Consider the following 57,671-nt stretch of genomic DNA (forward strand, 5'->3'; position numbering starts at 1 on the left):
AATGCGAGATCATTGGATAGGCTGTAATCCCTGAAATAAACGTAAAACTATATAGAAATGTATAAGAAATAGCTTTTTTTCTGCGCAAAAAGAATGCAAAAATAATCATGCCAAGTTCAATTATGGCAAGAGGCAAAAACAGTGATGGCGGCACATATATTCCCGCTGCCATTCCTAGCATGGCGATAGCCAAAGAAACGGCAAACGCCTTTAAAACACTGGGCATTTGACTTCTATTCGTAGCGTGTGTATACATACTTTCCCCCGCAAATTTGATCTTCGATATGACGGTTAATGTTTTATTCTTTTGATATAATTTACGATTAACTTTATGCAAGGATTCATTTTTTTAATTCAAGTCTTTGCAAATTCGATTTTATTTAAACAATGTTCATTTTTTTGCATCCTTTAGAAGCGGGAAGTTAGAAATCAACTATTCTACTGGACTCGACCTTTCTCAGGGCTGCCGTTAATAGCCATTCCGACAACTGCCGGAACAGGTTCCGAAGTTACGAATATTTCAATCTTGTCGGATACGAAAGAGCAGGTGAAAAAAGGAATTGTCAGTCCGTTCTTATTACCTGATGTCGCAATTGTTTCGCCGATCATGACCATTACGTGCCCTCCTAGCGTGACAGCAGCAAGCGGAGTGGATGCATTGGTTCATGCTGTGGAAGCATATATTTCAAAGTTTGCTTCTCCAATTACGGATGCACTGGCAATTGGTGCGATGAAACTTATTTCCACCCATTTACCGAAAGCGTATTCAAACCCGGAAAACATCGAATCACGTGAGGCGATGATTACAGCGAGTCTCATGGCGGGATTGGCTTTTGGTAATGCAGGTGTTGGAGCAGTGCACGCTCTCGCTTATCCTCTTGGAGGACGTTTTCATATAGCACACGGTGTAAGCAACTCCTTGCTGCTTCCATACGTCATGAAATGGAACAAAATAGCTTGTTTAGAAAGATTCCGTGATATCGCAGAAGCGTTAGGAGAAAAAGTAGATCATCTAAACGATGATCAAGCGGCTGATGCAGCGATTGAAGCGATGATCCGGATATGCCGCTATGTGGAAATTCCGCAATCTTTGCGTGAATTTAATATTCCGGAATCCGCGATTTCTGAAATGGCTGAGGAAGCTTTAAAGCAAACGCGACTTCTGCGCAATAACCCTCGAAAATTAAGCAAAAAAGATATTGAACAAATATACCGTGCTGCCTATTGATAGGAGGGAAAATCATGATCATGAAATGGAAAAATCGTCCGCACGGCGCTGAAACGCCATATATCCCTGCAGGTCCCTTTAAAATACGGCTGCCGTTTATTCATTATCGGTTTGAATGGCCCGATTATGTGCAGGGTTTGCTCATGTGTGCGGTAGACCTTGGGGCTATTACTCTTTTAGCGGATCATTTAGGGATGCCGTTTGAAGTGGCTCTCGCTGTTGTTGTATTGAATGGACTTTTATATTTACTGCATCATCTGCTTGGTGACCCGGTCATTCCAGGTTGGGTCACTCCCGCGATTCCATTGATTGTTTTGTTTGTTAAACAATTTCCTGAAGGTGAGGACCGAATATATGCACTCATTGCATTTCAGTTGACTCTTGGAATTTTATCCATCATTTTAGGAGTAACGGGACTTGCCAGCAAAGTGGTGCGTTTAGTGCCTGACGCCATTAAATCAGGTATTATACTGGGTGCCGGAATTGGAGCTGTCGTATCGATTTTTGAAGCCGGAGGAAAGTTTGAATTATTCCCGATTACGATCACAATTTGCATTGGCTTTGCGTTTTATCTAATATTCTCTAAACATTTCGAAAAATTAAAGCAAAAAAACAAAGGCTGGGCTTTGTTGGGGAATTTAGGGATTTTACCTGCTATTTTGCTAGCTGTTTTCGTAGCGCCTCTTGTTGGAGAAGCGAAATGGCCGGACATTCAATGGGGCTTCAGTAAACCAGATTTCGCCACACTTTGGGCGGAATATACGGTATTTGGCCTAGGCTTCCCTGCGTTATCGTTTTTCGTGAAGGCAGTCCCTGCTGTTTTTGCAACGTATTTAGTTGTGTTTGGAGATGTGCTGAAAACGAAAGCTCTCCTTTCTGAATCTGATGTCATACGTACGGATGAAAAAGTTGATTACAATCCGAACCGCGCCCACTTAATATTTGGTGGCCGAAACATTCTAATGAGCATGATCGGCCCTGATATTACGATGTGCGGTCCGATGTGGACTGCCATGCAAGTGGTCGTGATCGAGCGGTTTAAAAAAGGTAAAGAAGCGATGCATTCGTTTTTCGGTGGAGCAGGATCGTTCCGTTGGGGTACAAATACTGGATTATTTTTGCTGCCTATAGTAAGTTTAGTACAACCGATACTTGGAGTTGCTTTAGCTTTGACATTGTTGGTGCAAGGTTATGTAAGCGTTCGTATCGGTGTCATGCAGTCCCGCAGCCAGCGTGATCTTGGAATTGCGGGGATTGTTGGTGCAATCCTCGTCATAAAAGGAGCAACAATGGCTTTTGCTGCCGGCATCCTTTTATGCATCCTGCTGTATGGGAAAGATTTTCTGCGCGGAGAAAACGACCGCATATTTACGCACCACTCGAATGAAGAAAAAGAAAGAGAGGAGATTCAAGCAGTATGAAAGAACAACCATTGACAAAAGGGCTGTATCTTAACGGAGAATTTGTTCAGTTGGATGACAATTTTGCCGTTCAAAACCCTGCCACTTTTGAAACAGTCGGTTATGTGCCGAACGGAACCGCCAAGGAAGCAAAGCTGGCTGTCGATGCAGCTCACGAAGCTTTTAAAACTTGGTCAAAAACGACAGCCTATGAACGAGCAGAATTGCTGGAAAAATGGTATAAGCTCATAAATGATCGGCTGGAAGTGTTGGCATCCACGATGACACTTGAGCAGGGAAAACCGCTTGCCGAGGCGAAAGGGGAAATGCAATATGCTAACAGCTTTGTGAAATGGTTTGCAGAAGAAGCGAAACGGATTTATGGAGAAACGATTCCGGCATCTGTTCATTCGAAAAGAATTATCGTTCAAAAACAACCTGTTGGAGTCGTTGCTGCCATAACTCCTTGGAACTTTCCGGCGGCGATGATTACACGGAAAGTCGCCCCTGCCCTTGCAGCTGGATGCACAGTTGTCATAAAACCGGCTGAACAAACACCGCTTACAGCACTTTTATTAGCAGAATGTGCTCATGAAGCAGGTTTTCCAGCAGGTGTCATCAATGTTATAACGACTGAAAAACCAGCTGAAGTCGTTGATGTTTGGATGGAAGATTCACGCGTTAAGAAGGTTACTTTTACAGGGTCTACTCCAGTTGGAAAGCTGTTAATGAGGAAAGCAGCGGATACTGTAAAAAAAGTATCGCTTGAACTTGGAGGCTTGGCACCTTTTATCATAACAGAAGATGCAAATATTCAAGAAGCTGTAAAAGGCGTTGTGCAATCAAAATTCAGAAATGCCGGTCAAACGTGCGTATGCGCCAACCGGATTTATGTCCATGAGTCAATTAAGGAGCCGTTTTTAAAAGCATTTCATGAAGCTGTTTTAACACTGCAAGTAGGAAACGGCCTTGACGAGAAGGTAGACATTGGACCGCTTATTGACGAAAATGCAGTCAAAAAAGTTCAACATCAATTAGAAGATGCAGTCGCAAAAGGCGCAAAACTCCATGAAGGACCTTCCGTGAATATGGACAAAGGGTATTTTATGAAGCCGGTTGTAATCTCTGATGTAACAGATGATATGTTGTGCATGCAGGAAGAAACATTTGGACCATTGGCACCGGTCAGCACATATTCAGATGATGAAGAAGTTATCCAACGTGCAAACGGTACACCATTTGGTTTGGCTGCGTATGTTTACACCCAATCTCTCAAAAAGGCTGTTTGGTTTTCTGAAAATCTAGAATACGGCATTGTCGGAATCAATGACGGCCTTCCGTCTGTCGCCCAAGCACCTTTTGGCGGAATGAAAGAGAGCGGCCTTGGAAGAGAAGGAAGCCACTACGGGCTGGACGAATTCCTAGAAATTAAGTTCGTTTCTCTTCAATTAATATAATTTTGGATATCCAAAAAAGTGTGGAAAGAGGGTAAAAACACCCTCTTCCATGCTTTTAGCTACAATAGAAAAATCGGCATCTAACACTTTTTCATAAACTCATTCATTGACTAATCCATTTTAACTGACAGCCTTCCGGATTTTCTATCAGGTTTTGTTTGCTGACTTAACAATATGAATTTTAGCTATCACAATTGACAGTTTATAAGAGTTCCACATATCAATTGCTACAAGTTTTATATATCAAGCAAGATTTGAAAGAAATCGAACAATTTCATCTTGTTCGATTGTATTTTCGATGACTATTTTCATTGCTTCCACCTTGCAAATTTTGATTATTTGAAAAGCCCCTGCTTCTTTTACCTTCATTGTCACCTATTACATCTCTGCGTTAGCAACTATAAGGTGTTACGCAACGTAAAAGTCAATAGAAAAAGATGTTATTTTCTGGAACTTTTTAAAGATGAAGGTTGCCATATTTTTATTTTGAAAAGTGGCATTTTTGGAGGGATTTTACGTGAAATGGGCTGTGTAAAACAGTAGACAGTTTACAGGAATTCCATGCAATTTTCTGCTTATGACATGCTGATCCATCTCTAATTTTTATGGGAATTTGCACGATAATCCGAACACCATAAATTTTTTCTTAAAAAAACGCTCAGCTCTTCCGACAGGCTAAGCGTTTTTTTTCTGCACTAATCTATTATACTTTCTGACGGTTAAAGACGTTTCTCAGCATACCGAATAAAAGGTACGCTTGATAGCAATAAAGCCGCGATAAACAAGATGACTCCCGCCCAATGGAAATGAATCCAAAAATAGCCCCCAAATGTACCAACTAAGCTTGATCCCAAATAATAGAATAAAAGATATAAAGAAGATGCTTGAGCTTTATTCTTATCCGCCCGTTCTCCAATCCAAGCGCTGGCAATGGAATGACAGCCGAAAAAACCATATGTAAATAGTGAAATGCCGATAATTTTCACCAATACTGGCGGAAAAAGAGTCAATATGGCTCCGGAAATAGTCAAAGCGACGGCAAAAATTAGCGTGGCTGAATGGCCGTGTTCATCAGCTTTTTTGCCTAAAAATACAGAGCTGAAGCTTCCGAAAATGTAGACGATGAAAAGGAAGCCAAGCAATGATTGGCTGAATGAATAAGGAGGCTCGCTCAGTAAATAGCCGATATAATTGTATAATGTCACAAAGCTTCCCATAAATAAAAAACCCAAAAAAATGAGAGATAAAAGCGGCTTATTTTTTAAGTGTACAGTATATGCTTTTATAACAGCTTCTATATTAAACGGCTTTTTTTCGCTATTCTTTGGTGTCGGTAGAATAATAGCAAAGACGATGCTTAAAATAAGAGCTAGCGCTCCGATGGAAAATAAAGCGGTCCTCCATGAAAAAAAATCTGTCAACAAGCCAGTGATTATTCGGCCGGCCATTCCGCCGATGCTTGTTCCGCTTATATACAATCCCATCACTTTGCCAATTGCAGTTGGATGAAACTCTTCTGCTACATACGCCATAGCGAGAGAGGGGATGCCTGCTGAAGAAATTCCAAGCAGTGTTCGGAATACAACAAGCAAAGGAAAATTTGGGCTCAAAGCAATAAACATAGAGAGCATGGAAGTAAGCAGCATCGAGATGATCATGATTTTCTTTTTTCCAAGAACATCTGACAAACTAGCAGCTACCAGCATCATAAAAGCCAGTGTTCCGGTTGAAGCCGATACGGTTAAACTGGCTGATGCGGCAGAGATATGAAATTCTTTTGAGAAAACAGGCAGTAAAGGCTGTGTTGTATACAAAATGGAAAAGGTGACAAACCCGCCGAAAAAAAGAGCTATGCTGGCCTTTACATATTCTGGACTGTTCATTTTTATGTATACCAATTGGACTCGCCTCTTTCCATTATTTCCAAATATACTATATATCTAATAAGCTAAACTGTCTAATGCAACGAATGAAGTAGAGGCGAATGACAATGAACGATAATCTGTACGAAATCACTTTTAAGGGCCGACTAGTCGAAAAAAACACAAAAATTCAATCATAAACAAAAATTTAAATCTAGCAACATTCCTCTTTCAAAAACTTGCAAATGTCAAAGCCTACATTCCCTTGGCAACCGAGTGATTTGCCGTATTTGCTGCTGAAGGAATTTGAGCACCGATTCCCTTATGTGTTCACACAACCAAGGGAAAACATTTTATGCGATGGTTCCAATTGGTCGTTGGCAAAAATATAGAAAGTACAAACAAACAACTTCAAACATAAAAAGTTAGCAGGCGGACAATGTTCCGTGACAGTGGCAGCAGCGGTTTGAATTCTTGTGGAGGAATCTGCTGAAAAGTTGTATGGACGATGTGTGAAAATGTGGTAAAATATAAAAAAGCGTTTTCAAAATCAAAAAATATTAATGTAAAATCAAAAGAATTTCAAAAATAATTGACAAGATTATGTTTTTTCAAAATTGATCTGGAGGGGATTTAGAAATTGAAGAAAACTCGTTGGGGAATAATAAGCACAGCACAAATCGCTAAAAAGCAGTTGATTCCTGCGATTCAAAGATCTAAAAATGCTGTTGTGGCGGCGATAGCAAGCCGATCCGATAAAGTGATCGGGGTGGCTGATGAATTAAATATTCCGAAAGCCTATAAAAGTTATGAAGACTTGCTAAAGGATCCAGATATCGATGTTGTATACATACCGCTGCCTAACCATTTGCACAAAGAATGGATTGTGAAGGCAGCTGAAGCAGGAAAACATGTATTATGTGAAAAGCCGGCAACGCTGACAGCTGAGGAAGCGAAAGAAGCGGCAGCCGTTTGTGAAAAAAACAATGTGAAGTTTATGGAAGCGTTTATGTACCAATTTCACCCACAGCATCAAAGAGTTCGAGACATCATCGCATCAGGTGAAATTGGCGATGTGAAATTAATGAGAGCCAACTTTTCGTTTTATTTGGATCCTGCCTCGCAAAATATTCGTTTAAATTCTGATATGGGCGGCGGCAGTATTTATGATATTGGCTGCTATTGTATTCATTCGATTCGAAATATTATTCAAGCCGAACCGGCTGAAGTGAGAGTAGATGCTGAAATAGATCCTGTACATCGCGTTGATACGACGGCTGTCGGATATATGGAGCTTGACAATGGAGTCAAAGCCGTTTTTGACTGCAGTTTTCACGCGAGTTTTTCAAATGTTTATGAAGTGGTCGGAACGAAAGGTTCTATTCGCGTTCCAAGAGCCTATCGACCTGACCGCCAAGGAGGAGAAGGCTTAATCATTGTTGAAAAAGAAAATGAGCAGAGAATCGAAAGCATTGTAGCGGATCAATACGCTCTTCAAGTTGAGCATTTTTCAGATGCGGTGCTGCATGGAAAAAATCCTTCCTACACAAGCGAAAATATGATCCAAAATATGACTGTAATTGAAGCTTGCTATGAATCGATCAAACAGGGAAAAAAGATTTCGCTCAAATAAAATGACAAAACGGCGGGGCATGTGTTCTCGCCGTTATTTTTTATCATTTTGACCAATAGAAAGCGTACTGGACAGAAGTGAATTCACCTCCCCTTATCGTCGGGCTGTACCCAACGCATGATGGCGGACTCTTACTATGAAAAAAAACGAAAATCTGCTTTAGCAATCGAATTTTTGTATTGACAAATCCTAATAAATCGTAAATTCTCTTAATTAAGGACTTCTTTCATAAATAATATCGAGTGCATTTTGCAATATATAGGTATAATAGCATCAAACTAAAGGCAGGGGGTACGCGTGAAAATCGCAAAAGTGATTAATAATAACGTGATCAGCGTTATACAAGATGATCAAGAGCTGGTCATCATGGGACGAGGGATTGCCTTTAAGAAAAGACCTGGCGATGAGGTTGATGAAGACAGAATTGAAAAGATTTTTAAATTGGAAAATCAGGATATGGCCAGTAAATTCAAATCGCTATTGTACGAGGTTCCGATGGAATATGTAAAAGTAACGGAGGAAATGATACAATACGCGAAAAATAAACTTGGCAAAAAACTGAATGATATTATTTATATATCGCTGACAGACCATATTAATTTCGCCATAGAACGGCAAAAACAAGGGATAAAGATTGTGAATCCATTACTTTGGGAAATCAAGCGGATATATAAAGATGAATTTCAAATCGCTTTGGAAGCACTGAAAATGATTAAAGACAAATTGGCGATTGAACTGCCTGAAGATGAAGCCGGTTTCATTGCGATGCATTTCGTCAATGCTGAGCTGAATGAAGAAATGACGGATGTCGCCAATATGACAAAGATTATTCAAGATATACTGAATATTGTAAAATACCATTTTAAAATTGAGCTTGACGAGGATTCATTAAATTATTTCCGTTTCCTTACCCACTTGAAATTTTTCGCGCAACGGCTCATAAACAACATGCTGCTGAAGAGCGACGATGATGAATTGTATGAAATCGTAAAAAATAAGCATCCGGAAGCTTATGCCTGCACGAAAAAAATAAAAGATTATATTCAAAAGGTGCATGGCCATGAAATAACTTCGGAAGAAAAACTATATTTGACAATTCATATTGATCGAGTCGTGAATCGTAATTAAACAAAATCTCAGCTTCTCGTAAAAATTTTTAAATGAACTGTTGACAGGAAATGAAAGCGTATGCTAATTTGTAAATAACAACCGAATAGAAACCATTTCATTTAGGATTGTTACTGGTCATGCAGGCAAAACCTAAATTGTTTCGTCATTTTTATGGCGGGCAATTTAGGTTTTTTTATTTTCTTGATCGTATAAGCGCTTTACGACAGGATAAAGTTGGAAATTTTTTTAATAATAACGAGAGGGTGAATGAACAATGGGCCATTTCGAAGCGAAATTCCCGGAAAACTTTCTCTGGGGCGGCGCAACTGCTGCCAACCAATTAGAAGGTGCTTTTGATGCAGATGGAAAAGGTCTTTCTACTGCCGATATGGTGGCTTATGTACCAAAAGAAAAACGTGGTAAAAACGGACATTCATTAGATGTGACAAGTGCAGAAATCGAGGAAATCTTAAGCGGAGCAGCATCAGATAAAATTTTCCCGAAACGTTTCGGAATCGATTTTTATCATCGCTATAAGGAAGACATCGCCTTATTTGCAGAAATGGGGTTTAAAGTATTCCGTTTATCCATTTCTTGGCCGCGTATCTTCCCGAATGGGGATGAGACCGAACCAAATGAAGCAGGATTAGCCTTTTATGACAAAGTGTTTGACGAACTGGCGAAATATAATATTGAGCCGCTTGTTACACTTTCCCACTACGAAATGCCGCTCGGGCTTGTGCAAAAGTACGGCGGCTGGACGAATCGCAAGGTGATAGATTTCTTTGTTCACTACGCTGAAACCGTATTTAAACGGTATAAAAACAAGGTGAAATATTGGCTGACATTTAATGAAATCAATATGATTACTTTCAGTCCGTACACCGGCGGCGGCATTTTAACCGATCGGGTTGAAAATGTAAAACAAGCTGCCTTCCAAGGGGTACACCACCAATTTGTAGCAAGTGCACTAGCTGTTAAAGCATGCCACGAAATCATTCCGGATGCAAAAATCGGCTGTATGCTAGCTAGATTGGAAGTATATCCGGAAACATGCAACCCGGACGATGTACTTAAAGCATTAAAAGAAGATCAGCTGAACTTATTTTTCACAGATGTTCAAGTTCGCGGCGCATACCCAAGTTATATGAAACGCTATTTTGCAGAAAATAATATTCACATTGAAAAACTTCCAGGCGATGATGCCATTTTAAAACAATATACAGTGGATTTCCTTTCGTTCAGCTACTATATGACACTTGTAGCCAGCACGAAGGATGATGCTGAAGAAGTTTCAGGCAATTTAATCGGCGGTGTGAAAAACCCTTATCTTGAATCATCTGATTGGGGTTGGCAAATTGATCCGGTCGGCTTGCGGATTACGTTAAATAAATTGTATGACCGCTATCAAGTTCCTTTATTTATAGTGGAAAACGGATTAGGGGCCTACGACAAGGTTGAGGAAGACGGCAGCATCCATGACGATTACCGAATCGACTATTTGCGCAAACATATTGAGCAAATGAAAGAAGCGATTGGCGACGGTGTTGAATTAATGGGGTATACAACTTGGGGGCCTATTGACTTAGTAAGCGCATCTACCTCAGAAATGAGCAAACGGTATGGTTTTATTTATGTCGATCAAGATGACTTCGGCAACGGAACATTGAAACGCCTCCGGAAGGACAGCTTCTATTGGTATAAAAAAGTAATCGAAACGAATGGAGAAGAATTGTAAAAACGATTGCGATGTCGAAATCACTCTGTTTAAAAATGAAATGGGAGGTAGTAAGCATGAAACACGAGCGGCGCAAGCCTTTTCCAAACGATTTTTTTTGGGGAGGTTCCACATCAGCCTATCAAGTGGAAGGTGCATGGAATGAAGACGGAAAGGGACCTTCCGTTATCGATATGACCAAATACCCCGAAGGCACAACTGATTTTAAAGTAGCCAGCGATCATTACCATCGTTACAAAGAAGATATTACTCTGTTTGCTGAAATGGGCTTTAAAGCATATCGTTTTTCCATTGCCTGGACACGCATTTATCCTAATGGCGACGGAGAGGTAAATCGAAAAGGGATAGAGTTCTACGATCAACTTATCAATGAAATCAGAAAGCATGGAATTGAACCGATTGTGACGATTTATCATTTTGATTTGCCTTATGCATTACAGGAAAAAGGCGGCTGGTCCAATCGTGCAACGATTGATGCATATGAAAATTATTGCAAAACATTATTCGAGCATTTTGGCGATCGGGTAAAATATTGGCTGACGATTAATGAACAAAATATGATGATCCTTCATGGCGAAGCGATCGGGACCGTTGATCCGAACTTAAAAAATCCAAAAAAAGAATTGTATCAACAAAATCATCATATGTTTGTCGCTCAGGCGAAGGCAATGACGTTATGCCATCGAATGCTGCCTGATGCAAAAATCGGACCGGCGCCGAATATTGTGACGATTTATCCGGCAAGCTCAAAACCTGAAGATGTTTTAGCTGCCAATAATTACGCAGCCATCCGCAATTGGCTGTATTTGGATATGGCTGTATATGGGCGCTATAACAATATTGCCTGGGCTTACTTGGAGGAAAAGGGCTATACTCCAACAATTCTTGAAGGCGATATGGAAATTTTACAAAATGCCAAGCCGGATTTTATTGCTTTTAACTATTATACTTCGCAAACAGTAGCAGCAAGCGAAGGAAATGAAGAAGATGTGAACCAAACAGGCGATCAGCATATTACGGTTGGAGAACCGGGAGTTTATAAAGGAGCCTCCAATCCGCATTTAAAGAAAAATGAATTTGGCTGGGAAATTGATCCAGTCGGGTTTCGGACAACATTAAGAGAAATATATGACCGCTATCATTTGCCATTGATTGTCACGGAAAATGGATTAGGCGCCATCGATCAATTGGAAGAAGGCGATGTCATAAACGACACATACCGAATTGAATTTTTAAGAAACCATATCGAACAAATGCAATTAGCGATTAGTGACGGTGTTGAAGTGTTCGGTTTTTGTCCTTGGTCAGCTATTGATCTCGTCAGCACGCATCAAGGTATAAGCAAACGCTACGGTTTTATTTACGTTAACCGTGATGAGTTTGATTTAAAAGATTTGCGCCGAATTCGAAAACAAAGCTTTTATTGGTATAAACAAGTCATCTCATCGAATGGAGCCAATTTAGATTAGAAAGAGTAAATTCGACAATTGCATAATTTTTTCGGGAAGCTGTCAAAAATCAGGAAGGAATGTTACCATCCGGGCATAACCTGAACTGATTTGAACAATACAGTGCGTTTATTCGTGCGCGTTCAAATTGGTTCAGGTTTTTTATATATCAAATATATTTTTGGGAGGGTCAATCATGAAATATGAGCAATTGGCTAAAGACATTATCAAAAATGTCGGCGGTAAAGAAAACGTTATCAGTGTTGTTCACTGTATTACAAGATTGCGCTTTCAATTAAAGGACGAAGGGAAAGCGAACACAGAAGTGTTAAAAAACATGGACGGAGTCGTCACCGTTATGAAAAGCGGCGGACAATATCAAGTTGTCATCGGCAATCATGTGCCTGATGTATATAAGGCGGTCGTTGCTATTGGCGGGTTTGAAGCTGCAAAGCCTGTCGATACGGAAGCGGGAAAAAAGGATAAAAATTTATTCAACCGCTTTATTGACATTATTTCGGGAATTTTTGCACCAACTCTCGGCGTTCTAGCTGCAACAGGAATGATTAAAGGTTTTGCCGCTCTTTTCGCATCACTAGGCTGGATAACAGATAAATCAGGAACTTATCAAATTTTATATGCAATTGGCGATTCGTTATTTTACTTCTTCCCGATCTTTCTTGGTTATACGGCCAGCAAAAAATTCGGCGGCAACACATTCATCGGTATGGCGATCGGGGCGTCATTGGTTTATCCGGCACTATCTAATCTTACTAGCGGAAAAGCGCTTTACACTTTGTTTTCAGGCACGATGTTTGAGTCGCCTATTTATATTACATTTCTTGGCATTCCGGTCATTTTAATGACGTATTCATCTTCCGTTATTCCGATTATTTTGGCTGCTTATTTTAGTGCAAAGGTGGAAAATTGGTTTAAGAAAGTTATTCCTGATGTCGTGAAAACATTTTTAGTTCCTTTTTTTACACTGATTATCATAGTTCCTTTAACATTTTTATTGATTGGACCAATTGCAACTTGGGCAGGAAAGCTTCTAGGTCAACTAACAGTTGCCATCAATGATTTATCGCCAATTATCGCAGGGCTGCTTCTTGGCGGGTTCTGGCAAGTATTTGTTATTTTCGGTCTTCATTGGGGGCTTGTATCGATTGCCATCAACAATATGAGCACAATGGGAGCGGATCCTATTTTAGCGATGGCATTTGCTCCTTCTTTTGCACAAATAGGTGCTGTACTTGCCGTAATGGTGAAAACGAAACAGCAAAAATTGAAAACGCTTAGTGTTCCTGCATTTATTTCCGGAGTTTTCGGGGTTACAGAACCGGCGATTTATGGTGTTACGCTTCCGCTCAAAAAACCGTTTATTATCAGCTGTATTGCTGCGGCAATTGGCGGAGGACTCATAGGAGTATTTGATTCAAAAATGTATATGCTGGGAGGTCTCGGAATTTTTGGTATTCCATCCTTTATCAGTCCGACTGAAGGCATTACGTTTGGTTTATGGGGCACTTTAATTGCCATTACCGTTGCCTTTATCCTTGGTTTTATCCTCACTTTCCTTTTTGGATTCAGTCAAAAATCGGCAGCAGAAGCAGAGCGGCAATCCCAACAAGCAACAGCTGAGGCTGACGCGGAAGAAGAATTATTAGGTAAAAAAGAAATTATTTTCAGCCCGTTTAACGGCGAAGTAAAGCCGTTATCAGACATCAAGGATGCAGCATTTTCATCCGGGGCCCTCGGCGCGGGCGTAGCTATTGAGCCTTCGGAAGGAAAATTAGTAGCGCCTGTATCCGGCACAGTAACGACTCTTTTTCCTACGAAACATGCAATTGGAATAACATCTGATCAAGGTGCAGAAATTTTGATTCATATCGGCATGAATACCGTTCAATTGGAAGGTAAATTTTTCACTGCTCATACGACTCAAGGCGCCCGTGTAGAGAAAGGACAGCTGCTCATTGAATTTGACATAAATGGAATTCAGTCGGCGGGCTTCGATTTGGCGACACCGGTTGTTATAACCAACACTAGTCACTACAAAGAAATAAATGAAACGAAAGAAAAACAAATCAAAATTGGCGAACCTTTATTGACGCTTATAAATGACTCGGAATGATTTTGCACAAGAAAAAAGCATCTGCCTGATTAAGGGCAGATGCTTTTTTTAAAAAGATGAGAACGTTTTGCAGCTTTTCATGCTGTTTTTTTGAAAAAATACAATCCTTTTATGTAATAATAGTTTCCGTAATATGTGAATATTTCGAGAAATTATGTTAGAAAATATTACATATTTATTGCAGATATAGTCATATAAACTATAATTCTTAATAAATAAAAAAATCCCCCTAAAGAGTTTGTAGTGATCTCTCATTCTCTGTCAACCGGAAAAAGAAGGTGAAAAGCTGACATTTGCCAGCGTATCTTGGAATGATGAAAAGTGAATATCGTTCCCCGAAATAAGTGGGAAATCAAAGCTGTCTAGGGTTCCGTTGCTGGCAGGCTGTATCACCGCCGGTAAGTCTGGTCCGAGAGAGAGCGTATAGAAGCTGCGTTTGATTGCAACTTCTATATACACGGAAGGATAAAAGCCTGGGAGATCTATTCTCTCTGGCTTTTATTTTTTTAAAGCTGAAAATTTAAAAATCTGGGGAGGGGGATATAACAGAATTTCTTTAAGCACTATTTTGAAATACCTAAATTCAAAAAGAGATGAAAAATATAAAGCCGAGGTGAAAGACATGAAGAAAAAGAAGTTTCCACTACTTGTTCTTTCTATCATTTTTTGCTTGTTGTTGGCTGCTTGCGGAAGTAAATCTGCAAATGAAACTTCTGACGGCAATAAAAGCAAGAAAGAACCGATTAAGATTGGTTTCAGCGCCTTGCCGAGCTGGTATTTATGGCATCTCGTAGAAAAAAAGGGTTTTTTCGAAAAACATGGAGTGGATGTCGAATTGGTTTGGTTTCCAGTATATGCTGATTCCCTTTCTGCATTAAATACGGGAGAAATTGATGGAAACAGCCAAGCTTTGCTTGATTCGATCTCCCCTTTAGAAAAAGGAATTGATTTAAAAGCGGTATTTATTACAGACAATTCACTTGGCGGCGATGGGCTTGTTGCTTCAAATGATATTCGCTCGGTTAAAGACTTAAAAGGGAAGAAAGTTGGTACGGAAATAGGTACGATTGAACACTTTTTTCTGCTCACGGCATTGCATGAAGCGGGATTAAAGGAGTCCGATGTGAAATTTACAAACTTATCTGTTCAAGATGCGGGAAATTCATTTATAGCTGGAAAATTGGATGCAGCCGGTTTGTGGGAGCCTTTTTTAAGCATGGCAGTGAATAAGGGAAAAGGACATAAGTTGGTGACATCCGCTGATTTTCCGGGCTTGATTTCCGACTTATTCGTTGTAAGGGGAGATGTTGCGAAAGAGAGGAAAGAGGACGTGCAAAAAATCGTAGCAGCATGGTTTGATGCGGTTGACTATCTTTCGCAAAATTACGATCAATCGATTCAACTAATAGCGGACGAGGCGGGAATTTCAAAAGAAGAGCTGGATGTAGGAATGAAAGGATTCAAGCTGTTTTCTCCTGAAGAAAGCTTGAACGCTTTTAAAGAGGGAGATAACTATCAATCTTTTTATTACACAGCTGAAAAAAATGCTGAATTTTTAAAAGAGTTAGGGTTTATTAAAGACATTCCTGATTTTAGCAGCTTCGTTGACACCTCATTTATAAAAGCGGAAATTGAACGGGCAAAGTAAGGAGGATTAATGGATGGAGCTTCAAAAAGGAAAAAGGCATCAATGGACATTATTCAAAATACGCGAGGATATTCCGAAAAAATGGTATTTTACTGGGGTATCAGCTGCTTTTATCTTGTTATTGTTCATTTGGATTTTGCTGAGCAATTTAAAACTTGTGGATGAAGTATTTCTTCCGACTCCCGCAGCTGTTGTGGGCTCTTTCTTTGCTGCCCTTTCAAGTCCGGAGTATTGGGGAGAAATCGGGATTAGCGTCTACAGAGTTTTTATGGGGTTTTTACTGGCATGTCTGTTAGGGATTCCGCTCGGAATATTGGCTGGCACTTTTAAGCTTGCAGAATCGGTTATTTTGCCCGTCTCTGAGTTTATCAGGTATATGCCGGCAGCCGCTTTTATTCCACTTATTATGGTTTGGGCAGGAATTGGGGAAACAGCAAAAATTTTAGTGATTTTTATCGGAAGCTTTTTTCAGCTTGTTTTAATGGTGGCAGATGACACAAACCGGATTCATAAAGACCTACTTTATGCCTCCTATACTCTTGGAGCAAACCGCTGGCAAGTCATCTCAAAGGTTATCATCCCTGCAATGCTTCCGAAATTAATGACAACTATGCGGCTGATTATGGGATGGGCTTGGACGTATTTAGTTGTAGCAGAGCTGGTGGCGGCAAACAACGGTCTTGGATATTCGATTATGAAAGCGCAGCGTTTCATGGATACCGAGTCCATCTTTGTCGGAATCATTGTTATCGGGCTGTTGGGACTTATTATTGACAGATGCTTTGCCTACATTAATAAAAAATTATTTCCATGGGCGGAAGGAGGAAATTAAATGTTGAATGCTATCAAAGCTGAAAAAAATCTTCGTCAAGAGAAGATTGAAATAAACATTCAAAATTTGTCGAAAGTGTATAAAACGAATAATGGCTCCTTTCAAGCGCTGGAGAATGTTTCTTTGTACGTAAAAAATGAAGAATTTGTTTCCATTCTTGGACCGTCGGGATGCGGTAAGTCGACCATTTTGAGAATTTTGGCAGGTTTGGAGGAGCCGACATCAGGCAGTGTGCAAGTATCCGGTGAAGAAGTGAAAGGACCAAGTGCGAAACGAGGTATGGTCTTTCAGTCTTATACGTTGTTTCCTTGGTTGACAGTAAGAGAAAACATAGAGTTTGGCCTCAAGCTAAAAGGAATGAAACAAAAAGAGCGTAAAGAAATTTCCGATCGATATTTAGAGCTGGTAGGACTGGAAAGATTTGCGGATTCCTACGGCAAAGAATTGTCCGGCGGCATGAAACAACGTGTGGCTATTGCAAGATCGTTGGCCAATAATCCGGAAGTGTTATTAATGGATGAACCTTTTGGAGCGCTTGATGCACAAACAAAGCAATCCATGCAGCAATTATTGTTGGATATTTGGAAGAAGGAAAAAACAACCATTGTGTTTATAACGCACGACATCGATGAAGCCTTATTCTTATCCCAGCGAATATATGTCATGGAAGCAAGACCGGGGAGAATTCTCGAAGAGATTGATGCGGATTTGCAATTATTTCAAGATGGGGAGCTTGTGGATGTAGAGAAATTTATGAACGTAAAAAAACATATCATTTCTTTATTAAAGCATTAGTAAAAAACTTACAGAAGGATCGGAAGGGCTGTTGATGATGAAGATACAAAACAAACTGCTCCTTAGCTTTGGAACCGTTTTGCTAATTGTCCTGCTCGCCTTTCTTATTGTTTACTCTACTTTGCAGGACGTTTCCAAATCCTATTTTAATTTAGCAAATACCGATATGAAAAAATTGCAGCTTGCCCACCAGATTCAATTTGAAGACCTTGCGTTAACAGATGCGGTCAGAGGGGTGATTATCGAACCGGATAATACGGCCGAAAGGGAAAAGTACAATCAGTTTGCAAAGCAAATTGATCAACATATTAAAGAAGTGACTCCGATGCTGGATGATTCCAGGACGAAAAAAATTTTCCACGATCTAAATATAAACAATCAAAAATTAGTTGAATTAGAAACGCAGATGATGGAATTGGCCGGGGAAGACCGCCAAAAAACACTTGCTATTTTTCATGGAGAATATGCGGATATTCGCGCTATTTTTAGTTCCAAACTGGAAGAATTCAAACAAATTGAGACAGAACGGATAACCAAGAAAATTGAGGAAGATGAAAAATTAATAAGAAAAAAAATCATGGCGGGTGCAGCGGTATTTATCACAGCACTGTTTGCAGGAATTTTAATTGCAATATTTATTTCTAAAAGAACCACCCGGCCATTGTGGAAAATTGCAAATAAATTAGAGGAATTGGCGCGAAATAAAGGAGATTTAACAGCTAGAATCCATATCACGAATAAAGATGAAATTGGAAAGCTGGCGACGGCATTTAATAGAATGCTGGAGAACCTGCAAAAAATGATGCTAAAAATAAAGGAAACGACAGATGAAGTTTCCGCTTCAGCACTCGAGCTTTCTGAAGGTACTAAAAACTTTGCGGAAAGTACAGAACAGATCACGATGGCAGTTCAAGACATTGCTTCCGGAGCCGGTGATCAAGGTGACATGGCGGATGAAAGCTCACATGCGGTGAATAATATTGCCAATGAAGTTCAAAAAATTGCATCGTCATCTTCTTTCGCAGCAGAATCGGCCTTGACCACATCGAAAATCGCAGAAGAAGGAAACAAATCAATTGTCAAAGCAGTCAAGCAGATGGAATTTTTACAAAAATCCGTTGATGAAGCGTTTATTAAGATTGAGGAACTTGGCAAGCTTACCGACGAGATAAAAAAAATATCAGATGTCATGGCAAATATAGCGGAGCAGACGAATTTATTGGCTCTAAATGCTGCCATTGAGGCGGCGCGTGCAGGGGAACAAGGCAAGGGTTTTACTGTTGTAGCAACGGAAGTTCGAAACTTGGCGGAAGAGTCAAAACAATCTGCGATTCAAATAAATGAAATGATACAGCATGTCCTCTCCATTGCTGCTGCTGTCGTGGAGAATATCGATAAAGGAAGAAGCGATCTAAAAGAGGGTAAAAGGGTTGTTGATGATGCTGGGCGTGCTTTCCATAAAATTTTAACATCAGTTGAAAAAGTAACATGTCAAATACAAGAGGTTTCCTCATCTGTCCAGCAAATGTCAACAGGAGCTGATCAAGTTGCTGTTTCTATCGGACAATTGGCTGACATCGCCAAAAAGTCATCAGCTCATTCACAAAATGTGGCAGCCTCAACGGAAGAACAACTGGCTGCAATTGAAGAATTTACAGCAACGGCAGAAAATCTCTCAAATGTAGCAAAAAAACTGAGAAACATGATCGGGGAATTTAATGTTTAACATTGTTTTTATCTATTTCCAGCATTCATTGTAAGTTTCATGTTATATTATCTAACAAAATCATTGAACAATGCTGCACTCCTTTCTATATTAATCTTAAATAAAAATTTCATAAAGGTTCCTGATCGATAGGAACAAAAAAGCTGTCTAGGGTTCCGCTGCTGCTTAAGTTTGCAGCAGGTCTGGTCCGAGAGAGAGCGTATAGAAAGCATCAAAAGATGTCTTTCTATAAACACGGAAGGATAAAAGCCTGGGAGATTTCCCTAGGCTTTTATTTTTTTACAACGATCATTAAGAAAAGTCTCAAGGGAGGTATTTTGGATGACTAAAATTTTCAGCAAAACGATCGTACCTGGAGGAAAATGGTCAGGAAAAATCGGAAAAGGAAAGCTTATTCGTTTTACAGCCTTGGAGGCTGGAGCCAATCTTTCACTTATGATGTATCATGCACATGATCTTTCAGAGCGTTATAACATGCCGGATACATTAAAAGCCCAGCACACATTTCACTTGACAAAGGGAAACGTATTGATGAGCGATAACGGCCGAGTATTGGCCAGCATCACTAGCGACAGCCTTGGCTGGCACGACACTGTTTCAGGCTATACCACAAGGGAAGGAACAGATGAGAAATATGGAAAAACAAGCTATCAAGAATTAAGAAATGACTGGCTCAGAAGCGGAGAAGAGAACTTTGCCATGGAACTTGTAAGAAACGGGCTCAGCCTGCGCGACATGGCTCCTGTCGTCAATCTGTTTTCAAAAGTGAAAACCGACGACAAAGGCAACCTTACCTATTGTTTGGATCATTGCAAAAAAAATGACACAGTAACATTAAGAACAGAAATGGATATTTTGCTGATTGTATCTAATACACCAAACCCGCTTGATCCAAGAACCAACTATCCGTCCGTTCCGGTGGCAATGGAAGTGCTTCCGGCAGAGCCTGTCGATTTGAACGATTATTGTGTAAATTATCGTCCTGAAAACCGCCGGGCATTTGAAAATACTTGGGAATATTATGCGCTTTTGTAGCATCGGGCAGGAAATTGTTTGAGTACCCAGGCTGATGCCTTTAAAGATCAACATTATAGAAAATACCGATTTAAAAATACGATATGAGGAGGAAAGGAACATGGAAAATATTAAAAAAGTAGAAAGTCCTCGAAAAGAAGAAAATGCAATCTATAACAAAATCATCCCTGCCGGTGAAGGCTGGATGCATGAACTAAAGCCAGGGCAAGTTCTAAGAATTGTCGACTTGGAAGGAAACCAAGCAGTAGATACATTGTTTTACGATGCAGATAATCCGGAGGATCATTACAGTGTAACAGCCACCATTACAGGACAGAAAAATATTTACTTAACAACAGGTTCGGTGCTTCGTTCTGAATCAGGAAATGAATTGCTGAAGATTGTAGCGGATACATGCGGGCGGCACGATACATTAGGCGGTGCTTGCTCAGCACAAAGCAATACCGTCCGATATGCACATGATAAATTGCATATGCACAATTGCCGCGACACGTTTATGCTGCAGTTGTCGAAATATGGGGAGCGTTTTACAAAAAGGGATCTGGCTCCAAATATTAACTTCTTCATGAATGTTCCGGTTACAGAAGATGGTCATTTAGAATTTGCTGATGGAATCTCTTATGCCGGAAGTTATGTGGAATTATTATCCCTTCGGCGGACATTGGTGCTGATCAGCAACTGCCCGCAATTAAACAATCCTTGCAATGCTTACAATCCAACAAAAATACAAGTGCTGATTTGGGATAAATAAACAGAATCAACTAGGATACGGATGCGTCAGGGGGGAGTACAAAATGTTTAAAAAAATTCTGATTGCCAATCGCGGGGCAATAGCCGTCCGGATTGAACGGACGCTTCGCAAGCTTGGAATTCTATCGGTTGCTATATATACAAAGGCGGATCAAGACAGTTTACATGTAGACGAAGCAGATGAAGCTATTTTAATAGGAGAAGGCCCGGTCAAAGACAGCTATTTGAATGGAAATTTAATCATAAAAGCTGCCATTGAGTCAGGAGCCGATGCCATTCATCCCGGATATGGATTTTTAAGTGAAAACGCAGATTTTGCCCGCTTGTGCGAACAAAATGGAATTACGTTTATCGGACCTTCACCTGAACAGATGGAGATATTCGGATTAAAGCATTCTGCCAGAGAAATTGCAAAAAAAGCCAATGTTCCTTTATTGCCGGGAACGGACCTCATCACCGATTTGGATGAGGCGGTAAAACAAGCTGAACATATTGGTTATCCAATTATTTTAAAAAGCACGGCAGGAGGCGGAGGCATCGGAATGCGCGTTTGCGAAAATGAACAGCATTTGCGCTCGGCATTTGAGGCGGTACGTCGTCTTGCTGAAACAAATTTTAAAAATAAAGGCGTTTTCCTGGAGAAATATATCGCTAGAGCACGCCATATAGAAGTTCAAATTTTTGGAAATCGATTTGGTGAAGTGGTAGCTTTAGGCGAACGAGACTGCTCTATTCAGCGCCGCAATCAAAAAGTTGTGGAAGAAAGTCCGGCCCCTCTTTTGTCCCAGGAAGTCAGAAAAGAAATGTTCGCAGCCGCCATCCGATTGGCGGAAGAAGTTGGATACCGGAGTGCAGGCACCGTTGAGTTTTTATATGATCCTGAAACAAGCTCCTTTTACTTTCTTGAAGTGAATACAAGACTTCAAGTGGAGCATGGTGTAACAGAAGAGGTCTTTGGCATCGATCTTGTTGAATGGATGATACGTGAAGCAGCAGATGATCTGCATGAATTGCATTCCTTAGTTAAAGAGCCGAAAGGGCATAGCATTCAAGCGCGTATTTATGCGGAAGATTGTTTGCATGAGTTTCGGCCGAGCGCCGGACAGATTGATGAGGCAAAATTTCCTAAAACAGCTCGAACGGAAACGTGGGTAAGAAACGGAATCACGGTTACGACTCTTTATGATCCAATGCTGGCGAAAGTGATTGTTCGTGGAAAAAACAGGGAAGAGGCGATCGGAAAACTCATACAAGCGCTAAACGAAACGAAATTGTACGGTATTACAACAAATCTCCACTACTTGAAAGCTTTATTGAAGGAAAAGGATTTTATAAAAGGAAATGTATACACCCGTTTATTAAACCATTTTCAACCTAGAGAACATGCACTGGAAGTATTGGACGGAGGAATTCAAACAACTGTTCAGGATTGGCCCGGACGCATTAAATATTGGAGCGTAGGTGTGCCGCCTTCCGGTCCGATGGACCAGCTCTCGTTCCGGATTGGAAATAAACTTCTCGGGAACAGAGAAGGCGCCCCTGGTCTTGAAATGACATTGCGCGGGGGATCTTATCGTTTTCGAGATGATATATGGTTTTGTATCACAGGTGCCGATATGCAGGCTAAGCTTGACGATCAGCCCGTGCCGATGTATGAACCTGTTTTGGCAAAAAAGAACCAAGTATTATCATTTGGAGAAGCGAAAAGGGGAATGCGGACTTATTTATTAGTAGCAGGAGGTTTTGACATGCCTGAAGTTTTAGGAAGCTCCTCCACATTTACGCTCGGCGGATTCGGCGGCCATGGCGGACGCGCTTTGCGCACTGGCGATGTGCTTTTGGTCAACCGGGGGGCTGTTGTCAAAAAAACGAAGGGGCTTCCAGCTGAATATAGACCGATCATGACGAATAAATGGACGATAGGCGTCATTCCGGGCCCTCATTGTACAAGCGAATTTTTGCAGCCGGATTATTTGCAGCAATTAACTGAAACAGAATGGGAAGTGCATTTTAACAGTTCGCGCACAGGCATCCGGTTAATGGGCCCAGCGCCGAAATGGGCAAGAGAAGACGGCGGAGATGCAGGTTTGCATCCATCAAATATTCATGATAACGCTTATGCAGTGGGAACGCTTGATCTAACAGGCGATATGCCGATTTTACTGGGACCTGATGGACCTAGTTTAGGAGGATTTGTCTGCCCAGTTACGACGGCTTCAGCTGAGTTTTGGAAAATTGGGCAATTGCATCCGGGCGATATCGTCAAGTTTCATTTGTTGTCATTGGAAGAAGCGGAGGAACTTCGAAAAAAACAAGAAATGTTTATGCAAAAAATTGAAAATGGCAGTTTGTACGGATTTCAACCTTCTCAACTTCCTGCCATTAATCCAAAAATTACAGCCGACGATTCAATTTTGGCTCAAGAACAAACATCTCGAAACATTCCAATTACGATTCGTTCAAGCGGCGACGAAAATTTGCTGATTGAGTACGGTTCAATGGATTTAGACCTGCTGTATCGGTTTCAAGTACATGCTTTAATGCAAGCGATACAACAAAAAGGCAACATCCCTTTCCTTGATTTAACGCCGGGCATTCGGTCTTTGCAAGTGCACATTGACCCATCGAAAATGTCCGTTCGCGAGGCTTGTCAAAAAATTTTAGAAATTGATCGCGAGCTTCCGCCGCTGGAATCGATAAAAGTCCCTTCACGTATTGTTCGGCTGCCTCTTTCCTGGGATGATCCGGCTACTCAATTGGCCATTGAACGCTACCAGAAAAACGTCCGTTCCGATGCTCCGTGGTGTCCGAGTAATTTGGAATTCATCAGGCGCATAAATGGCTTAAAAAGCATTGATGATGTAAAGAAAATTGTATTTGATGCAAAATATCTTGTTTTAGGATTAGGTGACGTCTATCTTGGCGCTCCAGTAGCCATCCCAATTGATCCTCGGCACCGTTTAGTCACAACAAAATATAACCCTGCCCGGACTTGGACGCCTGAAAATGCGGTAGGAATTGGCGGTTCGTATTTATGTGTATATGGAATGGAAGGTCCTGGAGGCTATCAATTTGTCGGCCGGACGATTCAAATGTGGAATAAATTCCGGACAACGAAGAGTTTTGAACAAGGAAAACCTTGGCTATTGCGGTTTTTCGATCAAATTCAGTTTTACCCAGTAGATGCGGAACAGTTGCTGCAATTGCGGGAAGATTTTCTTAGAGGAAGGTTTGAAGTGGAAATAACAGAAACAGCGTTTGATCTTGGCGAATATTTAAAATTCTTGGATTCGATCAAAGATAGTGCCGAAACTTTCCGCATGCGGCAGCAGGAAGCTTTTCAAGCAGAGCGAGAACGGTGGAAGCAGCTAGGATTGGCGGAATATATATCAGAGCATGAACCAATGAAAGAAGGGCAAGAGGAAAATATCCCTCCAGGTGCTGAGGTTGTTCGTTCTTCCATGCCTGGAAGTGTATGGAAAGTTCTTGTGTCTCCTGGACAGCAAGTTAAGAAAGGCGATGTTCTGATGATTGAAGAAAGCATGAAAATGGAGTTTCCGCAGCTGGCCCCGTGCGATGGACAAATAGTAAATGTTTACGTGAAACCAGGGGACGAGGTGCAATCAGGACAATTGATTGTCAGCATTTTAAAGCAGAAAGAACGAGAGGAGGTTCTCAAATGAAATCGGTCAAACATTTTCCTCAACCTTTGACGATTGCGCGGTTGAGAGAGATGTACCTTAACAATGAATTGACTCCCGAAGAAGTAGTCGTTGAAATCATTCATCGAGTTAAACAAGATGAGGATATGAATATATGGATTACCCCTCCGGCAATGGAAAGAATTCAGCCTTATCTAGACAGGCTTGCTTCACTGGATCGGAAAAGCTTGCCATTATGGGGAATTCCATTTGCTATTAAAGACAACATTGATTTAGCCGGGGTTCCGACAACTGCAGCTTGCCCCCAATATGCTTATATACCAGAAAAAAGCGCAACAGTGGTTGAGCGGTTAATTGCAGCAGGTGCAATCCCATTAGGAAAAACAAATTTAGATCAGTTTGCCACTGGGCTTGTCGGTACAAGAAGTCCTTATGGAGAAACGAAAAATGCCTTAAAAGAAGAACTGATCAGCGGGGGATCAAGCTCTGGATCTGCGGTGGCCGTTGCACGAGGCCATGCAGCGTTTGCACTCGGAACGGACACTGCTGGGTCCGGACGAGTGCCGGCAGCCTTAAATCGCTTAGTCGGATTTAAGCCGAGCAGGGGAGCCTGGCCGACCGCTGGAGTAGTTCCGGCTTGCGCAAGCCTTGATTGTGTGACAGTTTTTGCGCACAATTTGCAGGATGCATTGGAAGTTGATCGAATTGTGCGCGGCGAGGATGAAACAGATCCTTGGTCACGCTATTTCCCGAACGTATCGCCGAAAAGTCCGAGCAAAATTTGTTTGCCGAAACAACCGCTTTCGTTTTTTGGCCCATTTCGTGAAGGATATAGGAATGCATGGATGAAAACGATGAAAAGATTGGAACGTTTGCGTCTTCCGATTGAGTATATCGATTATGATTTGTTTTCCGAAGCGGCGTCTCTTCTTTATGAAGGTCCTTGGGTGGCGGAAAGATGGGCGGATTTAGGTGATTTTGTGAAAGCAAATACAGAAGATGTGTTTTCCGTTACGGAAAAAGTCCTTTCTTCCGGAGCTTCTCCTGATCATACGGCAGCATCAGCTTTTCAAGCGATGCACAGGATCCAATCAATCAAGCATAAAGTGAAAAAATTGTTAAAAGATGCAGTATTAGTTTTGCCTACTTGTGGCGGTACTTGGACGCGCGAACAAGTTAGGCTCGATCCGATTCGCACAAATAACGAAATGGGAAAATACACCAATCACTGTAATCTTTTGGATCTGTCGGCAATCGCCATTCCGGCAGAGGATGCGGAAGCAAATGTTCCTTTTGGCATGACGATGTTTTCGCTGGCAGAACAGGAAGGATTGATATTCGGACTTGCTTCTCAATTTTTAGGAGAGATTCTAACAGAAAATTTTCAACCGCAAAAAAATACGACTTTTGTTGCCGTCTGCGGTTTGCATATGAGAGGGTTTCCGCTCGAAAATGAAATGCATCAATTCGGAGGCAAATTCGTATGTGAAGCAACAACTGCTCCTAATTACCGGCTGTATAAGCTGCCTACGGATCCTGCCAAACCTGGGCTTATCAAAACAAACCACAATGGCGCCTCCATTCAATTGGAGATATGGGAAATGCCATTAGCTTCATTTGGTGCTTTTACAGCATCTATTCCAGAACCTTTAAGTATAGGAACAGTAGAACTGATCAACGGAAACAAAGTGCCGGGCTTTCTTTGTGAAAAGTATATAGCCAATCAAGCGGAGGATATTACAGCTTTTGGAGGATGGCGTTCCTATTGCCTGAAAGAACTCAATTCATAATACAAAAGCCGTCAAACATGTTGGCGGCTTTTTCACGTTCAAGCGCAAAATTCTAATTTTAAGAGATTGACAGGATGGAGTGACTGAACTATTTAGATAAAATCGACGTGTACGTACAGTGTATTAGGAGACAGAAAGTTAGCTGCATACTTCTGTTTTGTTTATTTTTTAAACTGTAAAATACGACTTTTACCTCTGCTGGTTACTTGAATATTGAAAATACCAATGTATCAATTCATTTCCAAATTGCTTGAAAAAATAGTATTTCCTCTTATTTAGATTTATTACATAAAATTTTAAAATATTGTATTTAAATTCCAATTTTGGTAAAATTACTATATATTGTAAAAAATAACTAGGGGGTGTGGGAATTTATAAAAATTAAGAAAACTATTTTTTTTATAATATTCTTCATTAGCATTGCATAAATATAGTTAGAATTTTCTGTTAATTAATTTTTGTGAATTTGTGCCAAAAAGACAAAACCTAAAGAAAGGTGGCACTGCCCATTTGGTAAATATATACAGTTAAACCAGAGCGACAACGACAAAAGGGAGATTATGGACTGGCTCGCCCATCAAATTTTCGCAACCAAACATAAGCTGGTTTCCACAGAGCTCTCTTTAACCAACGAGTAATTCGAAGTAGGGATTTCTTACTTTTCATCTCCAATTGAATGAGAACATGTAAGCAATACGTGATCAGGGCTAAGAAAATTTGATTTTGAATAGCTGTTTCACTCATTCCATAAAAGTGCTTAATTTCTACGTGTTGCTTGAGCCATTTGAAAAAGAGTTCAATAGCCCAGCGAGATCGGTAAATATCACTTATCTCTTCTGGTTTTAAATCAAATCGGTTGGTGATGAAACGAAGTAAGTTCCCTTTTGTGTCCATAACTTCTAGTAGACGAAAGACATTTTCAGTACGATTTTGTGTGGTACCAATGTAGACCATTTTATCGGATAGAACGTGACAATCATCAGGAAGTGAAAATGTATAGACTTCACGAATGACTGCGTTTTTCTTCAGTCTTGAAACGAAGAAATAGCCATCATCTGTCATCCGATCAAAACGTTCATAGTCCACATAACCGCGGTCAAACACATACATGGCTTCTTGATCATCCACTAGGACTTCGAGTTGATTTCGGTCATGTTCTTTTGCTGTCGTAATCACTGCTTTTTCAGGATAGACGGTGTCTTTATCCATGAAAACGAGCCGTAAGTGTAGCTTTACACCAGCTTTTGTTTTCCGGAATTTTGCCCATTTATAATGGGTCAAATTCAACGGGAGTGTACTTGAATCAATGATTTTCAGTGGCATATTCTTTCCGTTTTGATAATGGTACCGTTGAATTTTCCAAACAAGATCCAAGAACAAATTTGCAAGAATTAGTGGGTTGATCTGATTGTTTTTTCGGGATAGCTGAGAGGCACTTATCGATTCAAATCCGAGTGCTTTTTGAAGATCTTCGTCTACAAGTGCATCACTCATTTCCTCTAAGCTCTTAAATTCGAGCAGCTGGGCTACCAATAAAAGTTTAATATAGGCTTCTGTTGTCAGCTTTTTTGTGTAATAGTCCTGTTTCAATTCTTTGACTTGTTCGCTAAGTTTTTGAATATTTATGGGTGAAACCCATTTACCAAATGATGAAATTAGTGTATTCTTGTCCATAATGGTTATCCTTTACGATTGGATTTGGGCAGGAACCACCTGTACTTCCATTGTAAAGGATTTTTTTGTTTCGAAATCAATAAAAAATTGAACATTCTTAGTATTTTGAATCATCAGATTTAATTACTGCAATTCTAGTGAATATTCTTCATCTTCTTAGCTTCATGCAATCATCAATTATCCTATGATCAAAAAATTGATTGTAATCAGAATTGGGCTCTATGCTCCATACAGAAGGAATATGCTGATCCTAACTCTTTAACAGACACACCTATAAAAATTGCCATTATTGATAGTGGAATTGATGAAGAAAAGGCTCGTGTCAAAGTATCAAAAAGGTTCAACGAGAAAAATAATCAAATAGATTCATACGGACATGGTACAGCGGTTGCTAGTATCATTAGAGAATGGAGAAATCATTACTCAACATTTTGATGTAGTGTTGCAAGAAATTGACGGCACCGATTTTATTGCAACACTCATTGATCAAGATACTGGAGAATCTTACCAGATCAATACCATTGATGCTCAAGCTTCGGTTCTGCCGGCGGTTATAATCGGAGTAGTTGCAAAACATGGAATCAAGTATGCCATAAAAAAATTTGGAAAAAAACTTATCGTTAAGTCGATAAAAAGCTCTAAAGCCGTTCTTAACACATTTGCAAAGGCAGCCGTTAAAGCAGCAAAAAGTAAAGTTTCCAAATTCAATGTAAGTAATAAGCATTTAAAAAATGCTGGAGGTAATTTTTCTAAATTCAATACTACTGATAAAAGCCAAATACGTAATTGGGTTAAAGAAGGATTAAATTCTAAGAACGCATCTTATTCTTTAAATCCAGAGGAAGAAAAAAAGAATGCGGATTTGTCATTTGTAGTTATAGCGGACCTTGGTAAAGTAATAGGTACAAAAGGTCAGAAAAAATAAAAATTGTAGTAGGGTGGGATGGTGAAATATGGACAGCATATCCAATCAATTAGAGTTTGTCTATCACTTTACAACCGATGAATCTTACATTCCTAAAAAGTGGAAAAAAGATTCTGCTATCGTACTTAGAGTTGATGGAGATTTTGACATAAAAGTAGATGGAATCTCCTATTTCCGAGATGATATCGCATTGTTGGAGTTTTATTTATACCTAGAGAGATGGCTCGCCATTATCGAAAGTGGCAAATATGATATCCCGGAATTTCATTATTATACTCTTGAAATTGACGAAGATGAACCGTTGATTTCAATCATTCCTTTTGACAATAACGATAAGGCTCGACTCACATCTATTTGGAGAAAGGAACCGTTTGATCCTGTATTTAAGATGGATTATATAGTGAACCAATTGACAGAATTACGCGATCAATTAAAAAAAGATATCGAGGCACATTATAACATTTCAGTAGAACCGTTTATTGATAAATTTCCCATTAGAGCTTTAGCTGTCATCGATAAAAAGAGAGGCAAGAAGAAATGGTTTTAGTATTCTGTAAAAAATTAGGGATACAAATCCTTTAGAGTATAGGAACAGTAGAACTGATCAACGGAAACAAAGTGTCGGGCTTTCTTTTGGAAGGCGTATATCGCCAATCGATTCGAGGATATTACAGATTTTGGAGGATGGCGTTCCTATTGCCGAAAAGAAGCCGAATCATAATGGCAAAAGTGGCTGTCAAAGTAGTCGATTTTTTCGGCTTATAGGTGCCCTTTCAATATTCAATGTTTATGTTTTTCGTTTCCAAAAGATTTTGGCTTTCTGGACAACTGCTTTTCCTATGTTTCCCTATCTTGATCATGTCCTTCGGGAATCTTATGAAGGACTTTTTCTATGCACGCCATTTTCATTCTGTCCTTCAAAAGTTATGACGGACATTCAGTATATGCAATTTCCTTTTTTTGGATTCCATCACCTCCATGAAGGACGTTTATAAATTTTATTAGATTATTTTTGTCCTTCACAGTTGTATTTCTTCAAAATCCATCTCAGTTCGGATTCTAAAATCAAATCAGTGAACCTTTAAGTAATAAAAAAAGGTTTCTGCCTTTTTGTTCATCTCAACATTTATTAAATGGAGAGATGCTTCCAAAAGTTTGAACAACTTTTGTGAAGCATCCTCCTGTTTTAATTATGTGGTTTAAATATTTTTAACATAGTTTTCATATCATCATTGTCACTAACGATGTTTCACTTGTGAGTTAGACAGAAATTTAAAACGATACTGAACTTTTTTCTTGTTTGATCCGTATTAAAAGATGAGAGGAGGAAAATACATGACGTTGAAGCTAGAGCAAGTGACGAAAAAATTTGGCGATTTCACCGCTGTGGATAAGCTGTCTTTATCCATTCCGGAAAAAGAAATGTTTGGTTTTTTAGGGGCAAACGGTGCCGGAAAAACGACAACATTTCGCATGATTTTAGGGCTGCTGGCACCAACTGAAGGAACCATTACATGGAATGGAGAAAAAATTGATTATAGCACGAGCCCGTATATCGGATATTTGCCCGAAGAGCGGGGATTGTACCCGAAATTAAAGGTAAAGGATCAGATTGTCTATTTAGCCAGATTAAGAGGGATGAACAAAAAAGATGCGCTGAAGGAGCTGGCAAATTGGCTCGAACGGTTTAAAGTGCCGGAGTACGCTGAAAAAAAAGTCGAAGAGCTGTCGAAAGGAAACCAGCAAAAAATTCAATTTATTGCTGCTGTCATACATAAACCGAAGCTGCTCATCTTGGATGAACCGTTTAGCGGATTGGATCCGGTCAATGTTGAGCAATTGAAAGAGGCTGTCATTGATTTGAAAAATGCCGGTACATCCATTGTGTTTTCCAGCCATCGGATGGAGCACGTTGAGGAATTATGTGAACATTTATGCATATTACATAGGGGAAGCCCTGTAGTTCATGGGTCGCTCAAAGAAATTAAACGTTCCTTTGGCAAAAAAAATCTCGTGATTCATGCGGATTTTGATCTCAATTTCTTGAAGGATTTCCCAGGTGTCGTAAAAGCCAAGACAACAGTTGAAGGGATTCAATTGCAAATTGAAAGAGAAGAGACCGCACAACAATTGTTACAGGAGATTGTCGATAAAGGATTTATTCGCAAATTCCAAATAGAAGAGCCTTCATTACATGATATTTTTATAGAGAAAGTGGGTGCGGCCTATGCATAACTTTTGGACTGTTTTGTTCCACACTTATTTTACCAAACTAAGATCGAAGCAATTTATCATTTCCACGGTTATTACATTGCTTATTATTCTAGTTTTGGGAAACATATCAAAAATTATTGATTTTTTTAATTCTGGTGAAAATCAAGAACGCCTTGCAGTCATTGATCAATCAAATTCTTTATTTGAACCGTTTAAAAAGCAATTAAAAGAAGTTAATCCGGACATTCAATTGCAAAAAACTAATGCTTCCGAAGAAGAGCTGAAAAAGAATGTATTAAATGATGAGATCAAAGGGTATCTCGTTTTATCTTTAAATGATGAAAACCGGCCGATGGCGGTATATAAAGCAGCGTCTCTTGCAGACTCAACCGTTCCAAACGATTTGCAATATGCCCTCCAACAAGTGAGCATGGTATGGACAGCAGGTCAATTGAAATTGACGCAAGAGGAACTGATGAAGCTGAATGCGCCAGTATCTTTTGAAATGGAAGCGTTGAATGCCAACGCAAAAACGGTGGAAGAATTGAATCAAGCGAGAGGTCTCGTATATGTACTTTTATTTGTAATATATTTTGCAGTGATCATGTATGCAAATATGATTGCGATGGAGGTAGCAGTAGAAAAATCTTCTAGAGTGATGGAAATTTTAATTTCCAGTGTTCCTCCTATTACACAAATGTTTGCGAAAATTTTAGGTGTTGCTCTATTGAGTTTAACGCAGCTTGCCTTATGGCTTATTGTCGGCTACGTTTCCATTAAACAGAATTTAGAATCGATGGATGGAGGATTTTTCTCTTTCTTTGGATTCCAAAACACGTCGTTGTCGACCATTCTATATGCAGTCATTTTCTTTATTTTAGGCTATTTATTATATGCGACGATGGCTGCCTTTCTAGGCTCGCTGGTCAGTCGTATAGAAGATGTTCAGCAGTTGATCACTCCGATGATTTTAACGGTTGTGGCGGGCTTTATGCTAGCGATATTTGGTTTGAGCAATCCGGAAGCTTCCTATGTTACGATCACATCATACATTCCGCCGTTTACCCCGATGCTGATGTTTTTGCGGGTTGGAATGCTGGATCTTCCAATTTGGGAGCCGCTTTTAGGAATCGGTTTATTAATAGCATCCATTGCTATATTAGCTGTCTTCGGGGCAAGAGTTTACAAAGGCGGCGTATTGATGTACGGAAAATCCAATGCGCTTAAAGATATTAAAAAAGCTTTGCAGCTATCGAAAAATAAATAAAGAAGACATTACGCAAAATGGTTTTCTTTTGATTTTGAGCAGATAATAATAAACGTAGCAAGCAGCCCGATTCCTATATACTAGGAGTTTGGCTGCTTAATTTTTTGGAAGCTTTGATAATGATGAAAATGAGTCAATTTCTGCGCAGTATTTTTTCTCAACTACCGAAGTTGGGGGATCTCCCTTTTGCATTTTCGATTATTCCTGCAAATATTCGCTTCTTGACGATGTGATTTTTAATAGTAAAGAGAAAATCCCCAGTCAATCAAGACATTTATTGTAATTGAAAGCGGTTTAAAATTTTTTGAAGATGTATGACAGCATCGGAAAGAATAACTGATTCCTTTGCAAGCTCATGGATCCCTTCAATATGTTCCTCCAATGCTGCCGTTGTTTCGTTGACTGTGTTGGTGAAATCATGTGCGATTAAGTTTACATTTTCTATTAAACCTTTTAAATTGTTGCCGTTTTCACGAATGTTTATGACGTTTTCTCGATTATGCTTTAACAGAGAATGAATGTCTGAAAACATTCGCTTAAATGTCTGCATGCTTTCTTTTGTTCCAGATATAGACAAGGAAGCTTGATCAACACTTTCTTCATTTTTTTTGACGGCAGTAACGGCATGAGCTAAATCATTTCTCGTTTCTTCCAACGAAGATAAAATTTTAGCCGCAAAAGAATTTGTATCATCTGCCAGTTTGCTCACTTCTGCAGCTACAATCGCAAAGCCTTTTCCAGATTCACCTGCTCTCGCTGCTTCAATGGAAGCATTTAATGCTAAAAGGTTCGTTTGCTTGGCAATTGCTGTGATCGCAGAAGCCATTTCCATCGCTTGATCCGCTTTTTTGGATACCATTTGGATGAGAGAAGTTGCCTTTTTCGTGTCATTTTCAATATTTAGCATAAGCTGTTCCGTTTTTTCAATCATTTGTTGCCCTTCATCTGCTGAACGCATCGTTGATTGAGCGTATTCAACAACACGTTCAATTTCCGATCCCATATTTGATACACCTTCTATCATCGAATTTGCCAGTTCGCTAACTTTTTTAAACGAATCGGTCTGCTGTTTGGAGCCTTCGCGGAACACTTCCATTGTTGCAGCAACTTCATCAAAAATTTCCGATAAGCGATTCGCTTCTTTTTTTTGATCTTGACTGACCTTCTTGACAGTTTTGACGGCATTGGCAAACTCGCTTAAAATCGACCGGATTCCAAAAATAATTTTATTGATTTCATAACCTATTTGATGAAACTCATTGCGTTTGCCGACAATATCTACTTCGACATGAAGGTTGCCTGATGATACAGTACGAGTGACGTTATACCATTGTCTAAGATTAGAAGTGAACGAGCGGTAAACAAAGAAGCTGTTTACTGCACTGGCGCAAATAGTTACGAAAAATAAAATAATTGCTTGACGAAAAGATAATTGCATAAATAAAGCTGTCATGAGGCAAAGAAAGCTTGGCAAAAACGATAGCATGGCAAAATTCATTTGCAAATACGGGCGATGAATGAGTCTTCCTAACCGGATATTATAACGTTTTCCAGTACTGTCTGTAACGAGCGGACAGCTCGCATCAACAAGAATTTCTCCTGTATCACGGATATACAGCTGCAAAAGCGGTTCTTTTGTTGTAGCGGCTTTTTTGCCGACCTCATCCGAAAATACTCTTCCTTCACGAAGGCGATTGGTATGTAGCGGAGAATATCCTGTTTCATCTACGACCAAAAAATATTCGTCTTGGTCCAGCCTTTCATCGAACGTTTTTCGAATTTTGTCGAGCTGTTCGGTTAGCGGAAGCTGAGGATCTAGCTGTTTCTTAATGATATCGCTTACATGCACGACTTTTTTGAGTGCTTGTTGAGCAGCTTTTTTCTTTATTAAACGGCTCATACTTCTCCCTCCCCTTACTACAAATGTATACCCCATTTACAGAATTTTCAATAATTATTTGCTAAAAATTTAATTTCTAGTAAAAAAGGAACAAATGTTCTGTTTTTTATAGATTCAAAATTTAGTATTTGATATAATGAAAATGCAATAGAACGGTAGACTCAAGGGTGGTTGGCATTTACCCCGTACAGAAAGGGGGTGTGCCGATGACAGTATTCGAAGCGTTAATGTTTGCGATCAGTTTTTCAAGCCTTATAATTACAATGCTGTCAAATCCGCAAAAAAAATAATCCACCCTTGAGTTGATAGCAGTGGTGGATTATTTTTTACCTGCTGCCTGATCCCCTTGAAGGGAACCGTCTGTTGCAGGGCCAAAGGTGTCGCAGCACCTTTGGTCGTCTGGTTGTTGATGCAATTTTTCAACTTCATTATACATTATTCCCCTCGTCTTGTAAAAGAGAGCAACTATATGATCCTGCCTGATTATATTCCCTTCATATTTTGATCCCTTTTTTTTATGTTGATTTACCTTTTATTTTTCCCTTGATTGAAAAATCCCAAAATAATAGACGTGAAATCAACAAGTAAACAATATACATTTCAAACCTTAGCTATAAATAAAATATTCAAAACAAAAATAAAAAAATATATTCAATAATAAACAATCATATGTTATATTTAAAATAAATAAAAACAAAAATGGAGGTCAACAGATGGTCAAAAGTTTGTGGGATTCAGAAAAAGCTAAGAAATTGTCGGAAGGTTTAGAACAGTTAGTCTACCGTTCCAATTTAATCGGAGCTGATCGCGCTGTATGCAACTGGGGCGGAGGCAACACTTCAATGAAAACAATTGAAAGCGATTTCCGCGGCCGTGAAATTGAAGTCATGTGGGTAAAAGGAAGCGGTTCAGATTTAGCGACAATGAAAGCGCACAATTTTACAGGACTTAAATTGGACGATATCCGCCCGCTTATAGAACGAGATGAAATGTCCGACGAAGAAATGGTAGCTTATTTATCTCATTGCATGATTGATCACAAGCATCCACGCCCTTCGATTGAAACTTTGCTGCACGCATTTCTTCCGTTCAAGCATGTTGATCACACGCATCCTGATGCGATTATCAGCATTTGCTGTGCGGACAACGGAAAGCAAATTGCTGAGGAGATTTACGGCAACCGATTTGTTTGGGTGCCTTACGTGCGTCCTGGATTTACGCTTTCCAAAATGATAGCTGAAGGCGTGAAAAACAACCCGAATGCAGAGTTAGTGTTGATGGAAAAACACGGCTTAGTCACATGGGGCGATACTTCAGAGGAATGCTATGCAAAAACGATTTCTATTATTAATGAAGCAGAAAACTATATTAAAGAGCGAATCGATGAAGAAAAAGCATTTGGCGGATTAAAATATAAAGCCCTTTCCAAAGATGAAAGAAAAGAAATCCTAGCGGAAATACTGCCAGTTATTCGTGGTGCTGTAAGCGATGAAAGAAAAATGATTTTAACTTGGGATGACGGAGAGGATGTTCTTCAGTTTGTTAACAGTCGAAACGCAAAAGAACTTTCTCAAATAGGCGCAGCATGCCCTGATCATTTAGTTCACACGAAGCGGGTTCCTTTATACATCGAATGGGATCCGCAAACAGAAAATAAAGAGCAATTAAAGGAAAAAATAAAAGAAGGAGTTTCCAATTATAAAAAAGACTACAAAGCTTATTTTGAGCGGAACAAAAACGAAGGGGACAAAATGTTTGAAGCTGCCCCTAGAGTAATCTTAATTCCTGGTATTGGAATGGTGAATACAGGGAAAAACGAAAAAATGTCAAGGATCAGCGGAGCTCTTTATCATCGCGCCATCGCTGTCATGAAAGGGACAGATGCGATCGGGAAGTTCGTCTCATTAAACGAAAATGAGTCTTATAATGTAGAATATTGGCCGCTTGAGCTCTACAAATTAACGCTTGCTCCGCCAGAAGCAGAATTTTCGCGCAAAGTGGCTTTTGTCACAGGCGGTGCAGGAGGAATTGGCAGTGCGACGTGCCGACGTCTAGCCAGCGAAGGCGCACATGTTGTTATCGCTGATTTAAACATCGAAGGAGCAGAGGAAAAAGCTAAAGAAATTAACGAAAAATATGGCGAAAATCGTGCAATTGCCGTCAAAATGGACGTAACAAAAGAGGAAGAAGTGCAAGCTGCCTTTAAAGAAGCTGCCCTTGCCTTCGGCGGAGTCGATATTATTGTCAACAACGCTGGACTTGCTACATCCAGTCCGTTCGATGAAACAACTTTGCAAGAATGGAATTTAAATATGAACGTTCTTGGTACAGGATACTTTTTAGTAGCTCGCGAAGCGTTTAAACAAATGAAGACGCAAGGTATTGGCGGGAATATGGTATTTGTTGGCTCGAAAAATTCAATTTATGCTGGAAAGAATGCGGCTGCTTACAGTGCTGCAAAGGCGCTTGAAACTCATTTGGCAAGATGTATTGCTGCTGAAGGCGGCCAATACGGAATACGTGTAAACTCCGTTCTTCCGGATGCCGTTCTTCAAGGCTCTGCAATATGGGATTCCAAGTGGCGTGAAGAGCGTGCAAGAGCTTATGGAATTTCACCGGATGAATTAGAAGATTATTATAAAAAACGAACAACATTATTAGTAAATGTGTATCCTGAAGACATTGCAGAGGCGATTGCATTTTTTGCATCTTCTAAAGCTGAAAAAACAACAGGATGCATGATCACAGTTGACGGAGGTGTTCCAGCGGCATTTACTAGATAATCTTTCGACAATACAAAAGAGCAATAGCCTATTGGCCATTGCTCTTCATGAAAATTCTCCACATAACAGTTATCGGTTATTATAACGAATTCGTGAATAAGAAAGATTTAATCATTGCAGCAGGTCATCCCCCTTCAACAACGTACGGAGACTTAACCATCAGGAGGCTTCCGGAAAGCGGAAAAGGGCATAAAAACCTTTTCCGCTTTAAAAGATAATAGATGCGCTGTGAGAAAACTGCTTTGAGCCTGATGCGCTAAAAATATTGGTGACAATGATTTAATGATTCATTTTATAATGTGGTATATTATTTTCTGGCAGCGCTTGAAATCTTTAGGACATATTGGGGTAATGTGGTATATTATTTTCTGATAACTATTGAAAAACTTTTGAACATATTGGGGGGACGTGCAAGGTGCTTGTAGCCGAAAGACATAGGAAAATAGTTGAAATCGTTAACAAAAAATTAAGTGTACGAGTATCGGAGCTTAGCAAAATGTTTTCAGTCACGGAGGAGACGATACGAAGAGATTTAGAAAAGCTGGAAAAGGAAGGGAGGCTTCTGCGCAGCCACGGGGGAGCGGTCAGCATTGAAAGAGACCAGCAGCTCGAATTGTCCTATTTAGAACGTGAAGTCACAAATGCCAAAGAAAAAAAAGCAATCGCTGCAGAAGCAGTTAAGCTCATACAACCAGGAGACCAGATTGTTTTAGATGCAAGTTCGACGGCATGGTATATGGCAAAGGAACTGCCGAATGTACCACTAACAGTTATAACAAATTCCATTAGAGTAGCAATTGAATTAAGTGTCAAAGATCAAATTAAAGTCATGTCAACCGGCGGAATGCTCTCTTCAAAATCATTATCGTATATTGGTCCTCTCGCAGAACGGTCATTGGAAACATACCATGTCAATAAAGCTTTCCTATCCTGTAAAGGTGTGCATCTTGAAGGCGGACTCAGCGATTCGAATGAATGGCAAGCATTAATAAAAAAGCAAATGATGGAGATAGCAGATAAAACCATTTTACTAGTTGACTCCAGCAAGTTTGGCGTTAGGACGTTCGCTTTAATCAATCATATTGAGAAAGTGGACGAAATTATTACAGATTCCAATATCCATCCAGCATATAAAAAAGAGTTTGAGGGAAAAAACACAAAAATCACAATCGTTCCTTTATCGTAAAAGAGGTCAAATTGTTTCAAAATAAAACAAAAAAAACAAAAAATTTTTTATAATAACACTCTTTATTTTTTTTGGTATATTTGATAATATAAAAACAAACAAAAATAAACAAAGGTTGTGTAAGCGTTGTTAAAAGGTATTCCAAAGAATCTTTCTCCTGAGCTGTTAAAAATTTTGATGGAAATGGGCCATGGTGACGAAATTGTCATTGCAGACGGGAATTTTCCGGCAGCAAATTTTGCTCAAAGATTGGTTCGAGCTGACGGACATGGTGTTCCTGAGCTGTTGGATTCTATCTTAGATTTGTTTCCGTTGGATACTTTTGTGGATAAACCGGTGGCTCTCATGCAAGTAGTAAACCAAAATGAAAGCAAACCGGCCATTTGGGACGAATATAAAAAACTTCTGGAGAAAAAATGTTCCGAACCATGGGATATAGAATTTATGGAGAGATTCAGCTTTTATGAAAGAGCCAAAAATGCTTATGCAATTATCGCAACGAGCGAGAGTGCGCTTTATGCCAATATCATTTTAAAAAAAGGTGTCATTTCATAATAGATTTCATTGGGAAACTAGTACATTTTCCGTTCAAGATGGAAGCGATAGGATGGTGGAGACAATATGGTGCAAAAATTTATTCTTGCTCATGATCTTGGGACAAGCGGAAATAAATCCACATTAATATCGCCGGACGGTGAAATCATAGCTCATACTACCTATCAATATTCCACCATTTTTTTGAAGCAGCATTGGGTTGAACAAAATCCGAATGATTGGTGGGATGCCGTGGCAAATGCATCAAAACAACTTATTTCAGAAGCGAAAATTGATCCGAAACAAATTGCATGCATTACGTTCAGCGGCCAGATGATGGGGGCTGTCCCAGTCAATCATAAAGGAGAAGCTGTAAGAAATGCAATTATTTGGGCTGATATGCGTTCGGCGCAAAAAACAGAAGCAATTGCAGAAAAGATAGGAATGAAAGAACATTATGAAATTACTGGAAACAGATTATCCCCATCCTATTCTGCAGCAAAAATTAATTGGATTCAAGAAAATGAACCAGCTGTTCATAAAGAAACATTTAAATATTTACAAGCAAAAGATTATATAATTGCTAAACTAACGGGTAAATTTGCCACCGACTATTCTGATGCAAGCGGCACGAATCTATTAAATATTAAAAAGAAAGAGTGGTCGGAAGAATTAATAAAATTATGGCAAATTGATGATGAAAAATTGCCTGAGATTTTGCCTTCAACAGCGGTTGTTGGTGAAGTTCATTCAAAGGCGGCGGAAGAAACAGGTCTGATGCCTGGTACACCTGTTGTAATGGGCGGTGCAGATGGGTGCTGTGCTGCATTAGGTGCAGGTGCGATTGATGAGGGAGATATTTTTAATTACATTGGCTCTTCTTCCTGGATCTCATTTTCGTCATCTCGTCCAGTTTTTGATCAAGAAATGCGGACATTCAATTTTATCCATTTGGATGAAAATAAATATATTCCCATCGGAACGATGCAAGCAGCAGGGACTTCCTTTCAATGGTTAAGAGACATACTGTTTCAAGACGTTTTGAAAACGGATGCAGCGAAGAATATTTATGAAATGATGAATGAAGAAGCTGAAAGCTCACCAATCGGCTCCAATCAATTGATTTTTCTTCCGTATTTAATGGGGGAGCGGTCTCCTTGGTGGAATCCAAACGCAAAAGGCAGTTTCATAGGATTGACGATCAATCATAAACGATCTGATTTGATTCGTGCTGTTTTGGAAGGGATTTCAATGAATTTAAAACTTATTTTCGATGCTCTGCAAGAAAATTATGATCGGCCATTTCAAGACATATGGCTGTTTGGAGGCGGAGCGAAAAGCAGAATATGGCGGCAAATGCTGGCTGATCTTTTCGGTGTTACCATCCGTATACCGAAAATTTTGGATGAAACGACCTCAATGGGCGCTGCGGTTGCAGGCGGTGTAGGAGTAGGCCTTCTGAAAGATTTGACAGCAGCGAAAGCTTGGTGTGTTGAAGCTGAATCATTTGAACCAGATCAACGCAACCATCAATCTTATCAAACAGCTTTGAAAGCGTTTAAACAAGTTTATAAACAAGTGGAGCCGATTTTTAATCAATGGAACGGGATTGAATAAATGTACAAACAATTGTGCGAGAAAGGGGGAAAATCATGGACATTTATTTAGACACCGCAAATGAACAAGAAATAGAATTTGCTTCAAAATATGGCTTTTTAGCAGGGATTACAACAAATCCAAGCATTATTTCAAGAGAAAATAGAGAGTTTCGGCAAATTATTGTGGATATTTCCTCCAAAATTAATGGAGAAGTCTGGTGCCAGGTAACAGGAGAAACAGCTGAAGAAATGATCCTTGAAGGGAGAGAAATGTCCACATGGGGAAAAGATATTGTCATTAAACTCCCGATGACTGAAGAAGGATTATCCGCAGCTTATCAATTGAAACAGGAAGGCATAAAGGTGAATATGACTCTTATTTATACACTGCCTCAAGTTGTATTAGCTGCCAAAGCAGGGGTGGATTTTATAAGCCCTTACATCGGAAGAATGGATGATCATGCGATTGACGGGCTGCAATTTATTAAAGAGGCAAAAGAAATTATTCATCAAATGCATGCGGAAACGAAAGTTATTGGAGCAAGCATCCGAAATCCGCAGGTTGTCGTTGATCTTGCAAAATCAGGCGCAGATGCTGTAACGATGCCATTTTATATTTTTAAGAAAATGTTTGCGTCAGATCTTACAAATATCGGGTTAAAAGGGTTTTTAAATGATTGGAAGCAGTACCAATCCGCGAAAAAATCTGAAAAATCTTATTAATGTAAAAGTGGAACAAAAATTCAGGACGGATAATGACAGTTACGTAAAGTAGGTGATAGGATGTCAGCTCAATTATTAAGAATGGAAGGGATAAGCAAAAGTTTTCCTGGAGTAAAGGCATTATCAAAAGTTCGACTGGATTTAAATTATGGGGAAGTTCTAGCATTAGTTGGCGAAAATGGTGCTGGAAAATCGACTTTAATGAAAATTTTGTCTGGAGTCTATCAAAAAGATGAAGGTGAAATCTACTTAGAAGGCAACAAAGTTGAAATTCCTAATGCGAAAGCAGCACAGGAAATGGGCATTAGCATTATACACCAAGAACTAAATTTAATGCCTGATTTAACGGTTGCCCAAAACATTTTTATTGGCAGGGAGCCTCGCACCGGATTTAATTTCTTTTTGAAGGAAAAGGAATTGAATGAAAAAACAGCAGAGTTGCTTGAGAAACTCAATATTAATTTAAATCCTAAAGAAACAGTATCAGATTTAACAGTGGCAAAGCAGCAGATGGTGGAGATTGTGAAAGCGTTATCTTACAATGCGAAAATTATCGTGATGGACGAACCAACTGCCGCTTTGACGGAATCTGAAATTAAAACATTATTTGATTTAATTGAAAATTTGAAAAACAAAGGTGTTGGCATCATTTATATTTCACACAGAATGGAAGAATTGAAAGTCATTTCTGACCGAATAACAGTCATGCGCGACGGTCAATACATCGACACGTTATATACGAAAGATACAGATATGAAAAAGGTGATTTCGTTAATGGTAGGCCGTCACATCCAGGATGAATCTCGCCCTACAACGACGGTTTCAAAAGAGGCTGAAACAGTCCTGGAAGTGAAAAACTTATCGACCAAAAACTTTTTAGAAAATATCAGCTTTACTTTGAAAAAAGGAGAAATTTTAGGCTTTGCCGGTTTAATGGGAGCTGGACGCACAGAAGTAGCAAGAGCCATTTTCGGTGCTGACAAAATCGATGAAGGGCAAATTTTTATCAATGGAAAAGAAGTGAAAATCAATAAGCCTGAAGATGCAGTAAAGCACGGAATCGCCTATTTGTCTGAGGACAGAAAGCGATATGGCTTAATGCTTGAAATGGACGTGAATTCGAATATTTTAATTTCTTCACTGAGCAATTATGTGAATTGGCTGACCTTTGTCAATGACTCAAAAGGATATGTAACATCAGAAGAGTATGTAAAGTCGCTGAAAATTAAAACGCCAAGCATCAAACAGCTAGCGAAGAATTTATCGGGAGGAAACCAGCAAAAAATTGTCATTGCCAAATGGCTTGCTAAAAACTGCGACATTTTAATCTTTGATGAACCTACACGCGGAATTGATGTTGGGGCGAAAACTGAAATATATCAGCTGCTAAATGAACTGGCTCAGCAAGGAAAATCCATTATTATGATTTCTTCCGAATTACCGGAAATATTAAGAATGAGCCATCGAATCATCGTCATGTGTGAAGGAAGAATCACCGGAGAGTTGACAAACGAAGAAGCATCTCAAGAAAAGATTATGGATTATGCAACACGAACTAGATCATAAATTGTAAGTTCGATTGAAGTGTCCTTTATGTCAAAAGGATTTGGAATACAAAACGAGGAGGATCAATATGAGTACAGGAACTGCACCTAACACAGAGACAAAAAAGAGTGGAAATCTATTAAAATCCAATGCACTGCAACAAATATTGGCATTTGCTAGTTTAATTGTACTTATTCTGTTTTTTACCATTTCCTCCGATAACTTTTTAAATTGGACTAATATTACTGGGATATTATTATCAACGACAGTTATCGGAATCATGGCGTTAGGAACTACATTTGTTATTATGACTGGAGGAATTGACCTTTCCATTGGTACAGGAATGACGCTATGTGCTGTTATGACAGGGGTATTTATCGTCTTTTGGGATTTGCCAATTATAGTCGGCATTTTAGGCGGAATTCTGACTGGTGCTTTAATGGGATTTATAAGCGGATTCAGTGTTTCAAAATTAAAAATTCCTCCATTTATTGCAACATTGGCGATGATGATGATCGCGAAAGGATTAGCACTTGTTATTTCAGATGCAACTCCAATTTATTTTAGTGATAAACCTAGCTTCAGTGAAATTGCATTAGGTTCAATTATACCAGGATTTAATTTGCCTAACGGTGTCCTAATTTTCATTATTATGGCAATTATTGCAGGAATTTTATTAACGAAATCTATTTTTGGCCGCTTTACAACTTCTATTGGAAGCAATGAAGAAGCGACAAGATTATCCGGTATCAATACGGATAAATGGAAAATCATCATTTACACGGTTGCAGGTGTGTTTACAGGAATAGCAGGAGTTTTAATGGCTTCAAGGCTTAATTCAGCACAGCCTGCTTTGGGAGCCGGGTATGAGTTGGAAGCAATTGCAGCTGTCGTTATCGGAGGGACTTCGTTAAGTGGTGGTAAAGGAACTATTTTAGGAACAGTTATTGGGGCTCTTATTATGAGCGTATTAACAAACGGTTTGAGAATTATGTCAATCCCTCAAGAATGGCAGACAGTTGTTGTTGGATTTGTCATTTTGGTTGCAGTTTATATCGATATTATCCGTCGAGGCAAAAGCAGTTAAATTCCGTTTTTTATCTCTAGTTACAAACTAGAGTTAAAAAATAAAAAAATTATAAGGGGGAAAATTCAGTGAAGAAATGGTTGTTAACTCTATGCGGTATTTTAATGTTGTCGCTCATTTTGTCAGCATGCGGAAGCTCCTCGAAAAACGAGAGCGAAGGAAGCTCTGAATCCGCAGGAGGCGACAGTGGAAAACCCTATATCGCTATTGTCTCTAAAGGATTCCAGCATCAATTCTGGCAAGCTGTTAAAAAAGGTGCTGAACAAGCAGCAAAAGAGTTTGACGTAGAAATTACGTTTGAAGGTCCAGAAAGTGAATCTCAAGTCGACAAACAAATTGAAATGTTAAGAACAGCTATTGATAAAAAGCCGGATGCAATTGGTTTTGCTGCTCTAGACAGCCAAGCATCAATTCCTTTATTAAAAGAAGCGGATGAAAAAGGTATTCCGATTATTGCATTTGACTCAGGGGTTGACAGCGATATTCCTTTGGCAACTGCATCTACAGATAACAAAGCTGCTGCAGCGTTAGCGGCAGACAAAATGGCTGAAAAAATTGGAGGCAAAGGAAAAGTTGCGCTAATTGTTCACGACCAAACAAGTATAACTGGTGTTAACCGCCGAGATGGATTTGTTGAGAGAATAAAAGAAAAATATCCAGATATTGAAATTGTCGACATTCAATATGGCGGCGGTGACCAATTAAAATCTACAGACTTAGCGAAAGCAATCATCCAAGCGCACCCTGACTTAAAAGGGATCTATGGTGCCAACGAAGGTTCAGCTATCGGTGTAATTAATGCAGTAAAAGAAATGAATAAACAAGGCAAAATTGTTGTCATCGGCTTTGACTCTGGTAAACAGCAAATTGAAGCGATTAAAGACGGTACAATGGCAGGAGCCATTACACAAAATCCGGTCGGTATCGGCTATGAAACAGTAAAAGCTGCTGTTCAAGCAATCAATGGCGAGAAAGTAGAAAAGGTTATTGACACAGGATTCTATTGGTATGACAAAACCAATCTTGATAATGAAGAAATTAAATCTGCCATTTACGAATAATAACCTGAAAGCTGGGGATGCATTTTGCAGCCCCAGTTATACAAATACTTGAAGGGGAAAAAGATTAACCAGCTCATAAAAACAGGGTGAAACGAAACTTAAAAATTGTTTTCAAGATGATAAACATATACTAGAGGTGGAATTTAATGTCAGCAGTAATCGGAGAACTAAAAAAATATGCACATAAAATTGTAGATGCTGGTTTAGTTGTTGGAGCCGGTGGAAATCTCAGCATGCGTGATGGTGAATACATGTACATTTCACCAAGCGGCTTTGATTTAAAGGAGATTGAAGATGATCAATGGGTTAAAGTAAAAATTGACACTGGAGAAGTTTTTGGAGATTTAAAACCTTCCTCCGAATTGCTCATGCATTTAGAATGCTTTCGGCGAAATCCAGAAATCAATGCAGTGTTGCATGCGCATCCTAGCTACTCTGTTGGAGTCTCTAGTGCAGGGAAAGATATCCCAATGCTTTTCCCCGATTTTCCTGCAATGGTAAAGAAAGTTTCCTACTTAGATTATATTATTCCTACAACCAATCTTTTAGCAGAAGCTGTTGGAGAAGTCATCCATGACAGCGATGTCATTGTGATGAGGAATCATGGGGTGCTCACAGTCGGCAAAACGATGAAAGAAGCATTTTTTTATATGCAATTAACCGAAGAATCAGCCAAAGTATTTACCATCGCTTCAACTGTCGGTACTCCGAGAATTTTAACGGAACAAGAGTGCGAAGATTTACGAAATTTATCATCCGAAAAGTATCGGGCCAGTCTGTTAAAGAAGAAGTCATAAACAGGCTTATTTTACGGGAGTGCGTATGACATGAAAAGAGTACTAGCTTTTGATTTGGGTGCTTCGAATGGTCGATTAATACTCGGAGAATATGAAAATAAAAAATTAAACATAACAGAAATTCACCGTTTTCAAAATAACCCCATCACGATCGGAGATCATTTGCATTGGGATTTAAACTACTTATTTACTGAAATGAAAAAAGGAATAAAAAAATTTGTCGAGGTTTATGGAAAAAGGATCGATGGAATTGGTTTTGATACATGGGGAGTAGATTTCGGTCTCATTTCTGAGGAAGGAGATCTATTAGAAAACCCGTATTCTTATCGGGATACACATACCGTTCTCTTTATGGATGAAGTCCATGAGAAGATAGATAAGAAAAAACTTTTTCAAATGACTGGCGTAGAGCCAGCTGCCATCAATACGCTTTATCAGCTGTATGCGATTTTGAAAACAAGGCCTGAGCTAATAGAAAAGGCAAAATATATATTAATGACACCGAGTCTGTTCGCCTATTTGTTTACAGGTGAAATCAAAAATGAATTTACAATCTCGTCGACTTCTCAACTATTAAATTGGGAAAAAAAAGATTGGGATGAGACGATTTTAAATAAGCTGTTTGCAGATAAGGTGAATTTTGCACCTCTGGTAGAAACGAATCGCATTTTGGCCAAAACGAAAGCATCTATTAATAAGGAATTAGGGATCGATCCGGCCAATGTCATCGCGGTTCCAGGACACGATACAGCTTGTGCTTTAGGTGCCATGCCGATTCAAAATGATCAAACAAGCTGTTTTATGAGCTGCGGAACATGGGTGCTGATCGGTGTGACGGTTGAAAAGCCGGTTGTTTCAGATGAAGCTTATGAATGGGGCTTCACAAATGAAGGAACATTTGACGGGAAGTTCCGTTTGCAAAAAAACAATACCGGCTTATGGTTTATTCAACAGTGTAAAAAAGAATGGAACGATAATGGCGAAGGCATCTCCTATGAAGAAGAAAGCCGGCTGATAGAAGAAGCAGAACCGTTCCGTTCTTTTATAAATCCAAATGATCCATCGTTTTTTAACCCGCCAAGCATGCTGAAGGCTATTCAAGATTATTGTCAAAAAACTTTACAGCCTATTCCGGAAACGAAAGGGCAATTTTTGAGATGTATATTGGAAAGCTTAGCTTTTCAATACCGTTTCGTGATCGAACGGCTGGAAAATTTAATCCATCATAACATCCGGTCGATTCATATGGGAGGCGGGGGAATACAAAACAAATGGTTTTGTCGATTTATTGCTGGCGCCGCAAAGCGTACCGTTTATGCAGGGCCGGTGGAAGCCAGCGCAATCGGCAATATGCTTTCTCAATTAATTGCCCTTGGAGAAATTGCAGACTTAGAAGAAGCAAGAAAAATTGTTACCAACTCCTTTAGCTTTAAAACATATGAACCCGAAAACTGTGATCATTGGGAAAAACATTATAAATCATTTCTAGCAATCATTAAATAAATAACATACAGGAGGAATGAAAGATGGCAAAAGATCCACGATATGTAGGAAATCTACCAAAGATAGGAATACGCCCGACGATCGACGGCAGAAGAAAAGGAGTTCGTGAATCATTAGAAGAAACAACAATGAACATGGCAAAAGCTGTAGCTAAATTACTGGAGGAAAATGTTTTTTATTATAATGGACAGCCAGTGGAATGTGTGATTGCAGATACATGTATTGGAGGAGTAAAAGAAGCGGCAGAAGCAGCTGAAAAGTTTGCAAGAGAAGGCGTTGGCGTTTCGATTACTGTTACTCCATGCTGGTGCTATGGAACTGAAACAATGGATATGGATCCTCACATTCCGAAAGCAGTTTGGGGATTCAATGGAACAGAAAGACCTGGCGCTGTCTATTTAGCTGCTGTTCTAGCAGGTTATAACCAAAAAGGACTTCCTGCCTTTGGAATTTACGGTAAGGATGTTCAAGATGCAGGAGATACGAATATACCTGAAGATGTAAAAGAGAAGCTCATTCGTTTTGCAAAAGCAGGACTGGCTGTTGCTATGATGAAGGGTAAATCTTATCTCTCCATTGGATCTGTATCAATGGGAATTGCAGGAAGTGTTGTGCAAGAAGACTTTTTCCAAAACTATCTTGGAATGAGAAATGAATATGTTGATATGAGCGAATTCGTGCGCAGAATTGAACTGGAAATTTACGATAAAGAGGAATATGAAAGAGCCTTAAAATGGGTGAAGGAAAACTGTAAAGTTGGTCCGGACAACAATCGCGACGGCTTTAAAAGAACAGAAGAGCAGAAGGAAAAAGATTGGGAAATCAGCGTAAAAATGGCTCTTATCGCACGCGACTTAATGGTTGGCAATAAAAAATTAGAAGAAATGGGATATGGAGAAGAAGCTCTAGGAAGAAACGCCATTGTTGCTGGTTTCCAAGGACAGCGTCAATGGACCGACTATTTCCCAAATGGAGATTTTATGGAAACGATTTTAAATTCATCTTTTGACTGGAACGGAAAAAGAGCGCCATATATTTTTGCAACGGAAAATGATAACTTGAACGGCATTTCCATGTTGTTCGGCTACCTTTTAACTAATACGGCGCAAATTTTTGCCGACGTGAGAACTTATTGGAGTCCGGAGGCTGTCAAGCGGGTAACTGGCTATACTCTTGAAGGGAGAGCGGCAAACGGAATCATCCATTTAATTAATTCTGGAGCGGCTGCATTGGATGGAACAGGAGAACAAACAAAAGACGGCAAACCAGTTATTAAACCATACTACGAATTGACAGATGAAGATATTAAAAAATGCTTGGAAGCAACACAATTTAGACCTGCTTCAACTGAATACTTCAGAGGCGGCGGATATTCAACTGACTTTTTAACAAAAGGCGGCATGCCTGTAACGATTTCGCGCTTAAATATTGTTAAAGGGCTGGGTCCTGTTCTGCAAATTGCAGAAGGATATACGGTTGATTTGCCGGAAGAAGTTCATGACGTGCTTGACAAACGGACCGATCCAACTTGGCCTACCACTTGGTTTGTTCCGAATCTAACCGGAGAAGGTGCATTTAAAGATGTTTACTCGGTTATGAATAACTGGGGAGCCAACCATTGTTCCATCAGCTATGGTCATATTGGAGCCGATTTAATCACGCTGGCATCCATTCTTCGCATTCCGGTAAATATGCACAATGTACCTGAGGAAAAAATATTCAGACCAGATGCTTGGAGCATGTTTGGAACAAAAGATCTTGAAGGCGCTGATTACAGAGCATGTAAAAACTTTGGGCCGATCTATAAATAACAAGTAACAAAGGAACGGGATGCTTATGAAAAAATACGCAATCGGAGTAGATTTTGGGACTGAATCTGGAAGAGTTGTCTTAGTAGATGTTGCAACTGGTGAGGTTGCTGGTACTCATTCCACACAATATAAACATGGAGTCATAACGGAAACTCTTCCTCATAAGCAGAAGAAGCTGAAAAACAGTACAGCTCTTCAGCACCCGCAAGATTATTTAGATGTGCTGGAAACGTCCATCCCGAGAGTGTTAGAGGATTCCGGGGTGAGCAAAGATGATATCGTCGGCATAGGAATTGATTTTACATCCTGTACAATTCTGCCTGTCGATGAACAATTAACACCATTATGTTTTCAGGAAAAATGGAAAGATGAGCCGCATGCATGGGTAAAATTATGGAAACATCATGCAGCGCAGCCAGAAGCAGATACAATTAATCAATTAGCAAGCGAGTCGAATGAAGAATGGTTAAAGCGTTATGGTGGAAAAATTTCGTCAGAATGGATGCTGCCGAAAATATTAGAGATTATACATGATCGTGAGGAGCTCTATCATGAAGCGGCATTGTTCCTTGAAGCAGCTGATTGGCTGACGTCGCTGATGGTCGGTGAAGTGAAACGAAATAGCTGTTCTGCCGGCTATAAAGGAATGTGGCATAAACAGGAAGGCTATGTAAGAAAAGAATTTTTAAAAAGACTTCATCCATTGATGGAAAATATTTATGAAACAAAACTGTCGGGTGAAGTGGTTCCGATCGGCAGCAAGGCTGGCGAGCTGACGGAAGAGTTTGCAGCAAAAATTGGACTAAAACCAAAAACACCGGTTGCCATTGGAATTATAGATGCTCATGCTGCTGTTCCAGGTGCAGGAGTTACCGCACCTGGAAGCATGGTTATGGTTATGGGAACCTCCACCTGTCATATGCTGTTAAGCACAAAAGAAGAGTTTGTCGAAGGAATCAGCGGAGTCGTCGAAGATGGAATAATCCCTGGCTACTACGGATATGAGGCAGGCCAGGCTGCTGTTGGCGACATTTTTGCATGGTTTGTCAAAGAGCTTGTGCCGGGTTATGTCGAAAGAGAAGCGGAGGCCAAAAATCTATCTATTCATCAATATTTGGAACAAAAAGCCAGCACATTGCCTCCAGGATCAAAAGGATTGCTGGCATTGGATTGGCATAATGGAAATAGAACTCCGTTAGTTGATGCCAATTTGTCAGGTTTATTAGTCGGTCTTACGCTGAATACAAAACCTGAAGAAATTTACCGTGCATTAATTGAATCAACAGCATTCGGGACACGCTTGATCATTGAAAGCTTTGAGAATGCAGGAATCGAAATTAATGAATTGGTTGCATGCGGCGGACTGCCTCATCAAAATGAAATGCTCATGCAAATATATGCAGATGTAACGGCAAGACCAATCAAGATCGCATCTAACAAAATCACATCAGCCATCGGAGCTGCAATGTTCGGAGCTGTTGCTGCAGGATCAAAACTAGGTGGATACGATACGATCGAAGAAGCAGCAGCAAATATGGCCAAATTAAAAGACAAAGTTTTTTATCCGAAACAGGATCACGTAGAAAAATATAATTTGTATTATGAAGAGTATAAAAAATTGGTAAACTATTTCGGCCGCGGAACGAACAATGTGATGAAAAAAATAAAAAATTAATACAAAATACGGGGGTGTCTAATAAGTCGCTTTTACGGCTTATTGATGCCCCCTTTAATGTTTTGAAACGTTGATATATCGATGTTTATGATTTTTTGCTTTCAATGGGGCCTGATTTTATGGAGGCTTCTTTTTTTATTTTGCACTGGCGCACAAAACTACTGATGCTAAATGTTTTAATAGAATCAAAGCTTGATGCAAAATGGCGATTATGTTTCTATTAAATCAATATAATAATTAGTTTGGTCAAATTCACTCTTTTTGTTTATAGGTTTCAAATTATATCCATTTTATTTTACTTCAATCATCACGGCATCTCCCTGACCGCTTCCAGAACAGATCGCTGCGATTCCAATCCCTCCTCCGCGACGGCGTAATTCGTACGCTAGTGTCAAAAGAATACGCGCGCCGCTTGCGCCGATTGGGTGACCAAGGGCAACAGCACCGCCATTTACATTCACTTTTTCCGGATCGATTCCCGCAATTTTTATACTAGCGAGTGCAACGACTGCGAATGCTTCATTAATTTCGAACAAGTCGATATCATCGACAGATTTCCCCGTCTTTTTCAATAGCTCAAGAATGACAAGACCCGGTGTTATTGGAAAATTTTCTGCTTCAACCGCAACTTCTGCATGACCAATGATGGTTGCAAGAACGTTTTTACCTTCTCTTTTTGCCCGTTCATCGCTCATCAGTACAAGCGCTGCAGCTCCATCATTAATTCCAGGTGCGTTGCCGGCTGTAATCGTTCCATCTTTGTCAAATACAGGAGGTAATGTTGCCAGAATCTCTTTCGTTGTGTCTTTTCGCGGTGATTCATCTTTATAAATGACAAGCGGGCTGCCTTTACGCTGTGGAATTTCAACCGCTGCAATCTCTTCTGCCATCTTGCCTTCTTCGATTGCTGCAATTGCTCTTTTATGGCTTCTCACAGCCCAATTGTCCTGTTCTTCACGCGATATTTCATACTCTTTCGCAATTTTGTTTCCGTACGTCCCCATATGAACACCAGTAAAACTGCATGACAGGCCATCATGAATCATTAAATCAACCATCTGTGCATTACCCATTCTTAACCCCCATCTTGCGTTCTTCAATGCATATGGAGCGTTTGACATTGACTCCATGCCGCCTGCCAAAATGATTTCTTCGTCGCCTGCCCGAATGATTTGATCAGCCATTGTTACACTGCGAAGACCGGATGCACAAACTTTATTCACTGTTTCTGTTTTAATGCTCCAAGGAATACCTGCTTCACGTGCTGCCTGGCGCGACGGGATCTGTCCCTGTCCAGCCTGAAGAACATTTCCGAAAATGACTTCATTCACATCTTCAGGCTTTACTTCTGCTCGCATTAAAGCCTCTTTCATCGAAATACCGCCAAGCTGTGATGCTGTTAATTGAGCAAGCGATCCGTTAAATTTTCCAATCGGGGTACGCGCTCCTTCTAAAATAACTGTCTTTACCATTTAATTCACCTCCGAAAGTTCAGGAGAAACTGTGAATTTTGCCTCTGTTTTTGCTATCACTTCATCAACTGAAACACCATCCATTGTTTCAATCAGCACCATCCCTTGATCTGTAAAGTCAAACACGGCTAAATCGGTAATCAATCGATGGACGACACCTTTTCCAGTAAGTGGAAGTGTACATTCTTTCTTCACTTTCGATTCCCCGCTCTTGTTCAAATGTTCCATAATGACGATGACACGTTTCGCACCGTTTACAAGATCCATTGCTCCGCCCATACCTTTGACCATTTTCCCTGGAATCATCCAATTGGCTAAATCGCCGTTCTCTGAAACTTCCATACCTCCTAAAATAGCAAGATCAATATGTCCTCCACGAACCATTGCAAATGATTCGGCACTGTCAAAAAATGAAGCGCCGAGCACTGTAGTAATCGTTTCTTTACCAGCGTTAATCAAATCGGGATCTTCCTCCCCTTCAACCGGATAAGGTCCAATGCCAAGCAGCCCATTTTCTGAATGTAATAAGATGTTGAAATTGGACGGAATCTCATTGGCAATAAGTGTTGGCATTCCGATGCCAAGATTGACAATCATTCCGTTTTCAATTTCCTTTACCGCACGCTTAACAATCTTTAATCGATTGTTAGACATCCTGATCACTCCTTCTTTTATTTAGTAACCACTGTTCTCCGCTCAATGCGTTTTTCATAATTCGTTCCTACCAGTAAGCGTTGAACATAAATACATGGTGTGTGAATTTCGTCCGGATCAAGTTCACCAGGTTCAACAATTTGTTCCACTTCCGCTATGGTGATTTTACCTGCCATTGCGGCAAGCGGATTAAAATTTCGCGCTGTTTTCCGATACACAAGATTCCCATAAGTATCAGCCTTCCACGCTTTTACAAAAGCAAAATCTGCAACGATGGCTTCCTCTAGCAAATATGTTTTTCCGTTGAACTCTCTTTCTTCTTTTCCTTTTGCGATCGGCGTTCCGACACCTGTTGCGGTATAAAAAGCCGGAATTCCTGCTCCGCCTGCTCTCATTCGTTCTGCAAGAGTACCTTGTGGTATAAGTTCTACTTCTAAATCGCCGCTTAAAAATTGCTGTTCAAAAATTTTATTTTCCCCGACGTAGGAAGCGACCATTTTTTTTATTTGTTTATTTTTGAGTAGAAGACCAAGTCCCCAATCATCGACACCACAATTGTTGCTGTAAATAGTCAAATTCTTTGTCCCCTTGTCACGTAAAGCTTGAATAGTCTTTTCTGGAATTCCGCACAACCCAAATCCGCCTACAACAATGGATGCACCGTCTTGAATGTCTGAAACCGCTTCCGAAAATGAATTCATGATTTTGTTCATGAACATCTCCTCCTTTCTTTGTCTTATGTAAGAGTTTACATTCCCATTATCTATAAGTAAAATAGATAAAAAGAATACAATTTATTCCAATAGTGAATAAATAAGGGGGGAGTATGGTGGAATTTCGTGATATTCAATCTTTCATTGATGTTGCCAATCATAACAGCTTTACAAAGGCTGCTGAATATTCCTACTTATCACAGCCTTCATTGAGCAAAGCCGTTAAAAAGCTTGAAGCTGAGCTGCATGTTGAACTGATCGAAAGGTCAACTCGTCATCTCCGTTTGACAGATGCAGGTCAAATTGTATATCAGCAAGGAAAAAAATTGATTGAAACGTTGGAAGAAATGAAAATGTTATTAGATGAACTTTCTAATCTTGCGACTGGAGAGATTAAGATGGGGGTTCCGCCGCTCATTGGAACTTTGTTTTTTCCTTCTATTGCTAGAATGTTTCATCAAAACTATCCGAATGTGAAACTTGAACTTATAGAGCTTGGGGCAAAGGTCATCGAACAATTAGTGGAAGAAGGAGAGATTGACATTGGCATAGTTGTACTGCCTGTAGACGAATCCGTTTTTCATATTCATCCGTTTATTACAGAAGAATTTGTCTTGTTTATTCATCGTGACCACCCAATTGCACAAAAACAAACAGTTTCAGTACATGAATTAAAAGATGAACCGTTTATATTGTTTTCGAAAAACTTCAAACTCCACGATTACATCATCAACACATCAGTAGCATTGCATTAAGTTAATTTTAATTTGTCAAGCCCAATTTTATGTTAAATTTCATCTTTTTGGATATAAAAAAACTCCTTATAATTAGGATTGGCAGTCCTATCCAAATCCTAAGAATAAGGAGAAACCATTATGGATAAGAATACCACAGAATCCACAATAAATGAACTATTTAAAGAGATCGATCCAATAACTTTTTCAAAACTAATTAATGTGATTGACGTTGACAAATACATTAAAAAATTAACGGCGTATAAGTTTTTACAACTTTGTATCATCGCTCAGTTAAACGAATTGGAAAGCTTAACAAAATTGGCCAAACATTTGAAAGACAAGGAAGAGTTGCAGACATATCTGGAATTTGATGCAATTAGTACTTCGCAACTTTCTCGCAAATTAGGCCAATTATCCCCTCAACTGTTTGAAAAAGTATTTAAATATCTGGTCTTAAAGATCCAAGGGCAAATGAAAAATGCCCCGATCATCCGAAACATTGGTCGTCTTCTGGTCATTGATTCTACCACGATGAGCATGAGTTTGAGCCAATATCCATGGGCAACTTTTCGTAAGACAAAGGCTGGTGTTCGACTCCATTTAAAGGTTGTTGTAACGAAGGATATCACTGTTCCGGATCAAGGGATTATCTTACCCGCGAAACATGCCGATCGCACACAGATGGACGAACTCATTGAAATCGATCCAAATGCGATTTACTTGTTTGATCGAGGGTATGTCGATTACAAACAGTTCGACCGCTTATGCCGAGAAGGGGTGCGATTCATTACCCGGCTTAAAAAGAACGCAGAGATTGAAGTTTTATCGGAACGGATTCCCAATCCAGAACGTTTGATTTATAGGGATCAGATTGTCATTTTAGGAAATGACCGTAATCATACCAAAATGACTCATCCTCTCCGATTGATCGAAACGGTCGACAGCGAAGGGAATCCCGTGATCATCATAACCAATTGCTTTGATCTTTCTGCGGAAGAGATTGCAGATTTATACCGATATCGCTGGAAGATAGAGACCTTCTTTAAATGGATGAAACAGCACCTTAAGATAAAAAGATTTTATGGAAAAAGTCAAAATGCCGTTTACAATCAAATTTGGATCGCCCTAATCACCTATTGCTTACAGGCCATGCTCCAATTAAAAGTGAATCACGATGGTCCTTTATTAGAGATCAAGCGAACTTTACAGAATCTGCTTTTTAAAGGTTTTGACTGTTTTGTTCGCTCCCTTTTTAAAAAGCCAATTCGAACGTCCAACGGTCGGAAAAAATACCATTGGGAAAAAGATTTTGAAACCATCGTGTACCAATTTGAAGAAGGGGAGGTGGAACACCTAGACGATTTAGTTTATGATCCAATGTTTCTGTAATATATTACCAAATTGTGGAAATGGACTGCCGATTAAGACGTCATTGTCCTTTTAAGCTTGCTTAGAAAGATTGTATGTCTGAATATTCAGTTACATGAAATAACTGGAATTTTTATTGAGCTTGACAAACATTAAATTTTTTTATGCAACGCTACTGTCAACACATGTAAAAATGCAGGCTTTACTCCAATTGTTTCATATGAAAGCTCGCAATGGGATTTAATTCTTGAGCTTGTTTCATCAAAACTAGGTATTACTTTAATGCCGAAAATGATTTTTCATAAACAGAACAGCCCCAACATCACGATTGTTCCGCTTAAAGATCCGCCTCTTCTTTGGAGACTCGGCATCATTACGAGAAAAGGCAGATATCACTCATTTGCTTTAAAAAAATTGCTGGAAATGCTTAAAGAAAATCCATTATGATTTTTCAAACGTATTTATCGTTTCGATAATGGGGACTTTCATCAAAGTATCAACTGTTTCCGGTGAAAATTTGAGAACATTCAAACTTGTTTTTTACTTAGAAACAAAATGAAACTGCAGTTATTTGTTCATCAAATTTTCCATCATAAAATTAGGACGGTACAATAGTGGCTTTGTCATTCAAGTCGTCTTTGTTGTCCCTTGGAAAATTCCTTGTCGTTATTTTTATGTTTACTAGACTAAAAGATGGTCTATTTTTTTACAAAAAATCTCTTGATCGAGCTTAAGCTGTCTGTCGAATTGTATGGAGCAAGCAACAAAATTCTATGGGCGAATTGCAACAAATTCTTTTTTAGCTGTATTGTTGTACGAAAAAATTGTAGCGAAACAGTGTAGCGATTCACTACAATTCATCATTCTCTTTCACCATTCTCTAATTTACGAAAGCCTTTTCTCTCCTTAATTTTTTGATAATTTTTAATATTGGCACGAATGTTGCAAAGTAAAAAGCGAAAACAAAATCAATTTTTGAAAAAAGAAAGGAGAGAAATGGATGGAAGCAGTAACAACTCGGAATGCACAAATACTTGCTATCGATGCAGGGGGAACGATGACAGATACCTTCATTATTGACGACAATGGTGAATTTGTCGTCGGAAAAGCACAATCCACACCTGAAGATGAATCAATTGGTCTTCTCAACTCTGCAAGGGATGCACTAACTTACTGGAACACAACAGTAGAAGAAGAATTTCCTAAATTGCTTGCGGGTGTCTACTCCGGAACAGCGATGCTGAATCGTCTCGTGTCAAGGAAAGGACGCCGCGTCGGTCTGATCGTTAATAAAGGGATGGAGGATTTCCATCGAATGGGCCGGGCGATCCAGGCTTACCTAGGATATTCTTATTCAGACCGTTTACACTTGAATACTCATCGTTACGATCCTCCACTTGTACCGAGAGAATTGACAAGAGGCGTAACAGAAAGAGTCGATTTATTTGGAAACGTTGTCATTCCGCTTTATGAACATGAAGTGGAACCAGCAGTATTGGACCTTCTGGAACAGGATGTCGAAGCAATTGTGATCAGTTTGCTTCATTCTTACAAATATCCGCAGCATGAACGAAAAATTAGGGATATTGCAAAGGAAGTCATGAAGAAAGTCGGAAAAGAAGTGCCTGTGTTTGCATCGGTTGATTATTACCCTGTTAGAAAAGAGTCTCACCGCACAAATACAACCATTATTGAAGCATATGCAGCAGACCCGTCTCGGGAGACATTGTCGAAAATTGATAACATGTTAAGAAATCACGGGGCAAAATTTGATCTTCGGGTCATGGCCAGCCACGGTGGAACGATAAGTACGCGAGCAAATGAACTGGCAAGAACGCTCGTTTCAGGTCCGATTGGGGGAGTAGTTGGCGCGAAATATCTTGGTGAACAACTCGGTATTCGCAATATTGCATGCTCGGATATCGGCGGAACAAGTTTTGATATGGCGCTTATTACTCAAGGGGATTTGAGTATTAATACAAGCCCAGATATGGCAAGGCTTGTACTATCATTACCGCTTGTTTCCATGGATACTGTTGGAGCTGGGGCCGGCAGCTTTGTGCGAGTGGATCCGAACTTCAAATCATTAACACTTGGACCGGACAGCGCAGGTTCGAGAGTCGGCGTTTGTTATCCGGAAGGCGGTATAGAAACGGTAACAGTAACCGACTGCCACGTTGTTCTTGGACTAATCAA

Annotated in this window: 45 protein-coding genes and 2 riboswitches (2 of these 47 only partly in view); of the genes, 36 read left to right on the forward strand and 9 right to left on the reverse strand. The window is 39.7% G+C overall.

Annotation, left to right across the window (positions count from 1 at the left end; translation table 11 throughout):
* Positions 1-256, reverse strand: the 5' end (the start) of a protein-coding gene (locus NSQ41_RS03170) for a Bax inhibitor-1/YccA family protein (protein WP_063389276.1). It extends 383 nt beyond the left edge of the window; 256 of the gene's 639 nt are visible here — the first part of the coding sequence; the start codon lies at positions 254-256; its stop codon lies beyond the left edge, outside the window.
* 261 nt (positions 257-517) lie between these two features.
* On the opposite strand from NSQ41_RS03170, the gene NSQ41_RS03175 reads away from it, so the two are divergent.
* The 3 genes from NSQ41_RS03175 to NSQ41_RS03185 are packed head-to-tail and all read left to right on the forward strand — an operon-like array spanning position 518 to position 4,085.
* Positions 518-1,228 carry an iron-containing alcohol dehydrogenase gene (locus NSQ41_RS03175; protein WP_339195660.1) on the forward strand — a complete coding sequence of 237 codons (711 nt, stop codon included), beginning with the start codon at positions 518-520 and terminating at the stop codon, positions 1,226-1,228.
* Between the two features lie 20 nt (positions 1,229-1,248).
* Positions 1,249-2,649: a hypothetical protein gene (locus NSQ41_RS03180; protein WP_339211597.1), complete on the forward strand. Its 1,401-nt coding sequence runs from the start codon at positions 1,249-1,251 to the stop codon at positions 2,647-2,649.
* On the forward strand, positions 2,646-4,085 hold the full coding sequence (locus NSQ41_RS03185; RefSeq protein WP_339210990.1) for an NAD-dependent succinate-semialdehyde dehydrogenase: 1,440 nt from the start codon (positions 2,646-2,648) through the stop codon (positions 4,083-4,085). The genes NSQ41_RS03180 and NSQ41_RS03185 overlap by 4 nt, the downstream gene beginning before the upstream one ends.
* 243 nt (positions 4,086-4,328) lie before the next feature.
* Here NSQ41_RS03185 and NSQ41_RS03190 read toward each other — a convergent pair whose 3' ends face one another.
* Entirely contained in the window at positions 4,329-4,454 is a 126-nt protein-coding gene (locus tag NSQ41_RS03190; protein ID WP_339194261.1) for a hypothetical protein, read from the reverse strand.
* A gap of 350 nt (positions 4,455-4,804) precedes the next feature.
* A complete protein-coding gene (locus NSQ41_RS03195) occupies positions 4,805-5,983 on the reverse strand; it encodes an MFS transporter (protein WP_339210991.1) in 1,179 nt (392 codons plus the stop codon).
* 604 nt (positions 5,984-6,587) lie between these two features.
* On the opposite strand from NSQ41_RS03195, the gene NSQ41_RS03200 reads away from it, so the two are divergent.
* The 13 genes from NSQ41_RS03200 to atzF all read left to right on the forward strand — a co-directional run bounded on the left by NSQ41_RS03200 (position 6,588) and on the right by atzF (position 26,248).
* Positions 6,588-7,580, forward strand: coding sequence for a Gfo/Idh/MocA family oxidoreductase (locus NSQ41_RS03200; RefSeq protein WP_130156686.1), 993 nt, complete (start codon positions 6,588-6,590; stop codon positions 7,578-7,580).
* Positions 7,581-7,877: 297 nt separating this feature from the next.
* A complete protein-coding gene (locus tag NSQ41_RS03205; protein ID WP_063389270.1) occupies positions 7,878-8,708 on the forward strand; it encodes a PRD domain-containing protein in 831 nt (276 codons plus the stop codon).
* A 256-nt stretch (positions 8,709-8,964) separates the two neighbouring features.
* Entirely contained in the window at positions 8,965-10,428 is a 1,464-nt protein-coding gene (gene ascB, locus NSQ41_RS03210; protein ID WP_063389269.1) for a 6-phospho-beta-glucosidase, read from the forward strand.
* A gap of 56 nt (positions 10,429-10,484) precedes the next feature.
* Positions 10,485-11,897, forward strand: a complete 1,413-nt coding sequence (locus NSQ41_RS03215) for a glycoside hydrolase family 1 protein (protein WP_339210993.1) — start codon at positions 10,485-10,487, stop codon at positions 11,895-11,897.
* 175 nt (positions 11,898-12,072) lie between these two features.
* Positions 12,073-14,010 (forward strand): beta-glucoside-specific PTS transporter subunit IIABC, encoded by a 1,938-nt coding sequence (locus tag NSQ41_RS03220; protein WP_339210995.1) that lies wholly within the window; start codon positions 12,073-12,075, stop codon positions 14,008-14,010.
* Between the two features lie 351 nt (positions 14,011-14,361).
* Positions 14,362-14,492, forward strand: a riboswitch (guanidine-I (ykkC/yxkD leader).
* Between the two features lie 140 nt (positions 14,493-14,632).
* Positions 14,633-15,658: an ABC transporter substrate-binding protein gene (locus NSQ41_RS03225; protein WP_339210997.1), complete on the forward strand. Its 1,026-nt coding sequence runs from the start codon at positions 14,633-14,635 to the stop codon at positions 15,656-15,658.
* A 13-nt stretch (positions 15,659-15,671) separates the two neighbouring features.
* On the forward strand, positions 15,672-16,490 hold the full coding sequence (locus NSQ41_RS03230) for an ABC transporter permease (RefSeq protein ID WP_339210998.1): 819 nt from the start codon (positions 15,672-15,674) through the stop codon (positions 16,488-16,490).
* Positions 16,491-17,285: an ABC transporter ATP-binding protein gene (locus tag NSQ41_RS03235; protein WP_186439255.1), complete on the forward strand. Its 795-nt coding sequence runs from the start codon at positions 16,491-16,493 to the stop codon at positions 17,283-17,285. It abuts the gene before it with no gap.
* 34 nt (positions 17,286-17,319) lie between these two features.
* Positions 17,320-19,011 (forward strand): methyl-accepting chemotaxis protein, encoded by a 1,692-nt coding sequence (locus NSQ41_RS03240; protein ID WP_339211000.1) that lies wholly within the window; start codon positions 17,320-17,322, stop codon positions 19,009-19,011.
* A gap of 136 nt (positions 19,012-19,147) precedes the next feature.
* Positions 19,148-19,270: riboswitch (guanidine-I (ykkC/yxkD leader) on the forward strand.
* Between the two features lie 62 nt (positions 19,271-19,332).
* A complete protein-coding gene (locus tag NSQ41_RS03245) occupies positions 19,333-20,046 on the forward strand; it encodes an urea amidolyase associated protein UAAP1 (RefSeq protein ID WP_327848451.1) in 714 nt (237 codons plus the stop codon).
* A gap of 100 nt (positions 20,047-20,146) precedes the next feature.
* The gene (locus NSQ41_RS03250; RefSeq protein WP_094245131.1) at positions 20,147-20,797 is read left to right on the forward strand and encodes an urea amidolyase associated protein UAAP2; all 651 of its coding nucleotides are present in this window, start codon (positions 20,147-20,149) and stop codon (positions 20,795-20,797) included.
* A gap of 43 nt (positions 20,798-20,840) precedes the next feature.
* Entirely contained in the window at positions 20,841-24,479 is a 3,639-nt protein-coding gene (uca, locus tag NSQ41_RS03255; RefSeq protein WP_339211002.1) for an urea carboxylase, read from the forward strand.
* Complete coding sequence (gene atzF, locus NSQ41_RS03260; protein WP_130156698.1) at positions 24,476-26,248, forward strand: allophanate hydrolase; 1,773 nt, start codon at positions 24,476-24,478, stop codon at positions 26,246-26,248. Before uca ends, atzF begins: the two co-directional genes overlap by 4 nt.
* A gap of 558 nt (positions 26,249-26,806) precedes the next feature.
* Here the strand turns inward: atzF and NSQ41_RS03265 are convergent.
* Complete coding sequence (locus tag NSQ41_RS03265) at positions 26,807-27,922, reverse strand: IS4 family transposase (protein ID WP_339193538.1); 1,116 nt, start codon at positions 27,920-27,922, stop codon at positions 26,807-26,809.
* A gap of 376 nt (positions 27,923-28,298) precedes the next feature.
* Between NSQ41_RS03265 and NSQ41_RS03270 the strand changes: the two genes are divergently transcribed.
* The 4 genes from NSQ41_RS03270 to NSQ41_RS03285 all read left to right on the forward strand — a co-directional run bounded on the left by NSQ41_RS03270 (position 28,299) and on the right by NSQ41_RS03285 (position 32,328).
* Positions 28,299-28,847 (forward strand): SAR2788 family putative toxin, encoded by a 549-nt coding sequence (locus NSQ41_RS03270; RefSeq protein ID WP_130156700.1) that lies wholly within the window; start codon positions 28,299-28,301, stop codon positions 28,845-28,847.
* A gap of 28 nt (positions 28,848-28,875) precedes the next feature.
* Complete coding sequence (locus tag NSQ41_RS03275) at positions 28,876-29,394, forward strand: hypothetical protein (RefSeq protein WP_339211003.1); 519 nt, start codon at positions 28,876-28,878, stop codon at positions 29,392-29,394.
* A 788-nt stretch (positions 29,395-30,182) separates the two neighbouring features.
* Positions 30,183-31,082: an ABC transporter ATP-binding protein gene (locus NSQ41_RS03280; RefSeq protein WP_144598061.1), complete on the forward strand. Its 900-nt coding sequence runs from the start codon at positions 30,183-30,185 to the stop codon at positions 31,080-31,082.
* The gene (locus NSQ41_RS03285; RefSeq protein WP_063389255.1) at positions 31,075-32,328 is read left to right on the forward strand and encodes an ABC transporter permease; all 1,254 of its coding nucleotides are present in this window, start codon (positions 31,075-31,077) and stop codon (positions 32,326-32,328) included. The genes NSQ41_RS03280 and NSQ41_RS03285 overlap by 8 nt, the downstream gene beginning before the upstream one ends.
* A 274-nt stretch (positions 32,329-32,602) precedes the next feature.
* On the opposite strand, the gene NSQ41_RS03290 is transcribed toward NSQ41_RS03285, so the two are convergent.
* Both NSQ41_RS03290 and NSQ41_RS03295 read right to left on the reverse strand, forming a co-directional pair.
* Positions 32,603-34,228: a methyl-accepting chemotaxis protein gene (locus NSQ41_RS03290; RefSeq protein WP_094245152.1), complete on the reverse strand. Its 1,626-nt coding sequence runs from the start codon at positions 34,226-34,228 to the stop codon at positions 32,603-32,605.
* 258 nt (positions 34,229-34,486) lie between these two features.
* The gene (locus NSQ41_RS03295; RefSeq protein ID WP_158640191.1) at positions 34,487-34,657 is read right to left on the reverse strand and encodes a hypothetical protein; all 171 of its coding nucleotides are present in this window, start codon (positions 34,655-34,657) and stop codon (positions 34,487-34,489) included.
* Between the two features lie 284 nt (positions 34,658-34,941).
* Here NSQ41_RS03295 and NSQ41_RS03300 point away from each other — a divergent pair, with 284 nt between their 5' ends.
* The 12 genes from NSQ41_RS03300 to NSQ41_RS03355 all read left to right on the forward strand — a co-directional run bounded on the left by NSQ41_RS03300 (position 34,942) and on the right by NSQ41_RS03355 (position 50,531).
* Complete coding sequence (locus tag NSQ41_RS03300; protein WP_144598060.1) at positions 34,942-37,011, forward strand: bifunctional aldolase/short-chain dehydrogenase; 2,070 nt, start codon at positions 34,942-34,944, stop codon at positions 37,009-37,011.
* A gap of 415 nt (positions 37,012-37,426) precedes the next feature.
* On the forward strand, positions 37,427-38,197 hold the full coding sequence (locus NSQ41_RS03305; protein WP_066246791.1) for a DeoR/GlpR family DNA-binding transcription regulator: 771 nt from the start codon (positions 37,427-37,429) through the stop codon (positions 38,195-38,197).
* A gap of 126 nt (positions 38,198-38,323) precedes the next feature.
* Positions 38,324-38,752 carry an RbsD/FucU family protein gene (locus NSQ41_RS03310; RefSeq protein WP_063389250.1) on the forward strand — a complete coding sequence of 143 codons (429 nt, stop codon included), beginning with the start codon at positions 38,324-38,326 and terminating at the stop codon, positions 38,750-38,752.
* A gap of 66 nt (positions 38,753-38,818) precedes the next feature.
* A complete protein-coding gene (gene xylB / locus NSQ41_RS03315; protein ID WP_339211004.1) occupies positions 38,819-40,348 on the forward strand; it encodes a xylulokinase in 1,530 nt (509 codons plus the stop codon).
* A 35-nt stretch (positions 40,349-40,383) separates the two neighbouring features.
* The gene (locus NSQ41_RS03320; protein ID WP_066246789.1) at positions 40,384-41,052 is read left to right on the forward strand and encodes a transaldolase family protein; all 669 of its coding nucleotides are present in this window, start codon (positions 40,384-40,386) and stop codon (positions 41,050-41,052) included.
* A gap of 60 nt (positions 41,053-41,112) precedes the next feature.
* Positions 41,113-42,618 carry a sugar ABC transporter ATP-binding protein gene (locus NSQ41_RS03325; protein ID WP_063389248.1) on the forward strand — a complete coding sequence of 502 codons (1,506 nt, stop codon included), beginning with the start codon at positions 41,113-41,115 and terminating at the stop codon, positions 42,616-42,618.
* A gap of 67 nt (positions 42,619-42,685) precedes the next feature.
* Entirely contained in the window at positions 42,686-43,684 is a 999-nt protein-coding gene (locus NSQ41_RS03330) for an ABC transporter permease (protein WP_063389247.1), read from the forward strand.
* A 104-nt stretch (positions 43,685-43,788) separates the two neighbouring features.
* Positions 43,789-44,745: an ABC transporter substrate-binding protein gene (locus NSQ41_RS03335; protein WP_066246995.1), complete on the forward strand. Its 957-nt coding sequence runs from the start codon at positions 43,789-43,791 to the stop codon at positions 44,743-44,745.
* A 146-nt stretch (positions 44,746-44,891) separates the two neighbouring features.
* Positions 44,892-45,542 carry a class II aldolase/adducin family protein gene (locus tag NSQ41_RS03340; RefSeq protein ID WP_063389246.1) on the forward strand — a complete coding sequence of 217 codons (651 nt, stop codon included), beginning with the start codon at positions 44,892-44,894 and terminating at the stop codon, positions 45,540-45,542.
* Between the two features lie 30 nt (positions 45,543-45,572).
* Positions 45,573-47,045, forward strand: coding sequence for a rhamnulokinase family protein (locus NSQ41_RS03345; RefSeq protein ID WP_311066879.1), 1,473 nt, complete (start codon positions 45,573-45,575; stop codon positions 47,043-47,045).
* 23 nt (positions 47,046-47,068) lie between these two features.
* The gene (locus NSQ41_RS03350) at positions 47,069-48,856 is read left to right on the forward strand and encodes an L-fucose isomerase (RefSeq protein ID WP_063389244.1); all 1,788 of its coding nucleotides are present in this window, start codon (positions 47,069-47,071) and stop codon (positions 48,854-48,856) included.
* Between the two features lie 25 nt (positions 48,857-48,881).
* Positions 48,882-50,531, forward strand: coding sequence for a ribulokinase (locus NSQ41_RS03355; RefSeq protein ID WP_130156712.1), 1,650 nt, complete (start codon positions 48,882-48,884; stop codon positions 50,529-50,531).
* A gap of 290 nt (positions 50,532-50,821) precedes the next feature.
* On the opposite strand, the gene NSQ41_RS03360 is transcribed toward NSQ41_RS03355, so the two are convergent.
* Genes NSQ41_RS03360 through NSQ41_RS03370 form a run of 3 tightly spaced genes read right to left on the reverse strand, consistent with a single transcriptional unit; the run spans position 50,822 to position 53,376 of the window.
* Positions 50,822-52,003, reverse strand: a complete 1,182-nt coding sequence (locus NSQ41_RS03360) for an acetyl-CoA C-acetyltransferase (RefSeq protein WP_063389242.1) — start codon at positions 52,001-52,003, stop codon at positions 50,822-50,824.
* Positions 52,004-52,657 (reverse strand): CoA transferase subunit B, encoded by a 654-nt coding sequence (locus NSQ41_RS03365; RefSeq protein WP_063389241.1) that lies wholly within the window; start codon positions 52,655-52,657, stop codon positions 52,004-52,006.
* A gap of 17 nt (positions 52,658-52,674) precedes the next feature.
* Positions 52,675-53,376, reverse strand: a complete 702-nt coding sequence (locus tag NSQ41_RS03370; protein WP_063389240.1) for a CoA transferase subunit A — start codon at positions 53,374-53,376, stop codon at positions 52,675-52,677.
* Between the two features lie 110 nt (positions 53,377-53,486).
* Between NSQ41_RS03370 and NSQ41_RS03375 the strand changes: the two genes are divergently transcribed.
* From NSQ41_RS03375 to NSQ41_RS03390, 4 genes are all read left to right on the forward strand, one after another.
* Positions 53,487-54,125 carry a LysR family transcriptional regulator gene (locus NSQ41_RS03375; protein WP_339211005.1) on the forward strand — a complete coding sequence of 213 codons (639 nt, stop codon included), beginning with the start codon at positions 53,487-53,489 and terminating at the stop codon, positions 54,123-54,125.
* A 120-nt stretch (positions 54,126-54,245) separates the two neighbouring features.
* On the forward strand, positions 54,246-55,496 hold the full coding sequence (locus tag NSQ41_RS03380) for an IS4 family transposase (protein WP_339192832.1): 1,251 nt from the start codon (positions 54,246-54,248) through the stop codon (positions 55,494-55,496).
* Between the two features lie 189 nt (positions 55,497-55,685).
* Positions 55,686-55,922: a LysR substrate-binding domain-containing protein gene (locus NSQ41_RS03385; protein WP_339211598.1), complete on the forward strand. Its 237-nt coding sequence runs from the start codon at positions 55,686-55,688 to the stop codon at positions 55,920-55,922.
* 553 nt (positions 55,923-56,475) lie between these two features.
* Positions 56,476-57,671 carry the 5' portion of a hydantoinase/oxoprolinase family protein gene (locus NSQ41_RS03390; protein ID WP_063389238.1) on the forward strand. The gene runs 952 nt beyond the window's last position, so only the first 1,196 of its 2,148 coding nucleotides appear in the window; the start codon lies at positions 56,476-56,478; the stop codon falls past the right edge of the window.

Source organism: Aeribacillus sp. FSL K6-8210 (assembly GCF_037963925.1).
GTDB classification, from domain to species: domain Bacteria; phylum Bacillota; class Bacilli; order Bacillales; family Aeribacillaceae; genus Aeribacillus; species Aeribacillus composti.

Coding starts and splice junctions, on each gene's coding strand:
- atzF (WP_130156698.1), top strand. CDS start 24,476: ATGAAATCGGTCAAACATTTTCCTCAACCTTTGACGATTGCGCGGTTG.
- NSQ41_RS03235 (WP_186439255.1), top strand. CDS start 16,491: ATGTTGAATGCTATCAAAGCTGAAAAAAATCTTCGTCAAGAGAAGATT.
- NSQ41_RS03225 (WP_339210997.1), top strand. CDS start 14,633: ATGAAGAAAAAGAAGTTTCCACTACTTGTTCTTTCTATCATTTTTTGC.
- NSQ41_RS03340 (WP_063389246.1), top strand. CDS start 44,892: ATGTCAGCAGTAATCGGAGAACTAAAAAAATATGCACATAAAATTGTA.
- NSQ41_RS03270 (WP_130156700.1), top strand. CDS start 28,299: ATGGTACAGCGGTTGCTAGTATCATTAGAGAATGGAGAAATCATTACT.
- xylB (WP_339211004.1), top strand. CDS start 38,819: ATGGTGCAAAAATTTATTCTTGCTCATGATCTTGGGACAAGCGGAAAT.
- NSQ41_RS03350 (WP_063389244.1), top strand. CDS start 47,069: ATGGCAAAAGATCCACGATATGTAGGAAATCTACCAAAGATAGGAATA.
- NSQ41_RS03280 (WP_144598061.1), top strand. CDS start 30,183: ATGACGTTGAAGCTAGAGCAAGTGACGAAAAAATTTGGCGATTTCACC.
- NSQ41_RS03215 (WP_339210993.1), top strand. CDS start 10,485: ATGAAACACGAGCGGCGCAAGCCTTTTCCAAACGATTTTTTTTGGGGA.
- NSQ41_RS03360 (WP_063389242.1), bottom strand. CDS start 52,003: ATGGTAAAGACAGTTATTTTAGAAGGAGCGCGTACCCCGATTGGAAAA.
- uca (WP_339211002.1), top strand. CDS start 20,841: ATGTTTAAAAAAATTCTGATTGCCAATCGCGGGGCAATAGCCGTCCGG.
- NSQ41_RS03275 (WP_339211003.1), top strand. CDS start 28,876: ATGGACAGCATATCCAATCAATTAGAGTTTGTCTATCACTTTACAACC.
- NSQ41_RS03190 (WP_339194261.1), bottom strand. CDS start 4,454: ATGAAGGTAAAAGAAGCAGGGGCTTTTCAAATAATCAAAATTTGCAAG.
- NSQ41_RS03265 (WP_339193538.1), bottom strand. CDS start 27,922: ATGGACAAGAATACACTAATTTCATCATTTGGTAAATGGGTTTCACCC.
- NSQ41_RS03180 (WP_339211597.1), top strand. CDS start 1,249: ATGAAATGGAAAAATCGTCCGCACGGCGCTGAAACGCCATATATCCCT.
- NSQ41_RS03240 (WP_339211000.1), top strand. CDS start 17,320: ATGATGAAGATACAAAACAAACTGCTCCTTAGCTTTGGAACCGTTTTG.
- NSQ41_RS03380 (WP_339192832.1), top strand. CDS start 54,246: ATGGATAAGAATACCACAGAATCCACAATAAATGAACTATTTAAAGAG.
- NSQ41_RS03325 (WP_063389248.1), top strand. CDS start 41,113: ATGTCAGCTCAATTATTAAGAATGGAAGGGATAAGCAAAAGTTTTCCT.
- NSQ41_RS03345 (WP_311066879.1), top strand. CDS start 45,573: ATGAAAAGAGTACTAGCTTTTGATTTGGGTGCTTCGAATGGTCGATTA.
- NSQ41_RS03295 (WP_158640191.1), bottom strand. CDS start 34,657: ATGAAGTTGAAAAATTGCATCAACAACCAGACGACCAAAGGTGCTGCG.
- NSQ41_RS03245 (WP_327848451.1), top strand. CDS start 19,333: ATGACTAAAATTTTCAGCAAAACGATCGTACCTGGAGGAAAATGGTCA.
- NSQ41_RS03220 (WP_339210995.1), top strand. CDS start 12,073: ATGAAATATGAGCAATTGGCTAAAGACATTATCAAAAATGTCGGCGGT.
- NSQ41_RS03290 (WP_094245152.1), bottom strand. CDS start 34,228: ATGAGCCGTTTAATAAAGAAAAAAGCTGCTCAACAAGCACTCAAAAAA.
- NSQ41_RS03250 (WP_094245131.1), top strand. CDS start 20,147: ATGGAAAATATTAAAAAAGTAGAAAGTCCTCGAAAAGAAGAAAATGCA.
- NSQ41_RS03300 (WP_144598060.1), top strand. CDS start 34,942: ATGGTCAAAAGTTTGTGGGATTCAGAAAAAGCTAAGAAATTGTCGGAA.
- ascB (WP_063389269.1), top strand. CDS start 8,965: ATGGGCCATTTCGAAGCGAAATTCCCGGAAAACTTTCTCTGGGGCGGC.
- NSQ41_RS03330 (WP_063389247.1), top strand. CDS start 42,686: ATGAGTACAGGAACTGCACCTAACACAGAGACAAAAAAGAGTGGAAAT.
- NSQ41_RS03185 (WP_339210990.1), top strand. CDS start 2,646: ATGAAAGAACAACCATTGACAAAAGGGCTGTATCTTAACGGAGAATTT.
- NSQ41_RS03320 (WP_066246789.1), top strand. CDS start 40,384: ATGGACATTTATTTAGACACCGCAAATGAACAAGAAATAGAATTTGCT.
- NSQ41_RS03370 (WP_063389240.1), bottom strand. CDS start 53,376: ATGTTCATGAACAAAATCATGAATTCATTTTCGGAAGCGGTTTCAGAC.
- NSQ41_RS03230 (WP_339210998.1), top strand. CDS start 15,672: ATGGAGCTTCAAAAAGGAAAAAGGCATCAATGGACATTATTCAAAATA.
- NSQ41_RS03365 (WP_063389241.1), bottom strand. CDS start 52,657: ATGTCTAACAATCGATTAAAGATTGTTAAGCGTGCGGTAAAGGAAATT.
- NSQ41_RS03335 (WP_066246995.1), top strand. CDS start 43,789: ATGTTGTCGCTCATTTTGTCAGCATGCGGAAGCTCCTCGAAAAACGAG.
- NSQ41_RS03355 (WP_130156712.1), top strand. CDS start 48,882: ATGAAAAAATACGCAATCGGAGTAGATTTTGGGACTGAATCTGGAAGA.
- NSQ41_RS03285 (WP_063389255.1), top strand. CDS start 31,075: ATGCATAACTTTTGGACTGTTTTGTTCCACACTTATTTTACCAAACTA.